This window comes from Ruegeria jejuensis (assembly GCF_041537905.1).
Taxonomy (GTDB): domain Bacteria; phylum Pseudomonadota; class Alphaproteobacteria; order Rhodobacterales; family Rhodobacteraceae; genus Ruegeria_C.
The window spans coordinates 56,345-110,580 of record NZ_JBGRUO010000008.1; the positions used below are offsets into that span (position 1 = coordinate 56,345).

Annotated in this window: 62 protein-coding genes (2 of these 62 running past the window's edge); 20 read left to right on the top strand and 42 right to left on the bottom strand. The window is 61.7% G+C overall.

Annotation, left to right across the window (positions count from 1 at the left end; all coding sequences use genetic code 11):
• The 3 genes from AB1E34_RS11240 to AB1E34_RS11250 all read right to left on the bottom strand — a co-directional run.
• Positions 1-237, bottom strand: partial view of a capsule polysaccharide biogenesis protein gene (locus tag AB1E34_RS11240; protein ID WP_372572439.1) — the 5' portion only. 1,764 nt of this gene lie to the left of the window's left edge; 237 of the gene's 2,001 nt are visible here — the first part of the coding sequence; the start codon lies at positions 235-237; the stop codon falls past the left edge of the window.
• A 4-nt stretch (positions 238-241) separates the two neighbouring features.
• The gene (locus AB1E34_RS11245; RefSeq protein ID WP_372572568.1) at positions 242-1,363 is read right to left on the bottom strand and encodes a polysaccharide biosynthesis/export family protein; all 1,122 of its coding nucleotides are present in this window, start codon (positions 1,361-1,363) and stop codon (positions 242-244) included.
• A gap of 104 nt (positions 1,364-1,467) precedes the next feature.
• Positions 1,468-2,787: a capsule polysaccharide biogenesis protein gene (locus tag AB1E34_RS11250; protein ID WP_372572440.1), complete on the bottom strand. Its 1,320-nt coding sequence runs from the start codon at positions 2,785-2,787 to the stop codon at positions 1,468-1,470.
• A gap of 129 nt (positions 2,788-2,916) precedes the next feature.
• Here AB1E34_RS11250 and AB1E34_RS11255 point away from each other — a divergent pair, with 129 nt between their 5' ends.
• The 4 genes from AB1E34_RS11255 to AB1E34_RS11270 all read left to right on the top strand — a co-directional run bounded on the left by AB1E34_RS11255 (position 2,917) and on the right by AB1E34_RS11270 (position 6,259).
• Positions 2,917-3,504 (top strand): riboflavin synthase, encoded by a 588-nt coding sequence (locus AB1E34_RS11255; protein ID WP_372572441.1) that lies wholly within the window; start codon positions 2,917-2,919, stop codon positions 3,502-3,504.
• An 83-nt stretch (positions 3,505-3,587) separates the two neighbouring features.
• A complete protein-coding gene (gene surE / locus AB1E34_RS11260; RefSeq protein WP_372572442.1) occupies positions 3,588-4,370 on the top strand; it encodes a 5'/3'-nucleotidase SurE in 783 nt (260 codons plus the stop codon).
• Positions 4,367-5,014 (top strand): protein-L-isoaspartate(D-aspartate) O-methyltransferase, encoded by a 648-nt coding sequence (locus AB1E34_RS11265; protein ID WP_372572443.1) that lies wholly within the window; start codon positions 4,367-4,369, stop codon positions 5,012-5,014. Before surE ends, AB1E34_RS11265 begins: the two co-directional genes overlap by 4 nt.
• 69 nt (positions 5,015-5,083) lie before the next feature.
• Positions 5,084-6,259 carry a peptidoglycan DD-metalloendopeptidase family protein gene (locus AB1E34_RS11270; protein WP_372572444.1) on the top strand — a complete coding sequence of 392 codons (1,176 nt, stop codon included), beginning with the start codon at positions 5,084-5,086 and terminating at the stop codon, positions 6,257-6,259.
• 34 nt (positions 6,260-6,293) lie between these two features.
• Here AB1E34_RS11270 and AB1E34_RS11275 read toward each other — a convergent pair whose 3' ends face one another.
• The 5 genes from AB1E34_RS11275 to AB1E34_RS11295 form a co-directional block, all read right to left on the bottom strand.
• Positions 6,294-7,130, bottom strand: coding sequence for an extensin-like domain-containing protein (locus AB1E34_RS11275; protein WP_372572445.1), 837 nt, complete (start codon positions 7,128-7,130; stop codon positions 6,294-6,296).
• Positions 7,127-8,047, bottom strand: a complete 921-nt coding sequence (locus AB1E34_RS11280) for a prephenate/arogenate dehydrogenase family protein (RefSeq protein ID WP_372572446.1) — start codon at positions 8,045-8,047, stop codon at positions 7,127-7,129. The genes AB1E34_RS11275 and AB1E34_RS11280 overlap by 4 nt, the downstream gene beginning before the upstream one ends.
• Entirely contained in the window at positions 8,044-9,129 is a 1,086-nt protein-coding gene (gene hisC, locus AB1E34_RS11285; protein ID WP_372572447.1) for a histidinol-phosphate transaminase, read from the bottom strand. Before hisC ends, AB1E34_RS11280 begins: the two co-directional genes overlap by 4 nt.
• 59 nt (positions 9,130-9,188) lie before the next feature.
• Positions 9,189-10,832 carry a peptidoglycan-binding domain-containing protein gene (locus AB1E34_RS11290; RefSeq protein WP_372572448.1) on the bottom strand — a complete coding sequence of 548 codons (1,644 nt, stop codon included), beginning with the start codon at positions 10,830-10,832 and terminating at the stop codon, positions 9,189-9,191.
• A 90-nt stretch (positions 10,833-10,922) separates the two neighbouring features.
• Positions 10,923-12,341, bottom strand: coding sequence for an aminotransferase class V-fold PLP-dependent enzyme (locus tag AB1E34_RS11295; protein WP_372572449.1), 1,419 nt, complete (start codon positions 12,339-12,341; stop codon positions 10,923-10,925).
• Between the two features lie 104 nt (positions 12,342-12,445).
• Between AB1E34_RS11295 and AB1E34_RS11300 the strand changes: the two genes are divergently transcribed.
• On the top strand, positions 12,446-12,904 hold the full coding sequence (locus AB1E34_RS11300; protein WP_372572450.1) for an Lrp/AsnC family transcriptional regulator: 459 nt from the start codon (positions 12,446-12,448) through the stop codon (positions 12,902-12,904).
• A gap of 24 nt (positions 12,905-12,928) precedes the next feature.
• Positions 12,929-13,738 (top strand): M90 family metallopeptidase, encoded by an 810-nt coding sequence (locus tag AB1E34_RS11305; RefSeq protein ID WP_372572451.1) that lies wholly within the window; start codon positions 12,929-12,931, stop codon positions 13,736-13,738.
• A gap of 10 nt (positions 13,739-13,748) precedes the next feature.
• On the opposite strand, the gene AB1E34_RS11310 is transcribed toward AB1E34_RS11305, so the two are convergent.
• Positions 13,749-14,417 (bottom strand): helix-turn-helix transcriptional regulator, encoded by a 669-nt coding sequence (locus AB1E34_RS11310; RefSeq protein WP_372572452.1) that lies wholly within the window; start codon positions 14,415-14,417, stop codon positions 13,749-13,751.
• A gap of 27 nt (positions 14,418-14,444) precedes the next feature.
• Positions 14,445-14,750, bottom strand: a complete 306-nt coding sequence (locus AB1E34_RS11315) for a hypothetical protein (protein WP_372572453.1) — start codon at positions 14,748-14,750, stop codon at positions 14,445-14,447.
• Between the two features lie 221 nt (positions 14,751-14,971).
• Here AB1E34_RS11315 and AB1E34_RS11320 point away from each other — a divergent pair, with 221 nt between their 5' ends.
• The 5 genes from AB1E34_RS11320 (at position 14,972) to AB1E34_RS11340 (ending at position 17,846) form a co-directional block, all read left to right on the top strand.
• Positions 14,972-15,187, top strand: a complete 216-nt coding sequence (locus AB1E34_RS11320; protein ID WP_372572454.1) for a twin-arginine translocase TatA/TatE family subunit — start codon at positions 14,972-14,974, stop codon at positions 15,185-15,187.
• A 6-nt stretch (positions 15,188-15,193) separates the two neighbouring features.
• Complete coding sequence (gene tatB, locus AB1E34_RS11325; protein WP_372572455.1) at positions 15,194-15,652, top strand: Sec-independent protein translocase protein TatB; 459 nt, start codon at positions 15,194-15,196, stop codon at positions 15,650-15,652.
• Entirely contained in the window at positions 15,649-16,536 is an 888-nt protein-coding gene (gene tatC, locus AB1E34_RS11330) for a twin-arginine translocase subunit TatC (protein ID WP_372572456.1), read from the top strand. The genes tatB and tatC overlap by 4 nt, the downstream gene beginning before the upstream one ends.
• Positions 16,537-16,660: 124 nt before the next feature.
• Entirely contained in the window at positions 16,661-16,909 is a 249-nt protein-coding gene (locus AB1E34_RS11335) for a hypothetical protein (protein ID WP_372572457.1), read from the top strand.
• 88 nt (positions 16,910-16,997) lie between these two features.
• On the top strand, positions 16,998-17,846 hold the full coding sequence (locus tag AB1E34_RS11340) for an ATP-binding protein (protein ID WP_372572458.1): 849 nt from the start codon (positions 16,998-17,000) through the stop codon (positions 17,844-17,846).
• Here the strand turns inward: AB1E34_RS11340 and AB1E34_RS11345 are convergent.
• Complete coding sequence (locus tag AB1E34_RS11345) at positions 17,843-18,487, bottom strand: SDR family NAD(P)-dependent oxidoreductase (protein ID WP_372572459.1); 645 nt, start codon at positions 18,485-18,487, stop codon at positions 17,843-17,845. The two genes, AB1E34_RS11340 and AB1E34_RS11345, sit on opposite strands and share 4 nt — an antisense overlap.
• A 99-nt stretch (positions 18,488-18,586) precedes the next feature.
• Between AB1E34_RS11345 and AB1E34_RS11350 the strand changes: the two genes are divergently transcribed.
• Positions 18,587-19,189 (top strand): biotin transporter BioY, encoded by a 603-nt coding sequence (locus AB1E34_RS11350; RefSeq protein ID WP_372572460.1) that lies wholly within the window; start codon positions 18,587-18,589, stop codon positions 19,187-19,189.
• 106 nt (positions 19,190-19,295) lie between these two features.
• Complete coding sequence (locus AB1E34_RS11355) at positions 19,296-20,285, top strand: zinc-dependent alcohol dehydrogenase family protein (protein ID WP_372572461.1); 990 nt, start codon at positions 19,296-19,298, stop codon at positions 20,283-20,285.
• On the opposite strand, the gene AB1E34_RS11360 is transcribed toward AB1E34_RS11355, so the two are convergent.
• From AB1E34_RS11360 to AB1E34_RS11445, 18 genes are all read right to left on the bottom strand, one after another.
• A complete protein-coding gene (locus AB1E34_RS11360; RefSeq protein WP_372572462.1) occupies positions 20,277-20,720 on the bottom strand; it encodes a DUF1284 domain-containing protein in 444 nt (147 codons plus the stop codon). The two genes, AB1E34_RS11355 and AB1E34_RS11360, sit on opposite strands and share 9 nt — an antisense overlap.
• Before the next feature lie 2 nt (positions 20,721-20,722).
• On the bottom strand, positions 20,723-20,968 hold the full coding sequence (locus AB1E34_RS11365) for a hypothetical protein (RefSeq protein ID WP_372572463.1): 246 nt from the start codon (positions 20,966-20,968) through the stop codon (positions 20,723-20,725).
• A 133-nt stretch (positions 20,969-21,101) separates the two neighbouring features.
• The gene (purF, locus tag AB1E34_RS11370; RefSeq protein ID WP_372572464.1) at positions 21,102-22,562 is read right to left on the bottom strand and encodes an amidophosphoribosyltransferase; all 1,461 of its coding nucleotides are present in this window, start codon (positions 22,560-22,562) and stop codon (positions 21,102-21,104) included.
• Positions 22,563-22,719: 157 nt separating this feature from the next.
• Positions 22,720-23,235, bottom strand: coding sequence for a hypothetical protein (locus AB1E34_RS11375; protein ID WP_372572465.1), 516 nt, complete (start codon positions 23,233-23,235; stop codon positions 22,720-22,722).
• A gap of 132 nt (positions 23,236-23,367) precedes the next feature.
• Positions 23,368-23,922 (bottom strand): CvpA family protein, encoded by a 555-nt coding sequence (locus tag AB1E34_RS11380; protein WP_372572466.1) that lies wholly within the window; start codon positions 23,920-23,922, stop codon positions 23,368-23,370.
• 44 nt (positions 23,923-23,966) lie between these two features.
• Positions 23,967-25,328 (bottom strand): DNA repair protein RadA, encoded by a 1,362-nt coding sequence (radA, locus tag AB1E34_RS11385; RefSeq protein ID WP_372572467.1) that lies wholly within the window; start codon positions 25,326-25,328, stop codon positions 23,967-23,969.
• 50 nt (positions 25,329-25,378) lie between these two features.
• Positions 25,379-26,131 (bottom strand): DNA repair protein, encoded by a 753-nt coding sequence (locus AB1E34_RS11390; protein WP_372572468.1) that lies wholly within the window; start codon positions 26,129-26,131, stop codon positions 25,379-25,381.
• 166 nt (positions 26,132-26,297) lie between these two features.
• A complete protein-coding gene (locus AB1E34_RS11395; protein WP_372572469.1) occupies positions 26,298-26,747 on the bottom strand; it encodes a paraquat-inducible protein A in 450 nt (149 codons plus the stop codon).
• 16 nt (positions 26,748-26,763) lie between these two features.
• Positions 26,764-27,210, bottom strand: a complete 447-nt coding sequence (locus AB1E34_RS11400; RefSeq protein ID WP_372572470.1) for a hypothetical protein — start codon at positions 27,208-27,210, stop codon at positions 26,764-26,766.
• Positions 27,210-27,956: an ABC transporter ATP-binding protein gene (locus tag AB1E34_RS11405; protein ID WP_372572471.1), complete on the bottom strand. Its 747-nt coding sequence runs from the start codon at positions 27,954-27,956 to the stop codon at positions 27,210-27,212. Before AB1E34_RS11405 ends, AB1E34_RS11400 begins: the two co-directional genes overlap by 1 nt.
• On the bottom strand, positions 27,953-28,735 hold the full coding sequence (locus AB1E34_RS11410; protein WP_372572472.1) for an MlaE family ABC transporter permease: 783 nt from the start codon (positions 28,733-28,735) through the stop codon (positions 27,953-27,955). Before AB1E34_RS11410 ends, AB1E34_RS11405 begins: the two co-directional genes overlap by 4 nt.
• Entirely contained in the window at positions 28,732-29,766 is a 1,035-nt protein-coding gene (alr, locus tag AB1E34_RS11415) for an alanine racemase (protein ID WP_372572473.1), read from the bottom strand. Before alr ends, AB1E34_RS11410 begins: the two co-directional genes overlap by 4 nt.
• Before the next feature lie 86 nt (positions 29,767-29,852).
• The gene (locus AB1E34_RS11420; RefSeq protein ID WP_372572474.1) at positions 29,853-30,281 is read right to left on the bottom strand and encodes a VOC family protein; all 429 of its coding nucleotides are present in this window, start codon (positions 30,279-30,281) and stop codon (positions 29,853-29,855) included.
• A complete protein-coding gene (locus AB1E34_RS11425; protein WP_372572475.1) occupies positions 30,281-31,771 on the bottom strand; it encodes a replicative DNA helicase in 1,491 nt (496 codons plus the stop codon). Before AB1E34_RS11425 ends, AB1E34_RS11420 begins: the two co-directional genes overlap by 1 nt.
• A 198-nt stretch (positions 31,772-31,969) precedes the next feature.
• The gene (locus tag AB1E34_RS11430; protein WP_372572476.1) at positions 31,970-32,647 is read right to left on the bottom strand and encodes an orotate phosphoribosyltransferase; all 678 of its coding nucleotides are present in this window, start codon (positions 32,645-32,647) and stop codon (positions 31,970-31,972) included.
• A gap of 24 nt (positions 32,648-32,671) precedes the next feature.
• On the bottom strand, positions 32,672-33,712 hold the full coding sequence (pyrC, locus tag AB1E34_RS11435; protein ID WP_372572477.1) for a dihydroorotase: 1,041 nt from the start codon (positions 33,710-33,712) through the stop codon (positions 32,672-32,674).
• Positions 33,713-33,764: 52 nt separating this feature from the next.
• Positions 33,765-34,727, bottom strand: a complete 963-nt coding sequence (locus AB1E34_RS11440; protein ID WP_372572478.1) for a phosphoadenosine phosphosulfate reductase — start codon at positions 34,725-34,727, stop codon at positions 33,765-33,767.
• Positions 34,728-34,815: 88 nt separating this feature from the next.
• The gene (locus tag AB1E34_RS11445) at positions 34,816-35,895 is read right to left on the bottom strand and encodes a glycosyltransferase family 2 protein (RefSeq protein ID WP_372572479.1); all 1,080 of its coding nucleotides are present in this window, start codon (positions 35,893-35,895) and stop codon (positions 34,816-34,818) included.
• 182 nt (positions 35,896-36,077) lie between these two features.
• On the opposite strand from AB1E34_RS11445, the gene AB1E34_RS11450 reads away from it, so the two are divergent.
• The 3 genes from AB1E34_RS11450 (at position 36,078) to AB1E34_RS11460 (ending at position 38,763) form a co-directional block, all read left to right on the top strand.
• Positions 36,078-36,986, top strand: a complete 909-nt coding sequence (locus tag AB1E34_RS11450; protein ID WP_372572480.1) for an AAA family ATPase — start codon at positions 36,078-36,080, stop codon at positions 36,984-36,986.
• A gap of 255 nt (positions 36,987-37,241) precedes the next feature.
• Positions 37,242-37,514: a hypothetical protein gene (locus AB1E34_RS11455; RefSeq protein WP_372572481.1), complete on the top strand. Its 273-nt coding sequence runs from the start codon at positions 37,242-37,244 to the stop codon at positions 37,512-37,514.
• Positions 37,507-38,763, top strand: a complete 1,257-nt coding sequence (locus AB1E34_RS11460) for a vWA domain-containing protein (protein WP_372572482.1) — start codon at positions 37,507-37,509, stop codon at positions 38,761-38,763. Before AB1E34_RS11455 ends, AB1E34_RS11460 begins: the two co-directional genes overlap by 8 nt.
• Positions 38,764-38,792: 29 nt before the next feature.
• Here AB1E34_RS11460 and AB1E34_RS11465 read toward each other — a convergent pair whose 3' ends face one another.
• Positions 38,793-39,293 (bottom strand): hypothetical protein, encoded by a 501-nt coding sequence (locus AB1E34_RS11465; RefSeq protein WP_372572483.1) that lies wholly within the window; start codon positions 39,291-39,293, stop codon positions 38,793-38,795.
• Positions 39,294-39,522: 229 nt separating this feature from the next.
• Between AB1E34_RS11465 and AB1E34_RS11470 the strand changes: the two genes are divergently transcribed.
• Positions 39,523-40,491, top strand: a complete 969-nt coding sequence (locus AB1E34_RS11470) for an XdhC family protein (RefSeq protein WP_372572484.1) — start codon at positions 39,523-39,525, stop codon at positions 40,489-40,491.
• Complete coding sequence (locus AB1E34_RS11475) at positions 40,488-41,492, top strand: molybdopterin-binding protein (RefSeq protein WP_372572485.1); 1,005 nt, start codon at positions 40,488-40,490, stop codon at positions 41,490-41,492. The genes AB1E34_RS11470 and AB1E34_RS11475 overlap by 4 nt, the downstream gene beginning before the upstream one ends.
• A 4-nt stretch (positions 41,493-41,496) precedes the next feature.
• Here the strand turns inward: AB1E34_RS11475 and AB1E34_RS11480 are convergent, their stop codons facing one another.
• The 4 genes from AB1E34_RS11480 to infC all read right to left on the bottom strand — a co-directional run bounded on the left by AB1E34_RS11480 (position 41,497) and on the right by infC (position 44,665).
• Positions 41,497-41,697, bottom strand: a complete 201-nt coding sequence (locus tag AB1E34_RS11480) for a hypothetical protein (protein WP_372572486.1) — start codon at positions 41,695-41,697, stop codon at positions 41,497-41,499.
• A gap of 76 nt (positions 41,698-41,773) precedes the next feature.
• Entirely contained in the window at positions 41,774-42,421 is a 648-nt protein-coding gene (locus AB1E34_RS11485; RefSeq protein WP_372572487.1) for a hypothetical protein, read from the bottom strand.
• Positions 42,422-42,436: 15 nt separating this feature from the next.
• Entirely contained in the window at positions 42,437-43,837 is a 1,401-nt protein-coding gene (locus tag AB1E34_RS11490; RefSeq protein ID WP_372572488.1) for a selenium-binding protein SBP56-related protein, read from the bottom strand.
• A gap of 222 nt (positions 43,838-44,059) precedes the next feature.
• Positions 44,060-44,665: a translation initiation factor IF-3 gene (gene infC / locus AB1E34_RS11495; RefSeq protein WP_445758213.1), complete on the bottom strand. Its 606-nt coding sequence runs from the start codon at positions 44,663-44,665 to the stop codon at positions 44,060-44,062.
• A gap of 197 nt (positions 44,666-44,862) precedes the next feature.
• Between infC and AB1E34_RS11500 the strand changes: the two genes are divergently transcribed.
• Entirely contained in the window at positions 44,863-45,456 is a 594-nt protein-coding gene (locus AB1E34_RS11500; protein WP_372572489.1) for a hypothetical protein, read from the top strand.
• 105 nt (positions 45,457-45,561) lie between these two features.
• Here the strand turns inward: AB1E34_RS11500 and AB1E34_RS11505 are convergent, their stop codons facing one another.
• From AB1E34_RS11505 to cobA, 7 genes are all read right to left on the bottom strand, one after another.
• Complete coding sequence (locus AB1E34_RS11505) at positions 45,562-47,523, bottom strand: calcium-binding protein (RefSeq protein ID WP_372572490.1); 1,962 nt, start codon at positions 47,521-47,523, stop codon at positions 45,562-45,564.
• 139 nt (positions 47,524-47,662) lie between these two features.
• Entirely contained in the window at positions 47,663-48,493 is an 831-nt protein-coding gene (locus AB1E34_RS11510; RefSeq protein WP_372572491.1) for a ferredoxin--NADP reductase, read from the bottom strand.
• Between the two features lie 108 nt (positions 48,494-48,601).
• On the bottom strand, positions 48,602-49,009 hold the full coding sequence (locus AB1E34_RS11515) for a DUF934 domain-containing protein (protein WP_372572492.1): 408 nt from the start codon (positions 49,007-49,009) through the stop codon (positions 48,602-48,604).
• Positions 49,006-49,767, bottom strand: a complete 762-nt coding sequence (locus AB1E34_RS11520; RefSeq protein ID WP_372572493.1) for a phosphoadenylyl-sulfate reductase — start codon at positions 49,765-49,767, stop codon at positions 49,006-49,008. The genes AB1E34_RS11515 and AB1E34_RS11520 overlap by 4 nt, the downstream gene beginning before the upstream one ends.
• Positions 49,757-51,421, bottom strand: coding sequence for a nitrite/sulfite reductase (locus AB1E34_RS11525; RefSeq protein WP_372572494.1), 1,665 nt, complete (start codon positions 51,419-51,421; stop codon positions 49,757-49,759). Before AB1E34_RS11525 ends, AB1E34_RS11520 begins: the two co-directional genes overlap by 11 nt.
• A gap of 64 nt (positions 51,422-51,485) precedes the next feature.
• Positions 51,486-51,800, bottom strand: a complete 315-nt coding sequence (locus tag AB1E34_RS11530) for a DUF2849 domain-containing protein (protein ID WP_372572495.1) — start codon at positions 51,798-51,800, stop codon at positions 51,486-51,488.
• Entirely contained in the window at positions 51,800-52,576 is a 777-nt protein-coding gene (cobA, locus tag AB1E34_RS11535) for a uroporphyrinogen-III C-methyltransferase (protein WP_372572496.1), read from the bottom strand. The genes AB1E34_RS11530 and cobA overlap by 1 nt, the downstream gene beginning before the upstream one ends.
• 142 nt (positions 52,577-52,718) lie before the next feature.
• Here cobA and AB1E34_RS11540 point away from each other — a divergent pair, with 142 nt between their 5' ends.
• Entirely contained in the window at positions 52,719-53,180 is a 462-nt protein-coding gene (locus AB1E34_RS11540; RefSeq protein WP_249712470.1) for an Lrp/AsnC family transcriptional regulator, read from the top strand.
• Positions 53,181-53,213: 33 nt separating this feature from the next.
• On the opposite strand, the gene AB1E34_RS11545 is transcribed toward AB1E34_RS11540, so the two are convergent.
• Positions 53,214-54,236: the 3' portion of a cytochrome P450 gene (locus AB1E34_RS11545; RefSeq protein WP_372572570.1), read on the bottom strand. It continues 159 nt past the right edge of the window; the window shows 1,023 of its 1,182 coding nt (coding positions 160-1,182); the start codon falls outside the window, past its right edge — the gene reads right to left on this strand; its stop codon occupies positions 53,214-53,216.

Consider the following 54,236-nt stretch of genomic DNA (forward strand, 5'->3'; position numbering starts at 1 on the left):
GTCCTCGACCCGCAAGAGTGGCGCGCCCCGGCGCGCGGCGATCGCCTTGCCGCGATGGGCGGTTGGGCTGTCGCCCCAGATACCGACCAGATCATCCGCACCCGGCAGTCCGACCCGGATGTCATAACCGGCCAGCGACAGAATGCGGCGCTCCCGGCGCTGGGTCAGGAAGCCAAAGTTGTAAACAAACAATCGGTGGCGATCGCCACCGGTTGCCTGTTCAAATTCTGAGTTCACCAGATCAGTTCGTCAGCGTCTTGACGTTTGCAAAGGGTGTCAGGCCACCTGCGATGAGCGAGATCGCCTTGGTCCATTGCGCATAGGGCGCTTCGGTCACATAAAGCGTATCCTCGTCCCGGATCACGAAATCCCGCGCCAGGAACAGCCCGTTGGGTTCAGTCAGGTTCAGCACATAGACCATGCGTTGCGCGCCCTGAAGATCGTTGCGACCCAGAACCTGTCCCGCAATTTCGGCCGGCTCGTTGCGCAGGACAAACACGCCCGTCGGATCCGAGGCGGAAGAGACAAGCCCGCCGATCTGAGCGATCGCTTCCAGCGCTGACAGGTCCTGTGTCTCGAACGGGACACGCGCCTGGCTCTGGGTCGCGCCGAGTGCGGTGAATGTACGGTCGTCTTCTTCGACCAGAATGCGATCACCGCCGCGCAGCGCCACGTCCAATTCGGGATGCTGAAACAAGTCCTGATACCAGATCTTGCCTTTCTGGCGCCCGCGAATGACGGTTACTTGGGCAATTTCAGGCTCGATGACGATGCCGCCCGCCTGTGCCAGCATGGCAGACAGGGTGCGCGTCGGGCGTTCGATGGGAAAGACACCTTGCGCCCCAACCGATCCGGTGACCGAGACGGTTGCACCATCACCTGCCAGCCGTCGCACTTCGACTTGCGGGTCTGGTGTCTGTTCCTCCAGTTTTGCAGTGATCTCCTGGCGCAGCTGATTGGGCGTGCTGCCCGAGGCACGCACGCGTCCAGCATAGGGCACGAAGATAAACCCATCGCTGTCAACCTGCACCTCTTCCAGAGGGGTCGAGTTGCTGACCTCGCCCGAAAGCAGCCCGTCATCGACGTTTTCCCAGATGGTCAGGCCCAGAACGTCACCGGGGCGAATCGTGTCAGAGGTGAGCTGCGATGCCGACTTGAAGCTGTCGGAAAACCCAAGCGCAGGCACCACGGCGGTTGCGCGCGTAACGCGGTCGTTGACCGCCACGACAAAAGAATCGCCCTCATTTTGCACCGAACCCGCAAAGATCTGGCTTTTGCTTGGCCCAGAACGGGGCAGCGAGCAAGACGCCACCAGACCCAGAACAGCCAGCAACGCAATGGGTTTCGCCCAGCGATTGGTAATGGAATTCACTGTCGGTCTCCTCGACCCTTTTGGTAGGCCTGCCTCGGGTTTCGGGCAAGCTAGCGAAATCGAGCGTCAATTTCCAGAGGCCGCGGGTGCGACAGTCAGTTCACCAGACGTAACTGTTGCTGCGGGGCCGCGTTTCCCGCTTTCAGCATTTCATAGGGATCGCCGGGTGCCAGCATCATGTCGACCACCTGTCGCAGCAATTGCTGACGTCCCTTGCGGGCGTAGTAGCCGCCGGGCACCTGGCTGGTTTCCAGCAGATATCGCCGATAGCAGCGATAAGCGTCCTTGTCGGGGCGCGCGGGGCCCTCGAAGAACGCCGCCAGCGGCTGATCCGAAACGAATTCGGGCTTTGCATAGACCGCCGTGCCGAAGATTTTCAGCGGTATGCCACGCCACAGCACCTGCTGCCCCGAGGTGGAATTGACCGTGACCGCACTTCGCGCGTGATCCAGCAACTGCGCCAGCTTGCCGCCGCGCACATAATGCACCCGCGCGCCGATCCCGTGTTCGCGGGCCAGCCGCCGAACCTCCTGGCGCAGCGGGACGCGGTCATTTTCGAGCGGATGCGCCTTGATCACCAGATGATGATGGCCCGGTGCACCTTCGGCGAAGCCCTTGAACAGGGCGTCGAGAAACTCGGTCATGCGGGCGAAGGGCGAGTGGTTCTGAAACGAGCTGTCCTGCTCAAGTTGCAACAGGGCAAGGTGATAGGGAAACCCGCCGCCGCGCACACGCAACGTGGCGATGCGGCGCTCAATCGCGTGAACCGGCATCAGCAGCAACCGTTTCAGGTAGAGCTTGAACTCAGTCGTCACCGGAAACTCGCGATGGGGTTGGAAGTTCCGGTAGCGGCGGTTTCTGAACATGACGAACCAATGGTACAGCGCGCCATAAAAGATGTGCTCGCGCATATCGCCCCAATGGGCGGGCGGCGGCGGAGAATCATGATCGGAGTGATCCAGATCGTCCTGCATCTGCGCCACGCTCATGTGCATGAGCCGCGAATGACCGTTCGAGCCGTCGCGCTCATAGGTCACCCAATAGGGGCGCAGATAGCCTTCTTCGAACACATGCACTTTCACCCCCCGCGCACGGGCGATCCGGATGGCGTTTGCGTGGATCGGGCGGGCATCGCCATAGAGCACGACATCGGTCACCCCGTGCCGATCCAGCAGCGCGCTCAGCGCATCGGGCCAGTCTGCAAGGGTTCCGCGATAGGGAATGTAACGCGCCGCGTGACGCCAGAAGGCCTGGTCGCCCGCATTGAAGCCCACGCGCCAGGTTTCGGCGCCGGTGGCGCGCAGCATCCGGGCAAGGCTGTGGAAGAACGGGCCATGCGGACCTTGCAGGAACAGGAACACGCGCCGTGCTTTCGGCGGCGTGGCATTGTCCTGTTTTTCGGCCTCATGGATCATCTGCGTGATACTGCTCTGTCTTTTGGTCGAAACTATGACCAGAACCGCACTTGCAGGCAAGCGGGGGCTTGCCCGTTGCGCGGTGCGTCGTTAGGTCAGCAGTAAGGCAAACACGCAGAGGTTTCGAAAATGTTCACGGGTATCGTCACAGATGTGGGCACGGTCATCGAACTGGATCAGCAGGGCGACCTGCGGGCGCGTATCCGGACAGGCTATGACACGGCGGGGATCGATATCGGCGCCTCGATCGCGAGCGACGGTGTCTGCCTGACGGTGATCGCGCTCGGTGAGGATTGGTACGACGTGCAGATCAGCGCCGAGACCGTGTCAAAGACAAACCTCGGTACGTGGAAGGTCGGCAAGCGCGTCAACCTGGAGCGCGCGCTCAAGGTGGGTGACGAGTTGGGTGGGCATATTGTGTCGGGCCATGTGGATGGCGTGGCCGAGGTGATCGCGGTCGAGGATGAGGGCGACAGCACGCGCGTTACCTTCCGCGCGCCGGACGATCTGGCGCGGTTCATTGCGCCCAAGGGCTCGGTCGCGCTCAACGGTACCTCGCTGACGGTAAACGATGTGCAGGGGGCCGAGTTCGGCATCAACTTCATCCCGCATACCAAAGAGGTCACGACATGGGGCGAGGTTGGCACCGGCGATTACATCAATCTTGAGATCGACACACTGGCACGCTACGTCGCGCGGCTGAACGAGGTCGGCTGAACCGCGTCAGGCAGCTTGCCGCGCATCCGGGCGACGTCTATCAAGGCTGAACAGAGGCAAGGCTCAGGCAGGGCAGGGACAATATGCGCATTCTTCTGACAAATGATGACGGCATCAACGCGCCGGGTCTCGCCGTTCTGGAAGAGATCGCCGCCGAGATCGCTGGCCCTGAAGGTGAGGTCTGGGTCGTGGCGCCCGCATTCGAGCAATCGGGCGTGGGACATTGCATCAGCTACACCCGCCCGATGATGGTCATCAAGCTGGAAGACCGCCGCTATGCCGCCGAGGGCAGCCCGGCGGATTGCGTCATGGTGGCCGCGCATGACGTGATGAAGGACATAGCGCCTGACCTTGTGCTGTCTGGTGTGAATCGGGGCAACAATGCCGGTGAGAACACGCTTTATTCCGGCACGATCGGCGCCGCGATGGAGGCGGCGCTGCAGGGTCTGCCCGCCATCGCGCTGTCGCAATTCTATGGCCCTGAAAATCGCGACCTTGAGGACCCGTTCGAGGTGGCACGCAAACATGGCGCGCGGGTGGTCCGGTCCATTCTGGACAACAGCCCGCCCGATGATGGCAGCTATCGGCTGTTCTATAACGTCAACTTTCCGCCGGTGCCTGCGGAAGGTCTGGCGGGTATCCGCGTGGTGCCGCAGGGCTATCGTCCGCATGCGCGCTTTTCGGTCATGCCGCAGAATTCGCCCTCAGGCCGCCGGTTCCTTTGGATACAAGGGGGGGACCAGCGCGAGCGGAGCGAGCCGGGCACTGATGTCTCCGCCAATCTCGATGGCTATATCTCGGTCACGCCGATGCGCGCCGATCTGACCGCCCATGACCAACTGCAGGCGCTGAAAGCGATCGAATGAGCGGACCCGACGCCGAAACCAAGATGCAGTTCCTCTATCACCTGCGCTCGCGCGGGGTGACGGATGCGAAGGTGCTGGCCGCGATGGAAGAAATCGATCGCGGCCCCTTTGTGCGCGGTCTGTTCACCGGGCGCGCCTATGAGGACATGCCGCTGCCGATTGCCTGCGGGCAGACCATCAGCCAGCCCTCGGTGGTGGGGATCATGACCCAGGCGCTGGAGCTGACACCGCGCGACAAGGTGCTGGAGGTAGGGACGGGCTCGGGCTATCAGGCTGCGGTTCTGGCCCGGCTGGCACGGCGGGTCTATACGATCGAGCGCCATGCGCGGCTGGTGCGCGAGGCGATGCAGCTGTTTCACGAGCTCGATCTGGTCAATATCACCGCCATCGTCGGCGATGGATCGCATGGTTTGCCCGAACAGGCCCCCTTTGACCGCATCATTGTGACCGCAGCCGCCGAAGATCCGCCCGGCCCGCTCTTGGCGCAACTCAAGATCGGGGGTATCATGGTGGTGCCGGTCGGTCAGTCCGATGCGGTTCAGACGTTGATCCGGGTGCGCCGGACGGATGCGGGCTACGACTATGACGAGCTGCGCCCGGTGCGCTTCGTGCCCTTGCTGGAAGGGCTGGGAAAAGACGGCTGAACCGGGTAGGGCAGACCCGGTAGATCAAGCCTCCGGTCAACAGGGGGCGCGGATTTTGAGGATTGAGATATGGCAGTACCCTTTGTCGGTTCCCGTATGCGCTGGCCGCTGGCCATCGCTGCAACGGGGCTCCTTGCGGCCTGCGAAGGGCCGCTGGATTATGATCTGCGCGGCCAGGTCGGGGCGTTCAACACCACCGAAGCCGCCCAGAACGTCAACACGCAGGCCCGCCCCAGCCCCGATAGCCGGGGCGTGATCTCATACCCGACTTATCAGGTTGCGGTGGCGCGGCGCGGTGACACCGTCACCTCGTTGTCGAACCGGATCGGGGTGCCGCCCGGCGAAGTGGCGCGGTTCAACGGGCTCAACGCCAATGACAAGCTGCGCGATGGCGAGGTTGTGTCGCTGCCGCGCCGGGTTGCCGAACCCGCGCCGGGCACCGGCAATGTGGATATCGCCACGCTGGCCGGGTCCGCCATCGATCAGGCCCCGGACACCACGCCGGTGCAGACCACCACGCTGGCCCCGGCCAAACCCGCTACAGCGGCCGCTCCGGCGGGCCCGGAACCGATCCGCCACAAGGTCAAACGCGGCGAGACCGCCTATACCGTCTCACGGCTCTATCAGGTGCCGGTCAAATCGCTGGCCGAATGGAACGGGCTTGGCCCCGATTTCGCCATCCGCGAGGGCCAGTTCCTGTTGATCCCGGTCAAGGATCAGCCCGCGCCGATCCCGGTTGCGGTGGCAACCACTACAACAGCGGTTAGCGGGCCGGGGCAGGGCAGCCCGACCCCGACACCGCCCAGCTCGACCACGGCACTGCCGGATGAGAAAATTTCTGCCAAGGCACCGGAGACGCCGGATGTGTCGTTGTCTGAACAAGCCACGAACAGCTCTGCCCGCCTGGGCTATCCGGTGACCGGCAAGATCATCCGGACCTATGCCAAGGGCAAGAACGAGGGCATCGATATTGCCGCCGCCCCGGGCACCGCCGTTCTGGCCGCCGAGGCGGGCACCGTGGCCGCAATCACCGCGGATGCCGATGAGGTGCCGATCATCGTTGTGCGCCACAAGAACAACCTGCTAACGGTCTATGCCAATGTGGCCGATATCGAGGTTCAAAAGGGCGACAGGGTAAAACGTGGCCAGAAGGTTGCTCAGTTGCGCAGCGGCAATGACGCCTATGTGCATTTCGAAGTGCGCGAAGGGTTCGAAAGCGTCGATCCCGGACCCTATCTGAAGTGATACGGGCGCCCGGCGGCCTTAGCCGGGCTCACGCCTATCGGCAGTAGTTGCCGCTCCGGTGACGGGCCGTGTCCATGTGGAAATGATCCTGATGGTAGCGGTCGGCATTGGGTCCCAGCACAGTGCTAAACGGGCCGCAAGCCGCGCGCCAGGCGCGCAGTAGGGCTTTGCGCGACTGGCCTTGACGCCAGCCGCCCGCGACGGTGATGGTGCGGCCGGTATCCAGCGTGAAGCCCGAGATGTCGATCGCCTTGCCCTTGCCGTGTTCCGAGATTTTTGCACCACGTCTGTTGTTGCGGGTCCGGCAGGAGTAATGCGCTGCCACTTCCAAGCGGGCCACCCGCCCCATAGGCTGGAAGGCCGGCTTGACCCCGCGCTGCACCCATCTGTTCAGCGCTTCCGCCGTTTCGCAGGTCATGACCGAGGGGCGGCTCAGCAAGACACCGCCAACAGATTTCACCCGCACCGCGTCCTTCGCGCCGCAGCCGCGCAGCTTACCGGGAACGTTGCCGACTTTTTCGCCCTGAATGTCGACATCACCGCAGACCGAGGTCTTGCGCAGCTTGCGTTTCTTGAAAAAGATATTTTGTTCCAGCCCCTTCGGACGCACTGTGGGGCGCAGCGAAACATCGGGTCCGGGGGTTATCGATTCCAGGATACGCGCGGTTGCCTGGATCGCCTGCTCGGAGGCCGGGCGCGCGACCGGGCGGAGGCGGGTTGTGGTGGCCACAAAGGCTGCGGAGGTCACCTCAACGGTTTCGACGGGGCGCATCTGTGGGCGAGGAGAGGTGTCGGGACTGAGGGCCTGGGCCATGTCGCTGCAGACCAGTGATGCGGCCATCGCCGCCAGGCACCATCTCCACCCTGTCATGTCTTGGCCTTCCCTCGTCCGAAATCGGGGGCATCGGTATCCTGCCCCGCTTCGATAATGCCGCGTCTGATAGCACGTGTATGGGTGAAATAGTCAAATAACATGTCGCCATCGCCGGTGCGGATGGCGCGTTGCAGCGCAAAGAGCTCTTCGGTGAAACGGCCGAGAATCTCCAGCGTCGCTTCTTTGTTGGTCAGGAACACATCGCGCCACATGGTCGGGTCACTGGCCGCGATCCGGGTGAAGTCCCGGAAGCCCGCGGCGGAATATTTTATGACCTCGCTATCGGTCACCCGGCGCAGATCGTCGGCCACGCCCACCATCGTATAGGCAATCAGGTGCGGCGCGTGGCTGGTCACCGCCAGCACCAGATCGTGACGCTCAACCTCCATCTCTTCGACGTTGGAGCCCAGGCCTTCCCAAAACGCGCGCAGATTTGCCACCGCTTGGGCATCGCTGCCTTCGACGGGGACCAGCAGGCACCAGCGGTTGTCGAATAGTTCCGCAAAGCCGGACTCGGGCCCCGAATGCTCGGTCCCCGCCAGCGGGTGGGCGGGGACGAAATGCACGCCCTCGGGGATATGCGGCGAGACCGCCTCGACCACGCTGCGCTTGACCGAGCCAACATCTGACACCGTCGTGCCGGGTTTCAGCACCGGGGCGATCTCGGCGGCTACCGCGCCCATGGCGCCCACCGGAACGCAGAGCACCGCCAGATCAGCACCCTCCACAGCCTCGGCCGCGCTGTCGCAAACCCGGTCGCAGAGCCCGATGCGGCGTGCGGTGTCGCGGGTTTCTTGCGAACGGGCATAGCCGGTGACTTCACCGGCAAGGCCGCCGCGCTTGATGGCCCAAAACATTGAGGAAGCGATCAGGCCCAGACCGATCAGGGCCACGCGATCATAAATCTGGCTCATGCCCGACCTGCCTTGAAGCCGCGCACGGCCTCGGCGATCCGGCGACAGGCGGCCTCATCCCCCACGGTGATACGCAGCGCATGAGGCAGGCCATAGCCCGCCACCTTGCGCACGATCAGACCCTGAGATTGCAGGTAGGTGTCGCAGGCGTCCGCCTCGGGCTGATCCGAGAAACGCGCCAGAATGAAATTAGTGCAGGAGGTGTCAGATGGCACGCCCGCCTCGGCCAGCTCCCCGGCAAGCCAGGCGCGCAGGCGCGTGTTTTCGGCGCGGCAATGCTTGACATAGTCACGATCGCGCACCGCTGCCTCTGCCGCGACCAAGGCGGTAGAAGACAGGTTGAAGGGCTGGCGGATACGGTTCAGCACATCGATGATCTCTTGCGGGGCATAGCCCCAGCCGACGCGCATGCCGCCCAAACCATAGATCTTGGAGAAGGTGCGGGTCATGATCACGTTATCGCGCGATGCAACTAACGCCGCGCCGCCATCGAAGCCCTCGACAAATTCCGCATAAGCCCCGTCCAGCACCAGGATCGCCTGTGGCGGCAAGCCATCGGCCAGCCGCGCAATCTCGCCCTCGGCCAGCATGGTCGAGGTTGGATTGCCGGGATTGGTGAGGAACACCACCTTGGTGCGCTCCGAACAGGCGGCGAGGATGGCATCCACATCGACCTTGCGCTCGCTCTCATCCACCTGCACAGGGGTGGCCCCAACCATGCGGGCCAGGATCGGGTACATGGAAAAGCCATGGCGCGTATAGATCACGTCATCACCGGGACCGGCATAGGCGTGCACCACAAATTGCAACACCTCGTCCGAGCCGACGCCGCAGATGATCTGGTCGGGGTTCAGCCCATGCACCTCACCGATTGCCGCCCGCAGCGGTGCGTGATCGGTCGTGGGGTAGCGATGCAGCAAGGCGGCGCTATCGCGTACCGCTTCGATCGCCTTGGGACTCGGCCCATGGGGGTTTTCGTTGGAACTCAGCTTGATGACATTGGCCACGCCGTCCACATGCGCAGCCCCACCCTGATAGAGGGCGATGTCCATTATTCCGGGCTGCGGTGTGAGTTTATTCATGTCAGGCTCCTTGATGGACCCCTAATAACGGCCTCACACCGCAGAGGAAAGCGGCAAGATCAGGCCGCTTTCTTCATCGTCTTTGCCTTGCGCGCGAACTCGGCCTTGATCATGTTCTGCATCTTCTTGCGCAGCTCCGCATCCTTGCGCATCGCGTCATTGGCAAGCTTCTGCATCTGGCCCGCATTCTGCGACCCGTCCGAGGAATTCACCGCATCGACAGCGGCCTTTTCAATCGCCTTGCCGGTCAGGCTTTCGGCCACCTTGATATAGATCTCGCCCGCATGTTTGCTGGCCAGCGTATCGAACGTGTCGGCGCCATAGAGCTTGACCAGATCACCGCGCATGGATTCCATGACCTTGGGCGCCATGGTCTTGCGCAGAAACGCCTCACCCGCGCCGGGCAGCTTCTTGGTGAAGCCTTCCAGCGCCTTGGCCGAGGCATGGGACATGATGCCCGCCGTCAGCGTCTTGGCGACCGCTTCCTTGACTTCCTTGAGGGTGGGCGCGCGGCCCTTTTCGATCATCGGTTTCATCAGGCCGATGGTTTCCTTCAAGGCATTGGTGACCAGTGCCTCGCCCGCCTTTGAGGTCAGGAAGCGTTTGAAAAACGCCTCCGCCGCCTTTTTCGAGAGATTGCCGGTAAGCTTTGGCAGCACCGCAGCGGCCAGCTTGGCCGCCAAGCCCTTGGACAGCGCATCGCCCAGCTTGCCGCCCGCAGCGCCTGCAAGACCGGCGATGAAACTGTCGATGAACACTTTCTTGGCCGCCCCGTCCCAGGTCACCTTGTTGCCGGCGAGATACTCGCCAAACTGTCCGGCCCCCGATTTCAGCGCCTCGGTGCTGGCGGCGGCAACCGCATTGGCCTTGGCTGGCGTCATGCCCTTGGTAACCACCAAGCGCGCCGTCATATAGGCCTCGACTGCCGCAAAAGAGGTATCGCGCACAACTTCCAGCCCACTCAGCATAGAGCCGGCAGTACTGATGCGCGCCTGGATGAACTTCTTGTAGGATTTGACCGCCTTGTTATAGACCTTGGTCGCCTTCTGGTCCTGCTTGTAGACCTTGTTCCAGTCAGGGCTGGATTTGCCCGCCAGCGTTTTCAGAAAGGATGCCTCGGAGCGCGCATTCAGAATATCGGTCCAGGGCGGATCGGTCGTGTCGTTGACGGTGCTCACGGCGAATTCGACCAGCGCATTCATCAGCCCGTCCTGCGCCTGCCGGGTCTTTTCGATGTCGTTGCAGATATCGACCCAGACCTCGGCCTCGGAGTGCATCTTGTTGGCTTTGGACAGGACCTCTTTCTGCAGCGCTTTGACCCCGGCCTCGTATTCCTTCTTGGTGACCAGTTTCTTCTTGCCGCCCTCATAAACCTCGTACACCTCGACCTTGGCATCCGCCGAGACCTGCGCGGCCAGTTTCGGCAGGCCCGCATTCCAGGTCCGCATGCCGGGATCGACGATGCCGTCGGGCTTCTTGAAGCCCAGCTTTTTCTTCTGGAAATCGCGGATCGTCTTGATCAGCCCGGCATCGCATTTGCCGTTGACCTCAATCGCATACCCGTTGGCCTTCAACATCAGGCGGACCAGTTCAACGTCACCGGGTTTGTTCTGTACCGGCTTGAATTTGGCGTTCTTCTTCTTGGGATCGGGTTTGGTAATACGGGATTTTTCGCCAACAGGGGCGGTGATTTTCAAGGCCATGCCTCAGCTCCAAATGCAAAAATCAAATATGGACATAATCTGGCAAAGAGCGGAGGCGATGACTGTGAGCCTGTTCACATTGGAAGGGGGTCAGGCGGCCTTGAACCGTGCTGTCGTTGCGTCAACTTGGTAATGTGGCGCAAGCTCTGTGGTCCGGTGCGACAGATCGTTCACCGCATCAATGATGAATTGCACCGTCTCTTCGCCCATCAGGTAGGAGAAATTCAGGCGCACCCAGCCCGGCTTGCTCAGCTCATGACCTGCTGCAAGCTCGTCATGCAGGGTCTGCGAGGCCTTGCGGTCGATCCCAAGCAGGCGATGCGCGTAAGGCCCGGCGCAGGCGCAGCCGCCGCGGGCCTGGATGCCGTAGACATCGCTCAGCATCCGGGTGAAGAGCTGCTGATGCACTGGCGCACCGGCATCATCGCGCACCAGAAAGGAAAAGATCGGCAGGCGATGTTCGGCATCACTGCCCAGCAGGGTCAGGTTGGGATTGTCGCGCCAGCCCGTCAGGGCCATTTGGTTATAGCGCGCTTCGCGCTCCGCAATGGTTTCGGCGCCCACCACATCCTTGATGATAACGGCCAGCGCGGCGCGGATATCGCCGATCACATTGGGCGTTCCGGCCTCTTCGCGGGCGGCCAGATCATCACTGTAGTCATGCCGCCAGGGTGAGACAAAGGACACTGTCCCGCCGCCGGGCCAGCTTGGGCAGGTCTGCTGCACCGCAGCCTTGTTGACCACCAGCACGCCAGACGCACCCGGTCCGCCGGGGAACTTATGCGGTGAGATCACCACCGCATCCTTCTGCGCATCGCTTCCCGCACGCATGTCGATAGGCAGATAGGGGCCGCCCCCGGCATAATCCCAGACCACCCGCGCGCCATGTCGGCGCAACAGGCGCGTGACCGGGTCGGGATCGGTGAGAATGCCGGTCACGTTTGAGGCAGCCGAGAAGCTGCCGATCATCAGATCGGCGTCGCGATGCGCGCGCAGCGCGGCCTCCAGCGCGACCAGATCAACGCCGCCACCTTGCGCTTCGGGGATCTCGATGACCTCGGCCTTGCTCTCGCGCCAGGGCAGGATGTTGGAGTGGTGCTCGTAAGGCCCGATGAACACAACCGGGCGATCCGCCTCGTTCACGCCCATCAGGCTGACCAGCCGGTTCAGACCTGCAGTCGCGCCCGATCCGGTGAAGATCACCGTATCTTCTTTACCCGCATTCACCGCCCGCGCGATCTCGGCCCGCGCGGCGCCGCGCAGCCGGGTCATGTAGGCGCCGCAATAAGACGCCTCGGTATGGCTGTTCGCATAATAGGGCAGCACTTGCGTGGCGATGAACTCCTCAACCTGCCGCATGGCGCGACCGGAGGCCACGTAATCGGCATAGACCAGTGGCACATCCCCAAAGAGTCCTGGAATCATGACCCCTTCGCCGATCAGCCCGTCCTGCAGGGTTCCGGCGTGAGCGGCGGCGTCTATGGTTTTGCGAAACTGGTTGAGCGGCATGGGTCAAACTCCTGTTACGCAACCAATGTGACCCTTCTGACTTAGAAAAACTTCACAATTATCTGTATATTTTCACAAATGTATGTGTCATATGATCGTATTTAATGGGCAAAATAGATCATATTGACCTCAAGCTTCTGCGCGAGTGGCAGTTGGATGCCAGCCTGTCACAACGCGATCTGGCAGAGAAGGTAGGGCTGTCGCAAAACGCCTGCTGGCGACGGTTGAAGGCCTTGACCGAGGCAGGGGTTCTGCAAGGCTCCCGCGCCCGCATCGCGCGGGAGAAGCTGGGACTGACGCTGGTTGTCTTTGTGATGCTGCGCACCCGGCATCATTCGGCGGAGTGGCTGCAGGCCTTTCGCCGCCATGTGCTGACCATCCCCGAAGTGGTCGATTTCCACCGGATCGGTGGTGACTATGACTACCAGCTCAAGGTGGTGACCCAAGACATGACAAGCTATGACAAGGTCTATCAGCGGCTGATCGAAAAGGTGGAACTGGACAGCGTCACCTCCTATTTCGCGATGGAGGCGATTGCCGAAGGGCGACCGCTGCCGCTTTGATCCGATTTGGGTATAGGTCCTGCCATGCTGATCTTCTTTGCCATTCTGATGCTGATCGCGGCGGCGCTGGGCTATCGCTATTGGTCGAAAAAACAGGCACGCCACAAGCTGCTGGAAACACCGCTTTCCGTGGCGCAGCGCAGAACCATCGAAGATCTGGTTCCGATTGTGCGCAGGATGCCGCCGGAGCTGCGCGCGGGGCTGGATGGCAAGGTGAACCTGTTTCTGGATCAGGTAGATTTCATTGGCTGCGACGGTCTGGAGGTGACGGAGGATATGCGGCTCTCGATTGCAGCGCAGGCCTGTCTGCTCGTTGTGAATAGCGAGCTATGGTACGAGAACCTGACAACCGTGCTGATCTACCCGAATGCCTTCAAATCGCGCCAGCGTCGACATTCCGGTTATGTCGTGACCGAACAGGAGGTCGTGCGCACCGGGGAAAGCTGGGATCGCGGTCCGGTGATCCTGTCCTGGGCACATAGCCGACAGGGTGGCCTGAATGATCACGACGGGCACAACGTCGTCTTTCACGAATTTGCGCATCAGATCGATGATCTGTCGGGACGCACCAATGGCGTGCCCATCCTGAGCGAAGGGCAGAGCTTTGCTGAATGGGAGCGCGTGTTCCTGACCGCTTATGAGACCCATCTGCGTGCCGTGGAAACCGGGCACAGGACGGTGATCGACCCCTATGGCGCGGAAGGGCACGAGGAGTTCTTTGCGGTTTCGGTCGAGGTGTTCTTTGAGCGGCCGCAGGCCTTAAAGAACGACGTGCCAGAGGTTTACGAGCAGCTGTCAAAGCTGTTCCGGCTGGACCCGGTTGCGTGGTCCTAGGCGGTCTTTCTCACTCAGGCACGTAATCCGACAGGCGTTTGCCCGGCTCATCCACGAACAGTTCGGGCAGGGGCGTCATCTCTTCGATCAGGTCGACCCGGAACACGCGGAAGTCATCGCGGGTCTCGCACCAGGCGGTCAGGGTCCAGACCCGGCCCCAATACTCCATATGCAGCGGCCGGATCTTGCGATGGGTCAGCGTGCCGTCGATGCGTCGATAGGTCAGGTCGAGCTTCTGGCGGGATTTGATCGCCGCCCTGAGCGGGGCCATATGGGCAAATCCGCGCGCGGCGTCGGCAAAGGGGTAGACCGCAAATTTCCACGTATCAGCTTCCGAGATCACCTCGGTCGGCAGCACCGCGTCGATCTTGTCGGCCAGTGACTCCGCCGCCGCCCGCAGGTCGGGATCGGCGGCCTCGGCGACGATGGCCATGCCAAGATTCAGCGCCTCAAGCTCTTCGGCGGTCAGGGTCAGCGGCGGCAGGGTGATCGCCTCGCGCACCATATAGCCCACGCCGCGTTCCCCCTCGATCGGGATTCCGCTTGCGGCCAGCGTGTCCATGTCGCGATAGATCGTGCGGACTGACACTTCCAGCCGCTCCGCAATGTCCTGCGCGCGGTGCAGTTTGCCGTCGCGCAGGATCTGGATGATGTCGAACAGGCGGTCAGTGCGGCGCACGGCCCGCGCCTGTTCGGGATGGGGCCGTCATGCGGCCATGTCCCAATGGATATGTTCGTGCCGCATCTTCACAGTCTCGGGGTTGATCGCCGCCATCAGCTTTGGCGCAAACGCCTGATCGGCAAATGTCTTGGCCACGCGCTGCGCCGTGTCCATATCGCGCCAGACCACGTAATCGGTCCAACTGCCATCCTCGCCCTGGCTTAGTTGACGATGCAGAAAGCCAGGGTTGGAGCGCACGAACGCCTCGGTGGCCTGACTGAGTTTCACGAATGCGTCGGGGGAAACGCCTTCGGCCAGATGAAAAGTGACGATTTCGGCGACATGGGTCATGTTTAGTTCTCCTGTAAGTGTTGACACTGCGCCGGTGCTAGCACCCCACAACTGACATAAACCTGTCAGTTGGATCAAGGCCAGCACAAAAAATGCCATGTGGCGGATCAATTCGGTGGGATTCGCACCCGCCAGCGCTTTCGCCTGTATGGCCTGCTGCGCTAGACCGGGCGCAGATCAAGGGGAGTGGCGCGTCTGCGCCTCAGACTAGGAGAATAGACATGCTCAACAATATCGGCCTTCCGGGCATCCTGCTTATCGCCGTTGTGGTGCTGGTCCTGTTCGGGCGCGGCAAGATCAGCTCGCTCATGGGCGAAGTGGGCAAGGGCATCACCTCGTTCAAAAAGGGCATCAATGAAGGCGCCAAGGAGTTGGAAGAGGACGCGGCAGAGGCGGCCAAGGACGTCACACCCGAGACCGACAAAGACAAGGCGTAACCGCAGATGTTCGACCTGGGCTGGACCGAGCTGCTGGTCATCGGCATCGTGGCTCTGATCGTTGTGGGGCCAAAGGACCTGCCGGTGCTGTTCCGCAATGTGGGCCGTTGGGTCGGCAAGGCGCGCGGCATGGCGCGCGAGTTCAGCACCGCGATGCATGAGGCCGCGGATGAGGCCGGGGTGAACGACATCTCGAAGGGGCTCAAGGCCGCGACCAACCCGGTGAACACCGCGATGGACAGCGTCAAGAAGGCCTCCAAGGACCTCACCGACAGTATGGACCCGAGCAAGTTCGACCCCGACAGCGCGACCGGCAAGCTGGCCGCCGAACGCGCCGAACAGGCCAAGAAAATCCAGGCCTCCGCCGCGCGCAAGGCCGCCGAACGCAAGGCGCGCGAGGCCGAAGAGGCGCTGGCCAAGGCCGAAGAAGCCGAAGCGGCGCTTAATCCCGAGACCAAATCATGAGCAATACCGACGAGATCGACGATTCCGCGGCGCCGCTGATCGAACATCTGGCAGAGTTGCGCACGCGGCTCATTCACTGCGTGGTGGCGTTTCTGATCGGCATGATCATCTGCTTCACCGTGGCGACGCCGATCTTCAACTTTCTCACCGCGCCGCTGTGTCAGGTGCTCAATGAGCGCGGGCAGGATTGCGGGCTGATCTTCATTTCGCCGCAGGAAGGTTTCTTTGTCGCCATCAAGGTTTCGCTGCTGGGCGGGTTCATGCTGGCCTTTCCCTATATCGGGATGCAGATGTGGCGGTTTGTGGCACCGGGGCTCTACAAATCCGAGAAGGGCGCGTTCCTGCCCTTCATGCTGGCCTCGCCGTTCATGTTTCTGCTGGGGGCCTCATTTGCCTTTTATGTCGTCACGCCATTGGCTTACGACTTCTTCCTCGGGTTCCAGCAATTCGGCGCCGAGGGGGAGGCGCTGCCAAGCGATGCCGCCGCCCCGCTGAGCGTGGTGTTTCAAGGATCGGCGCAGGAATACCTGAACCTGACCATCAAGTTCATTGTGGCCTTTGGCCTGTGTTTCCAGCTTCCCGTACTACTGACGCTCATGGGCAAGGCCGGGCTGGTCAGCGCCGAGGGGCTGGGTGCCGTCCGCAAATACGCGGTGGTGGGGATTCTGGTGCTGGCGGCCCTTGTCACGCCGCCCGATGTCATCACCCAGGTGATCCTGTTTGTGGTTGTCTACGGGCTCTACGAAGTATCGATCTTCCTCGTCGCCCGCGTCGAGAAAAAGCGCGAAGAACAATTGCGCGCCGAGGGCTATTACGACGATGAAGAAGAGATGGACGCTCATCCCGACGATCCGATGCAGCCCGAGGGCGGCAAGAGCAAGTAAACCGGAGACCGGTTGATATCGAAAGGCGCGCCAGGGATGGCGCGCTTCGTTTCCACCGACTGCCATGTGCCTGTCGTGGCCAATCACCAGAAGGCAGTTCAAAACTGAACTTTGGAGATGCGGTGTGAAGATCTACGGCTACGAAAATGGTGATGATTCCGGCAAGCTTCTAGACCTCTCTGAAGTGAGTATTTGCTTCGAAAGCTCAGAAGAAGCGGAGCGATTTGCCGATTTCGCTGTTCGGTGCGCAAACAACATGAAGGCGATGGGCAATGGCTATGATCATGAGCACCTGATAGATTTCGACGAGAAGCAATTTCCATCGAGCAAGCCAGACATAGTAATTGCTCGTTTGTCAGAGGCGAATAGGTAGCGTCGCCTTGCAGGCAGGCGCGCGCTGCCTCTTGCTGCCCTCGGCGGAACATGCTTTGAAAACCGGCGAGTACAGACGGAGACCCCCGATGGACCAGACCGCATTGACCCGCATCGCCGAGGCGCTGGAGCGTATGTCGCCCGCGCCACTTGCCGCACCCGATTTTGCCAGTGCCACGGCCTTTGTCTGGCATGTGGCCCCGGAACGGCTGGAACCGGTGGCGGAGGTCAACCGGGTTGAACTTGAGCTGCTTCTGGGCATCAACCGATCCCGCGATACGCTGGCCGACAACACCCGCCGCTTTGCCGAAGGGTTCAAGGCCAACAATGCCCTTCTCTGGGGGGCGCGTGGGATGGGGAAATCCAGCCTTGTCAAGGCAGTGCACGGATCACTTCAACAGGATTTCCCGACCCTGAAGTTGATCGAGCTACAGCGCGAGGATCTGCCCTCGGTCGGGCGGCTATTGAACCATCTGCGCAGCGCGCCTTACCGGTTCATTCTGTTCTGCGATGACCTGTCCTTCAGCCATGACGATCAGCATTACAAAAGCCTTAAGGCGGTGCTGGATGGCGGGATCGAGGGGCGACCGGAAAACGTGGTCTTTTATGCCACCTCAAACCGCCGCCACCTGATGCCGCGCGACATGATCGAGAATGAGCGCTCCAGCGCCATCAACCCCTCAGAGGCGGTCGAGGAGAAGGTGTCGCTCAGCGACCGCTTTGGCCTCTGGCTCGGCTTCCACCCCTGCACGCAGGATGAATATCTGGCGATGATCGACAGCTATTGCGCCGCCTATGGCGTCACGACCGAGCCGGAAACCCTGCGCGCCGAGGCGATCGAATGGCAGGCCACGCGCGGCGCGCGATCTGGTCGCGTGGCGTGGCAGTTCTTTGTCGATCTGGCGGGCCGTCAGGGCGTGCGGCTGAGCGGCGGTTAAAGCGCGGCCAGCAGCCGTTCGGCCTCATCTACGGGGCTGGCCAGTGCCGACCTGTCCTCGCCCGGAAAGAACCTTGCCCGCAGCGCTGTGCTCATGGGGTTCGGGGTCAGGATCTGTACCTTGGGGCCGGTCCGTTCGCTCTCGGCCACCCAGCTTTGCACCAGCGCCATTTGCGCCGCCTTGGTCGCACCGTAGCTGCCAAAGAATTTCTCTCCGGCGCGGGGATCGTCAAAGAACAAAGCTTGACCGGCCTCACCCAACAACGGCGCCACATAAGAGATCAGCAGCGCGGTGGCGTTGGCATTCACCGCCAGCGACTTGTCCCAATCCTTGCCCTCGACAAAGATTGCGGGCGTCAGCGGGGCGGCATGGATCGCGGTATGCAGCCACAGGTCCAGATGGCCCCAGCGGTCGTGAATGCCGCGGCAGAGCGTGCCCATCGCGTCCTTGTTGGTGATGTCCATCGGCGCCAGCGTTGCCGCGCCGCCCTTGGCCTGAATGCGATCATCCAGATCCTCAAGCGCGCCGGTTGTGCGACCCACGGCAATTATGTGATACTCGGGCGCAAGCGCCTCGGCCATAGCAAAGCCAAGACCGCGGGAGGCACCGGTGACGAGGGCGGTTTTCCTGATTTCACTCATGGGCCGCTGATTTCATCCTTTTCGCTGCGTTTCAAGCCGGGTTGCTTGACATTTTGCAGCTGCAGCAAAATTATGCGCCCAAATCTGAAGGAGAAACAAATGACTCGCGAAACTGTTCTAGGCAAAGCCGTCATCGGCTCTGAAGCTCTGGGTTGGAAGGCTGCGATGGTGCTGGGCGGTTCGCTGTTCATTGCGGTCGCCGCGCAAATCAGCGTGCCGATGTGGCCCGTTCCGATCACAATGCAGATGCTGGCGATCCTTGTTGTCGGCCTGACCTATGGCTCGCGCCTGGGCGCAGTGACGCTGCTGGCCTATCTCGGCGAAGGCGCGATGGGGCTGCCGGTCTTTGCGGGTGGTGCGTCCACTGCAGCATTGTTTGGCCCGACCGCAGGCTTCCTTTTGGGGTTTGTGATGGTGGCCTGGCTGGCCGGTCTGGCGGCAGAGCGTGGTCTGGCCAAAGGCGTCGTCAGCACTGCGATTGTCGGCATCGTTGTCTCGGCGTTGCTCTACGTTCCGGGCGTGGCCTGGCCGATGGCTGTGGCCGGTCTGTTTGGCATCGAGGGCAGCTGGGTCGGCTCGACCGCTGATTCGATCTGGACCTATTGGGTCAGCCCCTTCCTGCTGGGCGATGCGATCAAAGCCGTGATCGCTGCGCTGGTGGTCACCGGCGGCTGGTCGCTGCTGAAGGCGCGCAAGGGCTGATACCCTTGCCAATGCGAACAAAAGGGCGCCTCGGGCGCCCTTTTTTGTTGCCCGTATCGCGATCCTGTACTCAGACTCCTCAGGAGAGGACCGTAAGGAGGGCGAGATGCGCGCGATGATCTTCGATGGCAAGAACCCGCAGCTTAGCCTGTCGGATATCCCGATCCCCGAGCCGGGCGCGGGGCAGGTTCTGATCCGGGTCGAGGCCTGCGGCGTCTGCCGCACCGATCTGCACGTGGTCGATGGTGATCTGACCTCGCCGGCGCTGCCGCTGGTGCCTGGTCATGAGATCGTCGGACGGGTCGCGGCGCTGGGGCAGGGCGTTGAGGCTCTCAGGCAAGGACAACGGGTCGGCGTACCGTGGCTGGGCCATACCTGCGGGCATTGCGCCTATTGCGGATCGGGACAGGAAAACCTGTGCGATACGCCCGGTTTCACCGGGTACACGATCAATGGCGGCTATGCCGAGTATTGCGTGGCGGATGCCCGTTTCGTCTTTGCCTTGCCGGAGGAAGCGGATGCGGTTGATCTCGCGCCGCTGCTCTGTGCCGGGCTGATCGGGTATCGCAGCCTCCGGCTTGCCGGGCCTGTTGAACGGCTGGGGCTTTACGGCTTTGGGGCCGCGGCCCATATCCTGTGTCAGATCGCCCGCCATCAGGGGATTTCGGTCTATGCCTTCACTCGCGATGGCGATGATGCGGCGCAGGACTTCGCCCGCGCGCTGGGGGCGGTCTGGGCCGGCTCGTCCTTGCAACCTCCGCCCGAGGAACTGGACGCCGCGATCATCTTTGCCCCCGTAGGCGCGCTGGTGCCACTGGCGCTGAAAGCGGTCCGAAAAGGGGGCCGCGTTGTCTGCGGCGGCATCCATATGAGCGACATCCCGGCTTTCCCCTATGCCGATTTGTGGGAAGAGCGCAGCATCCTCTCGGTCGCCAACCTGACCCGCGCGGATGGCGAGGCGTTCTTTCCGCTGGCCGAAGCGGCAGGGGTCAGGACGGAAACCATCCGCTATCCGCTGGAGCAGGCCAATACCGCGCTCAATGATCTCAGGGCAGGGCGTTTGCAGGGCGCGGCGGTGCTGACACTGTCAGGCTGATGGCTGGGCAGCCTCGTGCAGGCGGCGTAGTGCGCCTTCGCACATGCCGTATTCCAGCCATTGGCAGCTTTCACAGATCACGCCCAGGTCGCCGGGTTTTACCTGCGCGCGGATGCGCGCCTTGGCGGCCCCCCAGCTCAGCCGGTCACCCGCGCTCAGCTTCAGCGCGGCGGCATGTCGTGCGTCCAGCGTCTCGATCTTTTCCTGACTCTCGCATAATGCGCCGCGCCGATGCGGGCAGGGAGCACAGATCGAGTCGGTCTGCGCGGTCACCTCGATCTCAACCGCGTCGCCATCCTTGCCGCGCAGCCGGTCCTGCACGATACGGTCCATGTTGCGGGTGAACGCTTCGCTATAGCCTTTGCCCTGATAGCCCAGAGCGCAGAGAAAGTGATGGGGTCGGAAGCGGAGCCGGTTGGTGTCGGGATCGGACATGGTTACTGTAGCAGGGGTATCCGTTGGGCTTGGCCGTTTTTCTGGACAATCAGCCCGTCCGCGTCAATGGCCGCAACGCGACCGCCGCTCAGACGTGCGCCCGGTTTGATCGTTTTGACCCGGCCACCCGGCATACGCACCAGCGCCTGCATCGCATTTTGGGGGCCATAGACACCCAACAGCGACATCACGTTTTTCTTTAGCGCGCCACGCTGAGTGGCCGCCTTGTTCACAGCATTGCTCGGCATTCTGGAATTTACCGGTGTGTACCGGCCCCACCTTTGACAGACGCGCCGCGATAGCAGCAGGGTGGGGCGTTGGAAAGAACGACGGGACGTCACAGGGCAGGGCGGGCGGAGTCCCGCCGCTGCGTTGCGGCATTTACTCGGCGGCGGGTTTGAGTTCGAACCCCTGCGCCAGCATGTCAGCGGGCTGAACCGGGTATTCACCCGAGAAGCAGGCATCGCAATATTGCGGGCATTCCTTGTCGCGGCCCTTGGCCTCGCCCACGGCGCGGTAGAGACCATCAAGCGAGATGAATTTCAGGCTATCCACCGCCAGATGCTCGCACATCTCGTCTTCGGTCATGGTGGCGGCCAGCAGCTTGTCGCGCTGCGGCGTGTCGACGCCATAGAAACAGGGCCACGCGGTTGGCGGGCTGGCGATGCGGAAATGCACCTCTTTTGCGCCCGCATCCAGAATCATTTCCTTGATCTTGCGGCTGGTTGTGCCGCGCACCACCGAATCGTCCACTAGGATGATGCGCTTGCCTTCGATCAGGGCACGGTTGACGTTCAACTTCAGCCGTACGCCCATGTTGCGGATCTGCTCGGTCGGCTCGATGAAGGTCCGGCCCATATACTGGTTGCGGATGATGCCCATCGCGTAGGGAATGCCGGATTGCAGCGAATAGCCGATGGCCGCCGGGGTGCCGCTATCGGGAACCGGGCAGACCAGATCAGCCTCGACCGGGCTTTCCTTGGCCAGTTCGCGGCCAATCGCTTCGCGGGTCTCATAGACCGAACGCCCGCCCAGAATCGAATCGGGGCGCGAGAAATAGACATGCTCGAAGATGCAGAATTTCGACGGTTGCGGGCGGAAGGGGAAATGGCTCTCGACCCCTTTTTCAGCCGTGATGACCACCATCTCGCCCGGTTCGATCTCGCGCAGGAACTCGGCCCCGATAATGTCGAGCGCGCAGGTTTCCGAGGCCAGACACCAGCCGTCGCCGACCTTGCCCAGAACCAGCGGGCGCACGCCCAGCGGATCACGCACGCCGATCAGCTTGGTGCGGGTCATCGCCACGACCGAGAACGCCCCCTCGACCCGACGCAGCGCATCTTCCATGCGTTCGGGGATGTTGCGTTGCAGGGAGCGCGCCATCAGATGGATGATGCATTCGCTGTCAGACGAGCTTTGGAAGATCGAGCCGCGCTCGATCAGCTCGCGGCGCAGGGCGTTGGCATTGGTGATGTTGCCGTTGTGGGCAATCGCCGCGCCGCCCATCGAGAACTCGCCAAAAAACGGCTGCACATCGCGGATGGCGGTCTGACCCTTGGTGCCCGCAGTGGAATAGCGCACATGGCCGATGGCCAGCGGACCGGGCAGGGTCTCCATGATCTTCTGCGAGGTGAAATTGTCGCGGACATAGCCGAAGCGGCGGGCGTTGTTGAAGCCCTGTTCCGGGTCATGGGCGACGATCCCGCCAGCCTCCTGTCCCCGGTGCTGCAGCGCGTGCAGGCCCAGGGCTACGAAATTTGCGGCATCCTTGACGCCGACGGCACCAAATATTCCGCATTCTTCGTGCAGCTTGTCGTCGTCGAATGGGTGGGCGGGGGGCATCTGCTTGCTTGGCAAGGCGGGCAGCTCCGAATCCGTTTCAGGTTCTGCCCTCCACATAATGCCTTAACCGCGCGCTGTCACGAAAGGATCACATTAGTTTTGCGCTTCCCATACGTGAGTTTGTCCTGCGCGCGCCGGATCGTACAACCAGTCGTTGTCATTCAGTGGCGCATTGCCGGATATCTGGTGCCGTGCCTGAACTGCGTGTCAGGCTCCAACGGCAGGTCTGGACCGTCAGGCCGGGCAGGTTGGGCACCTGATCAGAGGCCCAGACACTGTCTATGGTGACGCTGAAATCCGACATGTCGGTCGCGCTGGGAAAGAAGCGGCCAAGTTCCTTCGAGGGGAAGCTGCCACCGCAGGCTTCGAAATAGCCGCTGAGCAGGTTGTTGTCCTGCGATAGGGACACCTTCCCGGAATAGAGCGAATATTCCGCATCCGGACTTTCCAGCTTATCGGAATAGGTCACCTGCATGGTAAAGTTCGCACCCTCCTGCACAATCCCGGCTATCATCGGGCGCGCCCAGCTTGAGGGGACGCCAGCCGTCGTGCTGTCGCAGGCGTAAAGCCCGGAGTAGCTGCCGGTGAGGGAGAATTCTTCGGCCAGACCGGGGCTGGTCGCGGCCAGTGCTGCAAGCAGCGCGGCGGTTGCGGAGATCGTTTTGCGCGTCATGTGACCCCCTGCGTTCAAACGGATGACAGGGCAATCCTAGCTCTGCGGCGGCGCCGCGTCCACGAAGCCGGGAAACAGAAAACCCGGCGCGCTGGGGCAGGCCGGGTTTTGCGTGATCTCGGAATGTCCGGCTTACTGCGCGCAGGTACCGACCAGATCCTCATATTGCTGGGTGATCCAGCCAAGCGCGGCTTCGGGGTCCTGCGCCTCGATCTGCTGGGTCAGGCGCTCGAAGACCAGCGCCGAGCGGCTTTCATCAACAACGGTGAAATTCTCGCCCGTCATCACCGTGTCGTAGACAAAGAAGGCAATGGCGACCAGTAGGATGCCGCGCAGCACGCCAAAGAGAAACCCGATCCCCTGATCCAACCCCCCAAGCGCCGAGCGTTGGACCAGCGATGAAAACAGCGGTGTAATAAAGCTGACGATGATCAGCGCCACCGCAAACACGGCGGCGAAGGCCGTAATGATCGACAATTCGCAATTCTCGCCCAGAATGTCGCGCAGGACCGGAACCTCGCGCACCAGCGGCGTGGTCGTGGGGGCGAAGATAAAGGCCAGCACAGCGGCCGCGACCCAGCCCGCGATGGCCATAACCTCGCGGACGAAACCGCGGGCATAGGCCAAGAGCGCCGACAAGACGATGACAAGGGCCACGACCCCGTCGATAATGGTGAAACCTTCCATGGCGCGCGCCTGCTCTTTCGTTTCCTGCCCGTTCGCGGGCGACCTTAACCTGCTCCGAAGGTTTCGCCAACAAACCCTGCCAGATCAGAGGGTCGGGTGAGTTGCAGACCGGCAACGGTGCCCGTCTTGCCACCAGCCGGAGCAATCGCGGCGGTGAAACCAAGTTTTTGCGCCTCTTTCAACCTGTTTTCTGTCTGTGCCGCGGGTCTGAGCGCGCCCGAGAGGGAAATCTCGCCAAAAACCACCGTATCGGCGGGCAGGGCGGCGTCTTCGCGTGCACTCAGTAACGCTGCGGCAACTGCCAGATCGGCGGCGGGTTCGCTGATCTTCATGCCGCCCGCCACGTTCAGATAGACGTCGAGACCGGCAAAGGGGATGCCGCAGCGCGCTTCGAGCACAGCGAGAATCATCGCCAGCCTGCCGCCATCCCAACCCACAACGGTGCGGCGGGGCTGGCTGTGGGGCGAGGGGGCAACCAGCGCCTGCAACTCGACCAATACGGGCCGCGTGCCTTCGATGCCTGCAAAAACCACCGAACCGGGGCTGGTCTCGCCCCGTTCGCTCAGGAAGAGGGCGGAGGGGTTGGTGACCTCGCTTAACCCCGCGCCGGTCATCTCGAAGACACCGATCTCATCTGCCGCGCCAAACCGGTTCTTGACCGCGCGCAGGATGCGGAACTGATGGCCGCGCTCGCCCTCGAAATAGAGCACGGTATCGACCATATGCTCGACCACGCGGGGGCCTGCGATCTGACCCTCTTTGGTCACATGCCCGACCATGACAATCGACACGCCATGGCGCTTGGCGAAGGTGGTCAGCTCATGTGCTGCCGCGCGGACCTGACTGACCGAGCCCGGCGCGCTGTCCACATTGTCGGCCCACATGGTCTGGATCGAATCGATCACCGCCAGCTGCGGCTTTTCGGCCTCCAGCGTGGTCAGGATGTCGCGCAGATTGGTCTCGGCGGCCAGTTTCACCGGTGCTTCGGTCAGACCCAGCCGCTGCGCCCGCATCCGCACCTGCGCCGAGGCTTCCTCACCCGAGACATAGATCGTTTTCAGCCCCGAGCGCGCGAATTGCGCGGCAGCCTGCAAAAGCAGGGTGGATTTGCCGATGCCCGGATCGCCGCCCACCAGAATGGCCGAGGCGGGCACCAGCCCACCGCCCAGCACCCTGTCCAACTCGCCCATTCCGCACAATGTGCGCGGCGGTGGCGCTTCTTCGGTGCTGAGATCGCTCAACTGCACGGGCGAACCACGCCGGTTGCCGAGCGATTTCGAAGGGGGCCCCGCAGACAGGCCCGCATCCTGCGAGATAGAATTCCACTCGCCGCAGCCTTCGCAGCGCCCCGACCATTTGGAAAAGCTCGCACCGCAGGCCGAGCAGGAAAACGTCTTCTTTGCCATAAAGGCGTTTCTGCCCGAGCCACCGCCGGGTCACAACCGCCAATCCGCGCCTATTCCGCTGCACGCCCCGGCTGTAGCGGCAGGATATTTGCCCGCCCGCCCTCATCACTGCCACGCTGCACCGCAAGTTCCGGCAACAGCTCGAACATCTCGTCGCGGATACGATCGAGCTGCGATCGCGCCACAGATTCCTCGATCTCGATCTCGTGGTGCCACTGCCGCATCTCCTGCAGGACGATCTTGGCATCACCCAGCCGCTTGTTGAACCGCTCCAGTTCTTCCTGGCGCTGCTGCAGGAAGCCCTTGGCGCGGGTGACCTTGTCGTCGGAATAGACGCGGGCCAGTTCGCGGCTGATCTGGCTCATCTGCGCGGCCAGTTCCAGAACGTCCGGCTCCAGATCCTCCAGGTCGGGATGTTCGCGCATGAAGGCCAGCCGTTCCTTTACAGCATCAAATTCAGAGGACAGGGTGAAATAGCCCTCGCGGTCCGCCGAATGAGCGGCGTGATAGGCGTTGGCCACATCGTTCATGTTGATGGCAAAGTTGCGATGCGAGCGCTCCAGCGCCATGATCCGCGCGTTGGCGGGCAAGTAGAAAGCCAGCATCAGGATCAGACAGGTCAGCGCGATCTGGGCAATCGGACCGGCCAGCGGCGACACCGTATCGCCAATCCCTGCCGACAGCGACAACCAGGGCAGCACGCCCATTGCCGATAGAAGGGTCAATCCGACGCTCAGAACCGCCCCGGCACAGATAACGAAAATCGTCAGACGCGTCAGCAGCTCCTGACTTTGGAATAACATTGAACGCAACGCCAACATGGCAAAAACTCTCCACCCTCATCAATCCCTGATGAACCGGCGGAAAAGCGCTCAACTATATTCCCAGCACCGACCGCATGGTTCACCCATGCACAATAGCTCTGGCCTCAATATCAAAGATGATACACAGATATTGGTTTTCAAGCAATTACACGCTGTGGTGACCGCGCTTGAGCGTGTTCTCGGTGAGATATCCCAGCAACAGTGAGGCCAGAATGCAGGCGGTGAACAGGTAGAGCCCCCAGGCCGTTTCGATGGTTCCGACACCTATGGACTTGACAACGGTTATGTAGATCGCGGCCAGGAAAATATCGCCCATCGCCAGCTTTCCAAGGATATGCAAGCTGGGCAAAAGGCGGCGGTCCAGCAGGTCCCATTGCACCAGCACGAGGCCGAGTGTCTTGAGATAGGGTGCAAAGATCGCAAGGAAGGTGACCAGCAGGGCGAGGAACACATCCGAGCCCCACAGCGCCTGCAACCCGGTGATCACGCTGATCTCGCTGAGCCCGAAGATCGGCAACAACCCCGCCCGCATCAGAGGTGCGAACCACGCGATGGGGTACAGGATCAGCAGGGAGAGGGTGAGGAAGCGGAGCATCTAACTTACGGAGTTACTATTGTGTGTACGCTTGCAGCAGCATGACTCCAGGAATCACGAGAGCCATTCCCACCGTCCACACATCGAAAACCAGCATCGGCCACCGATCAAAAATAGGTCCTGCTATTGGTAGGCGAAAACGCACAAAGTCTAACAATGGATAGGGCAGCCCTTGTTCCTTCTTCAAGTTTTTTCGCACAAGAAACCCAAGACAAGCAGGTGCTATTGCTCCTATTGCAGCAAGATGTGGAGTTTTAAGCACCGCAGCCAATAGGACCAAACCTAGGCCGACAAAAAGCCAGAAACCTCTTGCCAACACCGGCACTATTACGTCCTCTTTGAAGCCAGCCCGTTGGTGTTGTTCGCCCCAATGAACGTAGAAGGGAGGAAACCCAGTGGCCAATTGCAAGTTGAGGATTAAGTAGGCAAACGCTCCGAAAAATAGGGGAAAGGCGAGCATCATTAACGCACCGCCTCAATCGGCCCCTCTGCGCTGCCGGTTATGAACTGCTCCAGATAGGGATCGCCCGAGGCGTCCATCTGGCTCACCGGGCCGGTCCACTGAATCACCCCGTCATGCAGCATGGCCACGTTGTCGGCGATGGCGCGGACAGAGGACATGTCGTGGGTGATGGTCATGGCGGTGGCCCCCATCTCGACCACGATTTCGCGGATCAGGTCGTTGATGACGCCGGACATGATCGGGTCGAGGCCGGTGGTCGGCTCGTCGAAAAAGATGATCTCGGGTTCGGCGGCGATGGCGCGGGCGAGGCCGACGCGTTTTTGCATCCCGCCCGACAGTTCCGCGGGGAAGCGGTCGGCCACATTGGATTTCAGACCGACGCGGCGCAACTTCTCGATGGCGATCCCGCGGGCTTCCTCGACGGGGCGTTTCAGCGAGCCGCGCAGCAGGCGGAAGGCGACGTTCTGCCAGACGGGCAGCGAGTCAAATAGCGCGCCGCCCTGAAACAGCATCCCGAAGCGCGCTAGAAACTTGTCGCGGTCGCCTTTTGAGGCGTCCTTGCCATCGACCATGATGCGGCCCGCATCGGGCTTGATCAGCCCCAGAATGCATTTCAGCCCCACCGATTTGCCGGTGCCCGACCCGCCGATGATCACCATCGAGGTGCCCTTGGGAATCTCGAGATTCATGCCGCGCAGCACGTGGTTGTCATCAAAGGACTTCTGAACATTCTCCATCAGGATCATAGCGAGAAGAACACCCCCGTGAGCACAAAGTTGGCGGCCAGGATCAGGATCGCCGCCGACTCGACCGAGCTTTTGGTGGCCCGACCCACACCCTGCGCGCCGCGGCCCGAATTCATGCCGTAGTAGCAACCCATCACCGCCGCGATGCCGCCGAATGCCGCGCCTTTGACGAGGGAGGAGACAATGTCCCGCATCTCCAAAAAGTCAACGGTATTGCGCAGATAGGCGGCGGGGTTAAAGCCCAGATTTTGCACCGCGACGGTATAGCCACCGGCGATCCCGATGATGTCGCCGATCCCGACCAGAACCGGCACGGTGATCAGCGCCGCCAGCACGCGGGGTGCGACAAGGTATTTCATCGGATTGGTCGACAGCGTCACCAGCGCATCGATCTGCTCGGTCACCTTCATCGTCGCAATCTCGGCCGCGATGGAGGAGGTGACGCGCGCGGCGATCATCAGACCCACCAGAACCGGGCCGAGCTCGCGCACCATGCCGATGGCGACGATCTGCGGCACTACGGCCTCGGCATTGAAGCGCGCACCACCGGCGTAGATCTGCAGCGCCAGTGCGCCGCCGGTGAAGATCGCGGTCAGGCCCACCACGGGCAGCGACAACCATCCGATATTGAGCAGCGAGATCATCAATTCGCGCGGGTAATAGGGCGGGCGGAAGATATGGCTGATGGCGCGGGCCGCAAAAAGCGACACGGCTCCGAACATGCTCAGCAATTCGAGCGTGATGCGCCCGAGCCAGCCCAAGGGCGCCAGAAGGTTCATGTAATGTAGCTCCGGCGGTATCTGTTGCCCAGCGAGGTCAGGATTTCATAGCCGATTGTCCCGGCGGCTTCGGCCAGATCATCCACCGTCTGCAACCGGTTCAGAATCTGCAGGTTTTCGGGCGTTTTTTCCAGATCGGTGATGTCGACGGTGATCAGGTCCATCGACACACGGCCCACAACGGGGCAGGTCTGGGTGCCGTGGAACAGGTCGATGCCGGAGCCAAGCGCACGATGCAGCCCGTCCGCATAACCGGCCGAGACTGTGGCGATGCGGGATTTGCGCGGCGCGGTCCAGGCATTGCCATAGCCCACGGTCTCGCCTTCTTCGACTGTGCGCACCTGAATCACCGGCAGATCAAGCGTGACCACAGCCTTGGCCTCGTCAAACGGCTCGCCCCCAAAGAGCCCGACACCGGGGCGGCAGAGGTCGAAATGATAGTCCGGCCCAAGCAGCAGGCCACCGGTGGCGGCCAGCGAGCGTGGAACCTGAAGATCGCCCGTTACCTCTTTGAAAACATGCAACTGTTGAGCACTCATCGCATGGTGCGGATCGTCGGCGCAGGCCAGATGAGACATGATCAGCGTGGGGTGCTGGCGCAGGGCTACATCCCTGAGCGCGGCCCATTCATGGGGCTCGATCCCCAGACGGTTCATGCCGGTATCGAGTTGGATGCCAAACGGGTGACCGCCAAGCTCGCGGGCATGGCGCAGCATTTGTTCGACCGAATTGATCATCGGCACCAGCTTGTTGTCGCGCAACAATGCCGCGTCGCCCTGCATATGGCCCGAAAAGACCGAGATGACCGGCCCGTCACCCACGGCCTTACGCACGGCAGCGCCTTCTTCGGCCACGGCCACGAAGAATTGACGCGCGCCCGCCTCGGCCAGCGCCTTGGCGGCCCGGCCCGCGCCCAGCCCGTAACCGTCCGCCTTGACCACCGCGCCGGTCTCGCTGCTGTTCCTAGCGTCCAGCGCTTTCCAGTTATCGGCCAGCGCGGTCAGGTCGATTGTCAGATGTGATGTGCTCATGGGCCCTGTTCATGACATGGAGGCAGGGCAGGTCAAGTCAGAAATCCCCGCAGTCGAGCGGGTTTACGCAGAGATAGCGGCAAAGTCTAGCTTGCCGTTTCCGCTCCGGAAACAGGAGCCGGGAAGATCCCCACATCGTCTCTGCCCTGATAGGCCTCCAGGCGCGTGCTCAGATCACCGACATGCAGTTCCAGCTTGTGATCATCGGGATCGAGGAAATACAGTGAGGCCCCTTCGGACCGGTTCTCTTTCCACAACGCACTGGCCGCTTTGATGCGCGCGGCCAAAGCGTCATAGCAGGACGCATCGCAATCCAGCGCAAGATGAGTGTCATCGGCGCGGCTATCCGGTGCGCCCAGTTCAAGACACAGCCAGAGCGTGCCCAGTTCCAGATAGGCCCCCGTCGCCCAACGGGCGCGGGGCCGCGCGCCCAGAATGTCGCGGTAGTAGGTGCAGGAGCGATCGAGATCGGTGCAAACCAGTGTCACATGATTGACGCCGCGAATGTCGGGCATCAATGGCCCATGTCTTCGATCCCCTGCTGCCAGGGTTTGACCAGATTGCCGAAGCGGGTGAACTGCGCTTCGAAGCTCAGCTCCACCGTGCCGATGGGGCCATGACGCTGCTTGCCCACGATCACCTCGGCCTTGCCATGCAGGTGTTCCATCGCGGTCTTCCACTCTTCCATCTTGTCGAGTTCATGATCGCCCGGTTTCTCGCGTTCCTTGTAGTACTCCTCACGGAACACAAACATCACCACGTCGGCATCCTGCTCGATCGAGCCGGATTCCCGCAGGTCGCTGAGCTGCGGGCGCTTGTCGTCGCGGTTTTCCACCTGACGGGACAGCTGGGACAGGGCGACCACCGGGATCTGCAATTCCTTGGCGATGGCCTTCATCCCCATCGAGATCTCGGCGATTTCGTTGACGCGGTTGTCGGCCATGCCCCGGCAGAGCTGCAGATAGTCGATCACCAGCAGGTCCAGACCATGGGTCCGCTTCAGCCGCCGGGCACGTGCCGCAAGCTGGGCAATGGGCAGGGCGGGTGTGTCGTCGATGAACAGAGGGCAGGCCTCAAGGTCTTTGGCCGCATTGACGAAGCGGCGGAATTCGGATTCCGTCATGTCGCCTTGGCGGATCTTGTGTGACGAGATTTCCGAGGCTTCCGCCAGAATCCGCCCCGCAAGCTGTTCGGCGCTCATCTCCAGCGAAAAGAACCCGACGACGCCGCCATCCACCGCGCCCTCGGTACCGTCAGGCTTTTGCCCGCGCTTATAGGCCTTGGCCACGTTGAAGGCCACGTTGGTCGCCAGCGAGGTTTTGCCCATCGAGGGGCGGCCCGCCAGAATGATCAGGTCCGAAGGGTGCAGGCCCCCCAACTGCTTGTCCAGGTCGGCCAGACCGGTCGAGAGGCCCGCCATGCCGCCGCCACGCTGATAGGCTTCATTGGTGACGTTCACGGCTTCGGTGACGGCCTTGAGGAAGGATTTGAACCCCTGTTCGGTCTGGCCCTGCTCGGATAGCTGATAGAGTTTCTGCTCGGCCTCGACGATCTGTTCCTTGGGTTCGCTGGCCACGTCGACTCGCGCCGCCTTGTCCGAAATCTCACGCCCCAGCCCGATCAATTCGCGACGGATCGCAAGGTCATAGATCATCTGGGCATAATCATGCACCGCAAAGGCGCTGATCGAGGCCCCGGCCAGATTGATCAGATAGGTGGCACCGCCCAGCTCTTTCAGGCCCTCGTCATCGGCCATGAAGGATTTCAGCGTAACAGGCGAGGCCAGCGCGTTCTTGGCGATGCGGGCTGAGGCGACCTCGAAGATGCGGGCATGGACCGGGTCATAGAAATGTTCCGGCCCGATAATGGCCGCCACCCGGTCATAGAGGTCGTTATTGGTCAGGATCGCGCCCAAAAGCTGCTGCTCGGCCTCGACCGAATGCGGCATGGTTTCCGCATTCTGGATCTGAATCTGCGCCTGATCGATACTGCTGATCTCGTTCATTTTGTTCTCACCGCCCTTGGATGTGATGTCATAGCGGTCGTGCTGCGGCGGAGGCAAATTGTATGTTTCTGGGGATAGTTTGTGAGTAGTCACCCGCCCCCAACATCATGCAGGGAAGGCGGGCGTTTCGTCAACATCTGGTATGATAGGCGGAGATTAGCCAATCAGCCCATGTGTGGATTTCTGCCTGACGTCAGGTTAGCTTTTGTGGGCCCGCTGCCAGTCGCGCGGGTCGTTCAGGAACGCTTCGACCCCGTCCAGCGTCTCGGTGTCGAAGGCGCCTTGTGCTTTGGCTTCGGCCAGCACGTCCCACCAGGTGCATAGGTGATGCAGCGCAACCCCGTGATCGCCCAGCGTCTTTTCGGTTTCCGGGAAGATGCCGTAGTAGAAGATCACCGCTGTATGCCCACAACTGGCGCCTGTCTCGCGGATCGCATCGACAAAGCTCAGCTTCGATCCGCCATCGGTTGTCAGGTCCTCAACCAGCAATACGCGCTCGCCCTCGTTCATCGCGCCTTCGATTCGGGCGTTGCGGCCGTAGCCTTTGGGTTTCTTCCTGACATAGGTCATCGGCAGTGCCATGCGCTCGGCTACCAGCGCGGCAAAAGGAATGCCGGCGGTTTCGCCGCCTGCGATATTGTCGAACGCCTCAAACCCCGCATTGCGCATTACCGTGACGGTCAGGAAATCCATCAGGGTCGAGCGGATGCGCGGGTAGGAGATCAGCTTGCGGCAGTCGATATAGGTCGGGCTGGGCAATCCGCTGGCCAATGTGAAAGGCTCGCGGGCGTTGAAATGCACCGCCTTGATTTCCAGCAACATGCGCGCGGTGAGGCGAGCGATCTCTTCGGCGGGCGGGTAGGAAGTGGGGATCATCATCGGGGTCCTCGAAAGCGTCGTTCAGGCGGTGACGTGCCAATGCACGGGGAAACCGGGGTCGAATACAGTGACCGGGCCGTCGCCGGTGTCGATCTTGTCGGGATAGGTGACCGCGTCGCCCTTGGTCAGTGTCAGACTGTCCTCGTTGACCGGCAGGCCGTAGAAGCCGGGGCCGTGTCGCGAGGCGAATCCCTCCAGCTTGTCCAATGCGCCGTCTTCCTCAAAGACATGGGCCAGCAGCGACATGGTGTTGGTGGCGGTGAAGCAGCCCGCGCAGCCGCAGGCGTTTTCCTTGAGCGGGTCAGTATGAGGCGCGCTGTCAGTGCCCAGAAAGAACCGGGCGTCCCCGCTGGTGGCAGCGGCGCGCAGGGCGAGGCGATGTTCCTCGCGCTTGGCGACGGGCAGGCAGTAGTAATGCGGCTTGATGCCACCCACCAGGATATGGTTGCGGTTGATGATCAGGTGATGGGTGGTGATCGTCGCGCCTAGATCGCTGTCATTGGCCTTTACATAGTCCACACCATTGGACGTCGTGATATGTTCCATCACCACGCGCAGACCCGGCGTGTCACGGCGGATCGGGTCGAGCACCCATTCGATGAACTGCGCCTCGCGGTCGAAAATGTCGATCTCAGGATCGGTGACCTCGCCATGCACGCAGAGCGGCAGGCCGATCTCGGCCATCCGTTCCAGCACGCCGCGCACCTTGTCGAAATCGCGCACGCCGCTGGCAGAGTTGGTGGTGGCTCCCGCCGGGTAGAGCTTGACCGCTTTGACCAGCCCGCTGGCATGGGCGGCGGCCACATCCTCGGGGTCGGTCTCCTCGGTCAGGTAGAGCGTCATCAGTGGCTCGAACGTCATGCCATCGGGCAGCGCGGCCACAATGCGGTCGCGATAGGCAGCGGCCTGCGTGCCGGTCACCACTGGTGGCACCAGGTTCGGCATGATGATGGCGCGGGCGAAATGGCGGGCGGTTTCGGGCAGGACGGCCTGCAACATCGCGCCGTCGCGCAGGTGCAGATGCCAGTCGTCGGGGCGGCGGATCGTAAGGCTTTGGCTCATGCGCCTCGGCTAGCACAGGAGCCCGGGACGGGAAAGCCCCTGTGGCGCTTGTTCAGGTGGACCCGTCCGGCGGCGGCCTGAAGGCTCCCTCCGCCGCAAGCTGTTGTAGCTGTTCCAGGCGGCGTTGCAACCGGCGAATGGGCAATCGGGCGATCGCATTGCGGCATAACAGCATCTCAAGATAGGGGCGTTCGTGATGTTCCAGATGGTTTCGGAGCATCAGAAGATAATGCGAGGACGCGCGGCGTGCGCGTAACATCCGGTAGAATTCCGCCTCTGTCAGCGTGTTTTCCGCTGCCATCGTGAGCAGGCGGGGCAGCAGCTTCATCTCGATCAGGCGGGCCTGCAATTCACTGCCCATATGACGCAGGCGCAACCGCGTCACATTGGGCCGCGCAAAGAGCGTGGCATGCATCGCATCCAGTCGCTGGCCGGGATCGTAGAGCACAAAGGCCTGATCGGCGGCGTCCAGCATGTCGGGTGCATAGCCGAACCGGTCATCAAAGGCGGTGCGGCGCATCTCGGTGAACCGGTTGTCCCATTCCGTCATCCGTGGGTCCAGCGTCGCTTGCGGTTGAAGCGCGATGACCGAGGCACCGGGGGCCGCGACCGAAAACGCTGCCGCCGCATAGCCGCACGGCCCCGCGCCATAGAAGACCACCTTGTCATACCCCTCGAATATTCCGTCATCGATCAACCGGTCGAAAAAGGCATAGACCTCGCTGTCACGAAACCAGGTGTTCCCGTTGGAGATGAGGCAGAGATGCGACCAGGATTTCTTGCGCACCATCTCAAAGCCCAAGGGTTGCTGGCTGTCCGAGAGGGTCCGAATACCCTGTATCGTCTCGAAGCTCACCAGCAGGGTCGGGCCACGGTTTATGAAGGTTGCAAAATGCCGCCTGCCGAACTCATGCACCTCACCTTCGGCCCGGACCTGATCCAGCAATCGCGCCTTCCATCTGCGGGGGCGCAGGTTGACCAGCGGCTGGTCAAGGGCGCTTTCGATGTCCTTCATATGCCGATCCTCAGAGATCCGGTCGCTTGGCGGACCGGTTGGGTAGCCTCATAGCTAAAAGGCGAATGCGGCCAAATATGGGTCGGACTCAGGTCTCTTTCTGGCTGGTTCCAGCGCCGGCACGCTTTGATTTCATGATCCCGATACTGGCGAAAGAGGCCAGCGTCTCGGCCGAGGTGGCAGACACCGGGCGCGAGGGGGGCGTCATCAGCAGGCGCGAGAACAGCGCGCGATAGGGATCGAGCTCCATCAATTCGCGGAACCGCTCATGGCGCCAGGTCACGGCGTTTTCATGCAGTTGGGCAAGCTCGGCATCCTCCATCATCTCAGCGCGCAGCGGATCGGCACGGTCGCTGAGGCGCGAGATGCTGTCATCGGTATCGGTGTTGAGGTTCCGCTCCACCCAGTAATCCATACCCAGCATGTCATCGGAATGCACCGCGCGACCGCGATCGGCCTTGAGCACATAGCTTTCCATCGCGCCCAGCGGATAATGGTTCAGCTGCACCAGCCCGTAATTGTCGCGCCCGTAATCGGAAAAGACGCGCTTTTTCTGCTGTCGCAGGTCGATTTCGCGGCCTGATCCGTCGAACCATCGGGCTTTTGCTTCTTTCTCGGGATGTGGTGAGCGGGGCCGGTGCACGCCCAGTTTCCGGTAGGCGCCATTGTTGCGGTAGAGCGTTTTGAACATCGCTGCGCGCCAGGGCCAATGCATGATCACCGGGGCGCAACGGGTGAAGAGGCGGGGCACCGGGGCGTCGGTGTAGCGTGTGACCTCGCCATTGCCGAAGAGCCGCCAGGTCAGCGTGATGGCCGTGGCCTTGGGCAGGGCGGCGGTCAGATCCTGAACGGTGCCGCCTCCGGCATGGATATTGACGAACTCATCCACATCCAGCGGCAGGATCCAGTCGGCTTTTCTGACCAAACGATGCTTTGACGCCGCCTTGAGCGCGGTGAACTGGATGCCGCCCTTATCATAGGGGCCGTCATTGCGCAGGTGGGTCAGGTGGCCCATCTCCTCCAGCCGGTCGAGGATGGCGTCGGTGCCGTCCTGACAATCGTTGGAAAACACGAGGAAATCGGTGAACCCGGCAGCCCTGTGATGGGCCAGCCAGTCCAGCAGAAAGGCACCTTCGTTGCGAACCGTCAGCACGGCCAGATATCGCATGCAACCTCCCCGATCCCGTGACCGGGATGCTTTGCATGTTGCCCGCGCAAGTCATGGCATCTTGCCCTCAACCCGTCAATCGCCCGGACCGGGACAGCTGTGATGCGACTAAGGTCGCACGGCTCTTTGCTTGACGCCAGCGCCGTGCCATGACCTGCTGCACCGGCAAAGAGGGAGGTACCATGCAGCGACCAGACAGCATCGACGCGGTTCAATCCGCGCTGACCGGGCAGGGCTATGTCTGCGGCCGCGCGCTGGCGACGGTTGTGTTCCTCGCGCTCAAATTAGGGCGTCCGCTGTTTCTTGAAGGCGAGGCGGGGGTCGGCAAGACCGAGATCGCCAAGGCGCTGTCGGCCGCTTTGGGTCGCCGCCTGATCCGGCTGCAATGTTACGAGGGGCTTGATGCCTCAAGCGCCGTCTATGAATGGAATTTCCCGGCTCAGATGGTTGCCATCCGTACCGCCGAGGCAGCGGGTGGTGCGGACCGAACTGCACTGCAATCCGAGCTTTTCAGCGACGATTATCTGATCGAACGCCCTCTGCTGCAGGCCATGCGCCCCGACGAAAACGGCGCGCCGGTGCTGCTGATCGACGAGTTGGACCGTACCGATGAACCGTTCGAGGCTTTCCTGCTGGAGGCGCTGAGCGATTTTCAGGTGACGATCCCCGAGCTTGGCACGATCAAGGCCGCCGAGCCGCCCATCGTTATCCTCACCTCGAACCGCACGCGCGAGGTGCATGACGCGCTGAAACGCCGCTGCCTTTATCACTGGGTCGACTACCCCGATTTCACCCGCGAGGTTGAAATCCTGCACGCCCGCGCCCCCGAGGTCGCCGAAGCGCTCAGCCGCGAGGTTGTGGCCTTTGTCCAGCAATTGCGCACCGAGGATCTGTTCAAGAAGCCCGGCGTGGCCGAGACCATCGACTGGGCCAAATGCCTGCTGGCGCTGGACGTCATCGACCTCAGCCCCGAGGTGATCGCCGATACGCTGGGCGCGGTGCTGAAATACCAGGACGACATCCAGCGCCTCGAAGGCTCCGAGGCCAAGCGCCTGCTGGATCAGGCCAAGGCATCGCTGGAGCCTGCATGACAAATGAACTACTCGGGAAGCCCACTTCTAAGTAGATCAACAGCGGCTTCGGGGCGGGGCCTTTTTGTGTTGTCTACGGCGACCATTTTGACTGTTTGGCTAAAGATTGACCTTAGCTCACTCACCATCTTAGGCGTCTCGCTTAGCGAGCCGCAAACAGATGCGTCACTGATTTGCGTTTTGATGCTTCTCTGGGTCACCCTCGCGGTGCATTGGGTCGGTGACCTAGTGTCATTGGGGCAATGGAACTCCTCAATGTCATCCAAGCTTGCGCAGGCCGTTTATGACGGCGGCGGAAAAATGAAGGGCCGCATTGAGTATATTATCGAAGCCTTTGAGAGGGCTTTTGATGAAGAAGACCAGCTTCACAAGTCTGTCGATATTGACTACGTGAATAGGAAACTACGCGAGATTGACGATAGTATGTGGTGGCACGAAAAAACCGCGGTCTTCTTTGTCGTGGTTTGGAGCTTTATCATACCAACGCTGCTTGTATTCATTGCAATTCTTGCGGTCATGTATGGCTGAACAACTCCCGCTCGCCACGCCAGACAACCCGAAACTGGCTCAGAATATCATCCATTTCGCCCGCGCGCTGCGTAAGGCCGGGCTGCCGATCGGGACGGGGCGGGTGGTCGACGCGATCCAGGCGGTTGCGGCGGCGGGGTTCACCGCGCGGCGTGATTTCTACTGGACGCTGCATGCCTGTTTCGTGAACCGCCCCGAACACCGCGCGGTCTTTGCGCAGGTGTTCCGGCTGTACTGGCGCGACCCGCGTTATCTGGAACATATGATGGCGATGATGCTGCCCGCCATTCGCGGCGTGCAGGAGGATCGCACCGCGCAGGCCGCCGAAAAACGCGCCGCCGAGGCGCTGCTGGACGGAGCACAGCGCGACCTGCCCGAGATGGAAGACCAGGAAGAGGGCACCGAGATCGAGGTCGACGCCTCGATGACCATGTCCTCGGAGGAGCGGCTGCGGAGTCTGGATTTCGAACAGATGAGCACCGAGGAAGTGGCCCGCGCCAAGCGGATGCTGGCGCGACTGGAACTGCCGGTGAAACCGATCCCGTCACGGCGCGGACAGGCCAGCCATCTGGGCCACCGCCTCGACCGGGCCCGCACCTTGCGGCAGGCGATGCGGCAGGGGGGCGAGTTGCGCGATATCGCGAAACTGCAACCTCGCCCGCGATGGCCCAATCTGGTCGTGCTGTGCGATATTTCGGGCTCGATGAGCCAGTACAGCCGCATCATCCTGCATTTCCTGCATGCGGTCGCCAATGCCAAGGGCGCGGGTTGGGCCAAGGTACATGCCTTCACGTTCGGCACGCGGCTCACCAACATCACCCGGCACCTGCATCAGCGCGATGTGGATGCCGCCCTTGCTGCTGCGGGGGGCGAAGCGCAGGATTGGGAGGGCGGCACGCGGATCGGCCACTGCCTGCATCAGTTCAACCGTGACTGGTCGCGCCGAGTGATGGGGCAGGGCGCGGTGGTGCTGCTGATCACTGACGGGCTGGACCGGGACGACCCCGATCAACTGGCCAAGGAGATGGAGCGTCTGCACCTCTCGGCCCGCCGCTTGATCTGGCTGAACCCGCTGCTGCGCTGGCAGGGCTTCGCGCCCAAGGCGCGCGGCATCGCGGCGATGCTGCCCCATGTGGACAGCTTTCGTGCGGGCCATTCGATCGCCTCGCTTGAAGATCTGGCCGAGGTGATCTCGCGTCCCGATGATGTCGGAGAAAAGGCGCGGCTGCTGGTTGCCGCGCGGGGGTAGGGCGGCCAGCAGCCGCCCCGGTCAGCATATCACTGGATCTGTTTCTGGTTACACTCGCGCGCCATCTCCAGCGCCTTGTAGGTGCCGGCCAGATTGACCTCGAATGCGTATTCCTTCTCGGGGAACACGGTCATCGTGTATTGCTTGGCGATGTCCTCGAAAAAGGCGGGGTCGTCGGACAGGACGTAGCCGCCTGAATAGCCCTTGGTGATGTTGCCCCGCATGCCTGTGGCGTCGCCCAAAAAGAGGTCATCCCCGATCAGGACCGCCACGGCCTGGGTTTCGTCCTTCTTGATATCGGTCTTGGCTTTGGTGAAGACCCCGACATAGCCAACACCGCGATCGGTGGTCAGACCCATCTGCACGACGTTTTCAGACTCGTCCACGGCTTCGACGAAACAGGATTGCTTGGTCGCGTCCACATAGACATTCCAGCCTTCGGTGGTGCCATAGGCCTCGAACTCATCGGCCTGCGCCGCGCCGGCCATCAGGGCAAGCGCCCCCGCGAAACCCAGTTTTGCATATGTCATGATCTATCCTTTGTCTCAGTGAAAAACAGGAGGGCTTACGGGCCGCCGATGACACCTCGCCGACCCGTTGTGCGTTGGCGGCAGGTTAGGCCGCACCTGCTGCGTCTGCAAGTCAAGGTTGAGTATTTTCGGACGGTTTGCGCGGAGGTGAAAAATCCTCGCTCCCAGTGCTGAAACACAGCAGACACCGCCTCGGGTCTGGGCCATACTCGCCGTTGGGAGGTGCCGCATGCAACGTTTTGATAACAGCCCGGAAACCGCGCTTGACTGGTATCGCGAGGGCGGCAGCGCCGCACTGGCGACGGTGGTTGAAACCTGGGGCAGCGCGCCGCGCCGGGTGGGGGCGCAACTGGTGATCGGCGGCGATGGCCGGATCGAAGGCTCGGTCTCGGGCGGCTGCGTCGAGGGTGCGGTGATTGTCGAGGCGCTGGAGGCTATCGAAGAGGGCGCGTCGCGGGTGCTGGAATTTGGTGTCAGCGACGAGGATGCCTTTGCCGTGGGTCTTGCCTGTGGCGGCACCATCCGCATTCTGGTGGAACCGATCGGCGCGGTGCTGTCCGAGGTGATGCTGGCCGAGCTGGTTGCCCTGCGCGCCGCGCGCATCCCCGTTGCCTATGAGGTCAATATCGACACGGGCCGTCGCGCGCTTCGGCGCACGCGCCATGCGGATCGGATGCGTCTGGATCGCTCGGGGTTCGAAGAGGATGGCAAGACCTTTGTCGCCGTGCACAATCCGCCGCTGCGGTTGGTGGTGTTGGGGGCGGTGCATATCGCTCAGGCGCTGGTGCCGATGGCGCGGATCGCCGGTTATGACCCGGTGATCATCGATCCGCGCGAGGCGTTTGCCTCGTCGGAACGGTTCCCGGGCGAGAGGATCCTGACCGACTGGCCGGATGAGGCGGTGGCCGAGATCGGCCTTGATACGCGCACGGCACTTGTGTTGCTGACCCATGATCCAAAGCTGGACGATCCGGCACTGCAGGCGGCTCTGGGGGCCAATATCTTCTATATCGGCGCGCTGGGCTCGACCCGCACCCACGCCAAACGCGTCGCGCGAATGCAGGAGGCGGGGTTCTCCGAAGAGCAGATCGCGCGCATTCACGGGCCTATCGGGCTTGATATCGGCGCGGCTGGCCCGTCCGAGATTGCGGTGGCCATATTGGCGGAAATGACGGCTGTGCTGCGGGGCAAGGCATGAGGTTCGGCCCGGTTCCCGTTTCTGACGCAGAGGGTGCCGTTCTCGCGCATTCGGTCAGTGCCGGTGGGCGAAAGCTGCGCAAGGGGATCGTGCTGGGCGCGCAGGACTTGTCTCTGCTGGCCGAGAATGGCGTAGCGGAGGTCACCGTGGCTCGGCTGGAGCCGGGCGATGTGCATGAGGATACCGCAGCGAGGGTTCTGGCCGACGCGCTGGTTCCTGATCCTGCCGCCGCCAATGTCACGTTGAGCAAGCCCTTTACGGGGCGGGTGAACATTCTGGCCGCATCGCCTGGCATCGTCGATCTGGATGTGGCGGCTCTCGAGCGGTTCAATCAGGTCCATCCGATGATCACCGTGGCTACGGTACCGCCTTATCAGCAGATGACGCCGCGCGGCATGGTGGCGACGATCAAGGTGATCTCTTATGCCGTGCCCGAGATCGATGTGACCCGCGCGGCAGAGGCTGCGCGCAACGCGATCCGGCTGCTTGCGCCGGTACACGGCTCGGCCGGGTTGATCGTGAGCGATATTCCCGGCGGGCCGTCCAATGACAAGGGCATCGCCGCCATTCGCGGTCGGGTCGAGGCGCTGGGCATGGACCTGAGCGACATCCGCACGGTGCCCCATCGCGAAGAGGCGCTGAGCGCAGCCCTGCAGGATGTGGGCGGCGACATGGTGATGATCCTGACCGGCTCGGCCACCTCGGACCCGCAGGATGTGGCCCCGGCAGCGCTGCGTCATGCGGGCGGCAGGGTGGATCGGTTCGGGATGCCGGTCGATCCCGGTAACCTGCTGTTTCTGGGCCAGCTTGGCCCGCGCCCGGTGATCGGCCTGCCGGGTTGTGCCCGCTCTCCGGCGCTCAACGGTGCTGACTGGGTTTTGTCGCGGGTGGCCTGTGGGGTCACCACCACCGGTGCGGATATCGCCGCAATGGGGGTTGGCGGGCTGCTCAAGGAAATTCCCACGCGACCGCAGCCGCGCGCAGGGAAGAAACGTAGCTGAGAGGTCAGGCAGGTGCGCAGTCACCACGCTGCCCGGCGCATCCCGACCCGTTCAAGCCATAGAGCATAGGGCTCAAGGACGGTGCCAGATCATTGACTTCGATTCGCTCTGGCGGATCGACCACATAGCGATGAGGGTCAGCCTTGTCGGACTTCACAAAGGGATAGGCCACAAGAATAAGAATGGTAAGGAGTATAGCGCGCATGTCTGCCCCGGGGTTCAATGTCTTCGGGGATAGAACGCGTCACTGCGCGCTTTCCGTCGCGCCAAATGTCGTTTTTTCAGATCGCGGTATAGAGGCCCAGCCCGCCGACAAGGATCAGGCTCAGCGCCCAGAGGATTTCCAGGTCGAACCAGCCTTTCGACAGGAACCGCAAGCCCAGCCAACGGTAGACGGCAAAGGCGATCGTGCCTCCGGCCAGCAGCATAGCGCCGGTGTGCAGCAGGGCCACGCCTAGCGTCAGCCCGGCATTGCGCGCCATCAGTTCCGAGGCGGCCAGATGCCCGGTATCCAACTCGTCGATCTTGCACAGGCCCAGATAGATCGGCACCAGCATCAGCGCGGCCCCATGGGCCAGCGCCACCAGAAACGACCACAGCGCCAGCCGCGAGGGCGGCACCCGCGCCAGAAAGCGTGGATGCTTGCGGGTGACCAGAATCCAGCAGCCCCAGAGCACGACGATGCCACCGGTTGCCAGACGCAATTCGCGTTCATAAGACACCAGCGCAGTCATCGCCGAGAGCGGCAGCAAAATCGCCAGCATTGCCAGGAAATGCCCCAACGCCAGCGCGCCAAGCGCGGTGAACAGCGCGCCCTGGCGGCGTTCCATCAGCGACGAGGACACTGCCAGCGGCCATCCCATGCCGGGATTGGCGCCGTGATAAAGACCGCTCAGAACCACCGCCAGCCAGAGCGCGGCGGTGGTCATGTCAGGGCTCAACGATCAGGCCGAGGGATAGCAGAAACTGTCGGTCGAACAGTCGCCACCCTCCAGCCGGATCTGATGCGAGCGATAGCCGTCCGGGAAATCGACCCAGAAGCTTTCATCCAGCGTCAGGCCGCCATTCTCGCCAACATTCGCCATCACCATCGCCGCGCCCTCGTCATCGGGATAGAACTGATCATCCCAGGTCGAATAGAGCGAATTGGTCCAGTAGACGCGTTTGCCGTCGCGGCTGATCTCGACCATCTGCGGGCCATAGCCAAAGTCTTTCCCATTGGGATGTTTGGTCTTTTTGACGATGCCGCCAATCTCGACCTTGCCGGCCAGCACCGGGTTCATCGGGTCCGAGACATCGTATTGATGCATCTCGCCCAGCCCCCAGCAGGCGACATAGAGATATTTGTCGTCCAGGCTCAGGTCGATATCGGTGACCAGCGGCGGCACGGCCGAGAAGCCTTTGAGCAATTCGGGCAGGTCATCGGGATCGGCCGGCACCGGATCGATGGTGATGGTCTTCTTGGCCTCGAACGTGCCATCCGCGTTGCGCCACCAGGTAAAAATCGCGCCTTGCAGGTTGGTGGTGTCGACCACCACACCACAAAAGCCGTACTCCTTGGACGGGTCATGGGCTGGGCGGATTTCCAACGCCATCTGGTGGTTTGCGCCCAGATCGATCGTCTGGATGTTCTTGCGCCCGCGCAGGTCCCAGAAATGGATCGAATGGCCGTATTTGTTAGACAGCAGGTCCTCGGCCACGATACCGTTTTCAAACTGCGGCGGCAGGCCCCATTCTGAACTGACCATGTAGTCGCGCGGCAGGTTCCACCAGAAATCATAGTGCTTGTCCTGCACGCCGCGATCCATCTCGTAACGGCCCAGAATCTCGAAGCTTTCGCAATCCATGATGAAGATACCCGGCGGTCCGTCAGTGCCGTCTTCGCCGCCGCCGCCCAGGGTCGAGACATAGATGCCTTCGGGCCCGCAATGGATCGTGTGGGGGCGGGAATAGCCGGTCTTGGCGAACACCTCTTCGGGTTCGATGATCTTGTGGATCTTGGCCTTGAGCGGTTCTTTCACGTCGATCACATAGATCCGGGACGAGCGGATACCCGGAATGATGAGATAGCGGCGCTCCAGAAAGGCGTGACCCGACAGCGGCGACAGTGCCGAGGAACAGGCGTTCCAGCCGAAATGATGAAACTCATCGCCGGTATTGGGCATGATGACCGAATGCACGATCTTGCCATACGTTGACGAGGTGGGGTCCACGTCAACCACCGCCAGACCGTCAGGTTGCGACCCGTCCGGACTGAGCATGAGCGTAAAGGCCAGTGTTTCTGCCGGGGCCTCCATCGCCAGCCGGGGGGATGGATGAAAGGTAGGGTCCGGTCGTAAATTCATGAATTCTCTCCCTAAGTTCAAATTCGCATGCTTTGCGCCAAACTGGCCCAGGTGCTGCGTACCCGTCCTCCAACCTGGATATGGTCGGTGCCGGGCTTTGTTCAGGTCAAGGAGAATTTCGTGGGGTGCGACTTTGGTCTGTGGTCGGAGCGCGCGTCTTCACAACGAAAAACGCCCCGCGCGTAAGGCAGGGCGTTTCGAATAAATCGTATGACAGGTGGGTTACTTTTGCGGCAGAGGCCCGATCAGCATGATCATCTGACGGCCTTCCATCTTGGGAAAATTCTCGACCTTGCCGATTTCCTTGGTGTCCTCGGCCACCCGTTCCAGCAACTCGCGGCCCAAGTTCTGGTGCGCCATCTCGCGGCCACGGAAACGCAGGGTGACCTTCACCTTGTCGCCGTTTTCCAGAAACTTGAACACGTTGCGCATCTTGACTTCATAGTCATGCGTGTCCGTGTTCGGGCGGAATTTGACTTCTTTGATCTCGATGATCTTCTGCTTCTTGCGCGCTTCGCTTTCGCGCTTTTGCTGCTCATATTTGAACTTGCCGAAATCCATGATCTTGCAGACCGGCGGGTTCGCATTGGGAGAGATCTCAACCAGATCCAGACCGGCATCAACCGCCATGTCGATGGCGCGTGCAGGCGTCACGACACCAACGTTCTCACCATCTGCGCCGATCAGGCGAATTTCGTTGGCACGGATCTTTTCGTTGACGCGCGGGCCAGTGTCTCGTTGCGGCGGCGCGTTGTGAGGTCTGCGAGCTATGGGTTCAATCCTTTGATGGTTGCAGCTGAAAGTGCCGGGAAAATAGCGCTCTGTCACCAGTGATTCAAGCGGTTAGCGCCATATGCCGGTGTGCTGCGTACATTTCAAGAGGCGATTACCTGCCGACGCAGCCCGGTCTGGCGCGATGGTGTGGTATCATGCGGTTTTCCCCCTTGTGTCCGCTTGGGAATCCAACCACTTGATTGCCAGGCGCCAATGCAAAGGGCGTTGTGCAGAAAACAGGAAAAACAGTAATGAAACCAATTGTTGTCTTGATCATTCTCGCAGGGCTCGCAGCGGGTGGCTATTTCTATTTCAACGCACAGTCCGAGGGTGCAGGCGAAGAGGCCGCCACGCCGGAGGCTGCCGCTGAAACCGCCACGGAGGAGGCCGAAACCGCCGCTGAAACCGCTGAAGAATCGGTTGAAGAGGCCGTCGAAAACGCCGGCGAGGCCGTGGAAGAGGCGGCGGAAGACGTTAAGGAAGCGGTTGATGACGCGGTTGATACTGCCACCGAGGCTGCGAGCGATGCCGTAGATGCAACCACAGATGCCGCAAGCGATACCGCCGATGCCGCAACTGACGCGGCAAGCGATGCTGTCGACGCGGCAAGCGACACCGCCAGCGATGCTGCGGATGCGGTTTCGGATGCAGCCTCTGACGCTGCAACAACCGCGGGCGAGACCGTGAGCGATGTGACCGACGCTGCCACTGATGCTGCAAGCGATGCGGCAGATGCGGCAAGTGACGCGGCAGATGCGGTCAACGATTCGGTCTCGGATGCGCTTGGCACGGGAAGTGACGCCGCCACTGGCACGACCGACGACACGACCACATCGGGCAACTGATACCCGGAAAGCAAAAAGGGGCCGCGTTCTGAACAGGTACGCGGCCCTTCTTTTTTGGTTGGGCGCTTAGGCTAAAAGAGCCTTCTCGATACCACCGCTCAGCACCTAGCCCAGAAACACAAAATTCGCTTCTTGGGCGATATCGTCGACGCTCACGCCATCGATCTGCACGCTCAATGCAAGCGGGTGGTCAAGATCGGCAATCTCGACCGTCACACCGCCGCCATTGGAGGTGAAACTCAGGTCATCAAAGGCAAGGCCTTCTCCTTCCACCACAATCCTGTCCAGTCCAAGTTCGAAATCAACGATCTGATCTTTCCCGTGTTTCGCCTTGAAAACAAAAAAGTCAGAGCCGCTGCCACCATTCAGAGTGTCGTTGCCCAGGCCGCCTCGTATCGAGTCGTTGTCCGCGCCGCCAAACAGCACATCCGCGCCCGACCCGCCGAAGATCACATCGTTTCCGTCCCCTCCAAACACCCTGTCTTTGCCGGAGCCGCCACCCAGATAATCGCCGCCCGTACCGCCGCCCAAAGCGTCCTCTCCGTCGCCTCCATAGGCGGTATCAGCGCCATCACCGCCCATGAGCCTGTCATTTCCATGATTACCCTGAAGCCGGTCCGCTCCCTCATCGCCGCTTTGCCAGTCAGCACCATTTCCGCCCAGCAACACATCGTCGCCTTGCCCGCCAAGCAGACTGTCATTCTGGTTGCCACCGGACAGAAAATCATTGCCCGCTCCGCCATCCAGCGCGTCGTTGCCGTTGCCGCCATCCAGGCTGTCGGCCCCGTCTTCGCCGGACAAACTATCGTTGCCTGCTTGACCAAAAAGCTGATCTTGCCCCGCGCGACCGAACAGAGTGTCTTCGCCCCCCGCGCCAAACAGAGCGTCGCGAAAATCCCCACCGTAGACTTCGTTTGCGTCGTTGTTGCCCCGGAACGTCAACCGATCCACGCCGAGGAGTTGAATTCTGGGCCCAGACCAAGCCGCTCCAAACATCTCTGGCAATTCATCGTAGCCATCGTGCACATCGAAATAGACCGCGCCCGAGAAAGCAGATATGTCGATAATTGCATGGTCCCTGCCAAACCCGGCTACCCAATAATAATTCCAGTCGGCATCGTGCAGCCCAAGTTCAAGCGTCACATTTCCTGCTTCGGTCTCAAGATAGAGATACTCGAAATCATCCAGGATCAACCCGTTGGACACCGTAGATCTGCCGCCGGGATTAAATTTGATCAGATGGTCCTCCTCGCCCTCCAGAACGAGCAACAACAGGTCGTTTCCGCTGCCCCCATCGGCATATTCTTTGGACGGGTCTTCGAAGGCTTCATGATGCAGAGAGACAGTGTCATTCCCGGATCCTGCCAATAGCCATTCCTGACCAATCCATCCGCCGGCAAGAACATCGTCGCCCGCGCCACCGATCAGCGTGTCGTTCCCAAAATCCCCGAACAGGGAGTCATTGCCTCCGTTGCCAAAGATGACGTCATCACCGAAACCTGCCCAGATCTCATCATTGCCCCCATTGCCAACGATGGTGTCATCTCCGTCAATTCCCCAAATCTCATCATCGCCCTGGGCGCCTATGATGTGAAGCGCCTCTACGTCGGTTGCTTCCGGGCTGTCCGCATACCATGTCAGTTCCAGAGCAACGGATCCAAGGCTTTTGATCAACCCCTCTTCCTGAGTCCAATTCAGGTAAATATTGTTTGACCCGGAATTGGAGAGGTCGAGCACGATCACATCGTCGCCCGAGCCGCCCAGGATACGGATTGGATCGTTGATCACAGCATCGGGCGGTATTTCAACGTCTTGTGACGTCGGTATCGGTGAGGGAAACCCCGGCGGAGCAATGAGGCTCACCTCGAACCGATCATCTCCCTCACCACCCTCAAGGGTGTCACGACCGGTACCCGACTGTATCGTGTCGTTTCCAGCGCCACCCCGGATCAGATCATCGCCGGCTGATCCCAGGATGCTGTCATTCCCACCCAGACCGAGAATTGTGTCATTGCCGTTGGTTCCGGCAAGTGTTTCGCCCAATGTCGTCCCGGTTACCAATGCCACCTTGAAACCCTCTGATGCTAAACCGCGTCTGTTTCGCTAGAAACAGAGGAAATCAGGCAAATTTATGACTCCTTAGGGTTGAAATAGAAAAAGCCGCGCATCATGGCGCGGCTTCCCTCAAATCCTGTGGTGTGGCCGGTCAGCCGACAAAGGCTTTTTCGACCACAAATTCCTTGGGTTCGGAATTGGCACCTTCGCGCAGGCCGAACTCTTCGAGGATCGCCTTGATGTCATGGTTGAACGCGAGGCTGCCGCAGACCATGGCGCGATCACTTTCCGGCGCAATACCCTCGATGCCCAGATCGGCAAACACCGTGCCATCCTTCAGCAGAGTGGTGATACGGCCCATCTTGGGGCTCTCTTCGCGGGTGGTGGTGGGGTAATACCGAATCTTCTTGTGGAAATCCGCGCCCATCAGCTCGGCCAGCATCTCGTCCTGCTTGATGTCTTCGATCAGTTGCCGGCCATATTCCAGCTCTGCCACTTCGCGGCAGGTATGGGTGATGATGATCTCGTCATAATCCTCATAGGTCTGCGGCTCGCGCAGCAGCGAGGCGAAAGGCGCAAAGCCGGTACCAGTGGCAAAGAACCACAGCCGCTTGCCCGGCAGCAGGGCGTCATGCACCAGCGTGCCCACGGGCTTGGGCCGCAGGATGATCTGATCGCCGGGCTTGATATGCTGCAGCTTCGAGGTCAGCGGGCCGTCCTGCACCTTGATCGAGTAGAACTCCAACTCGTCGTCCCAGGAAGGCGAGGCGATGGAATAGGCGCGCAGCAGTGGCTTGCCATTGTCGCCCAGCAGGCCGATCATCACGAACTCGCCCGAGCGGAAACGCAAGGAGGCGGGGCGCGATACCTTGAACGAGAACAGGCTGTCGGTCCAGTGCTTCACATCCAGCACGGTTTGCGCGTCGGGCAGGACGGGGGCCTTTACGGCGGTGGCTTCGGTCACGGATTTCATCTCTGTCATCGTTTCACTATCCGGTCAGCTAAACCGGCATCTCCGTTTAATCTTTGATCCAAGTCAGGAAAAGGGGCATCTTGCCCCTTTGTGGTCACAAGCTGGCGATAGGCGGGCTCAGCCGCGCAGGCGGGCCTGGTAATTGTGGTCCTGCCAGTCGGCGCGGGCCAGCCACTGATCCTCAGGCTGGCGGTTGGCGAGGGCCTGGTCGATCTCGACCTCATCAAAGCCGCTGCGGCGTGCCATGGCATATTGGTCGGCCAGCACATGCCCCTTGGCGCGCAGGCGACCGGCATAACCTTTCAGGCGCAGAACGCGCGCGATGGTAAAGCCGCGCCCATCTGCGGAGGATGGAAAATCGACGCGCACCATCTGGGCGCTGCCCAGGCGGTCAATCAGCTCATCCGGGTCGGTGTCTGAGGCCACGTCGAGCGACACCACATCATTTGCGGCGTCATCCAGCGTGACATAGCCGTCGGTCCAGTCATCGGGGGCGAAGCCCTCATCAGTCACGATTACATTCATGTTTTCTCTCCGGCGCGCACCATCTTGCCATCGACAAAATGGATGCCGCATTCTTCCTTGTTCTGATCGCGCCAGCGTCCGGCACGGGGGTCTTCGCCCTCTTTGACCGGCGAGGTGCAGGGCGCACAGCCGATCGAGGGGTATCCATTCGCCACCAGCGGATGCCGGGGCAGGCGGTTTTCGTCCATATAGGCGCGCACGTCTTCGGGTGCCCAATGGGCCAGCGGGTTGACCTTGATGCGCCCGGTGCCGTCTTCAACTTCGAAAAAGTCGAGCGCGGCGCGGGTGCCGGCCTGAAACCGCTTGCGTCCGGTGATCCAGCCGTCAAAACCCTTGAGCGCACGCTGCAGCGGGATCGTCTTGCGCAGCGTGCAGCAGGCATCGGTATCGCGCAGCCGCAAGGCGCCATAGGGGTCGTCGCGGGCCACATCTTCGTCCGAGGCGCGGATGATCTGCACGTTGCGCAGCCCAAGCCGTTCGCTCACCTCCTGCTGGTAGACCAGCGTTTCGGTGAACAGCATCTGCGTGTCCACAAACAGCACCGGTATATCCTTGTCGACCACCGCCGCCATATGCAGCAACACCACCGACTCGGCCCCGAAGCTGGAGACCAGCGCCAGATGCCCGGCCTCCTGCAGCGCGCCATGCATCACGTCATGGGCGCTGTGGTGGCGGAATCGGGTGTTGAGCGCCTCAACCTTTTCGGTCAGGGCGCAGCGTTCAGCCCCCAGCTCGGTCTGGATTTCATCAAGCGGCATTGGCCTGAGCCTCGGGGTAAAGCGCCGCCTTGAACGGTGCCATCCCCAGACGGCGATAAGTTTGCAGGAAGGTCTCCTCCTTACCTTCCCGCAGGTCGAGATAGGCCGCGACCAGTCGTTCGATCGCTGGCACAATCTCGTCATAGGCAAAACCAGGACCGGTGCGATCACCAATGGCCGCTGTTTCGGTACCGTCGCCGCCCAGTGTGATCTGGTAGTTTTCCACGCCTGCACGGTCGAGGCCGAGGATGCCGATATGGCCCACATGATGATGCCCGCAGGCATTGATGCAGCCCGAGATCTTGATCTTCAGCTCACCGATGTCGTTCTCCAGCTTCAGCTCTTCGAAGCGGCTGGCGATCTGCTGTGCTACCGGGATCGAGCGGGCCGTCGCCAGCGCGCAATAGTCCATGCCGGGGCAGGCGATGATATCGCTGATCAGCCCGATATTGGCGGTGGCCAGCGCATGCTCTTTCAGCCGCGCGTGGATCGCGGGCAGGTCGGATTTGTGCACATGTGGCAGGATCACGTTCTGCTCATGGCTGATGCGCAGTTCGCCATAGGCGTACTGTTCGGCCAGATCGGCCATCACCCGCATCTGCTCGGCAGTGGCGTCGCCCGGCGTCTCGCCCTGTTTCTTGAGCGAGATCGTGACAATCGCATGATCGTCTTTCTTGTGCGCGGCGATGTTGGTGTCCACCCAGGACCGGAAGACCGGATCATGGTGATAGGCATCCTTGAACCCCGCGACCGAACGGTACCGGAAGGCGGGCGGCGCAAAATGGCCCTTGATCTCTTCCAGCAGCGCCATGTCGGCGCCTTTGAATTGCGGGCGCACTTGCAGGAAACGTTCATTCACCTTGGCGCGGATCGCATCGATGCCATGCTCATGCACGGTGATCTTGATGCGCGCCTTATACTTGTTGTCACGACGCCCGATCTGGTTCCAGACGCTGACGGTTGCCTCCAGATAAGCGAGCAGGTCGTCGAAGGCGACAAACGGGCTCAACTCCTTGCCGATCATCGGCGTGCGGCCCAGGCCGCCACCGACCAGCACGCGCGCGCCCAGAACGCCGTCGCGCTCGACCAGTTGCAGACCGATATCATGCGCCTTGATCACGGCACGGTCGTTTTCCGACCCGGTGATCGCGATCTTGAACTTGCGCGGCATGAACTGGAATTCCGGGTGGTCGGTCGACCACTGGCGCAGCAGTTCGGCATAAGGGCGCGGGTCGGCGACCTCATCCGCGGCGGCGCCGGCAAAGTGGTCAGCGGTCACGTTGCGGATCGTGTTGCCGCTGGTCTGGATCGCATGCAGGCCAACCTCGGCCAACGCGTCCAGCATGTCGGGCACGTCGTTCAGCTTGGGCCAGTTATACTGGATGTTCTGCCGCGTGGTGAAATGGCCATAGCCCTTGTCCCACTTCTCGGCCAGCAAAGCCAGTTGCCGCATCTGGTCGGGGTTCAGCGTACCATAAGGGATCGCCACCCGCAGCATATAGGCATGCAGTTGCAGATAGAGCCCGTTCATCAGGCGTAGGGGCTTGAACTCATCCTCGGTCAGAGACCCGTCAATGCGGCGCTCGACCTGGGCGCGGAACTGCGCGTTGCGTTCATTGAGGAAGGCGGTGTCAAACTCGGAGTAGCGATACATCGTTTGCTGTCCTTGGTGCAGCCCCGGATCCGGGGCCTTTTAGGGGGAGAGAAGGGGCCTTTGTTCAGACCTGGGGCTGCGGGGAAGTTTCCTGCTTGCCATGCCGGTAGTTGGAGGGACCGGTACGGCGGAAATCTTCCCGAAAGTGTGTTGGCTCCGGACCGTTATTTCCGGCGACCGCATCTGCCAGATAAGCGCCGACGATCGTGCTCGGCTGGCTTTCGGCATCAAGCAGGCGCAGCTGTGCATGCGCCTCGTCAGTGATCAGTTCGGCCTCGGTCAGGTCACGCGACCAGCGGTCATCGGCGGTCAGATAGATCACATCACCTTCCAGCAGGTCATTGGCGGTGACGACTTTAGGGGTAAAAGCGCGGGCCATCAGGCATGCTCCTTGTTGAATTCTGTCAGGGCCTGCACCGCCTGCCGCGGGGCAAGGCCATAAAGGGTGAGCGCTGGGCCGTTCATCTCGGCCTGCGCCAGATCGGCGGGCAGGCGGTCCAGGGTTGTGGCCAGCACGCGCTGATCGGGGCGCGAGGCGTTTTCGACCAAGGTGATGGGCGTGCTGCGCACGGCGCCATGCATGATCAGACGGCCCTGGATGAAGCGGGCTGATTTCTTGCCCATATAGATCGCAGCAACCTCGCCCCGGCGCGCCAGCGCGGCCCAGTCGTGATTGGCAAAGCCCTTCATGTCGTGGCCCGTCAGAAAGCGGATCGACGAATTGCGCCCGCGCCGCGTCAGGCTCTGCCCGATACCGGCGACTGCGGCAGAGGCGGCGGTGATGCCCGGCACGATGCGCCAGCTCAACCCGGCGGCCTCGACGGCCTCGATCTCTTCGTCGAGACGGCCGAACATGGTCGGATCGCCCGATTTCAGCCGGACGACGCGCGCGCCGTTCTGGCCATGCTCGACCAGCAGGTCATTGATGTCGCCCTGATCCCAGGATGGTCCGAACCCGGCCTTGCCCACATCGACCAGCTTGGCGGTGCGCCCCGCCAGGGCTAGCACCTCATCCGGGATCAGGCGGTCGTGTAAAACCACATCCGCCGCCTCGAAGGCGCGCAGGGCCGCGACGGTCAGCAACTCCGGATCACCGGGTCCTGCACCGACGAAGTCGATCCGGCCTGCTGTGTTATCTGCGTGTTGCGTGGTCATGGATCATGTCTGTTCTGTTTGACGTGACCCTCAATATAGGAAATATTCCCGCATAACCGCCATATGGCGCAGCAAATAAGGACGTATGTTCTATCTGGCTGAATAACCGGAATGCGGGTTTCGATTGAAGGAAAAAACAGGAATGTCAGTACGCATAGATGACACGGATCGGAAAATTCTGGCTGAACTGCAGCGCGATGCCAGCCAGTCGCTGGACGAGATTGCCAGCCAGGTGGGCAGTTCCAAGACGCCGGTCTGGAATCGCATCCGCAAACTGCGCGGGGCCGGAGTGATCGGCCAGCAGACGGTTCTGCTTGATGCCGAGGCGCTGGGTTACGAGGCCTGTTTCTTCGTGCTGATCCGCACCTCCGAGCATGAGGCCGAATGGCAGAACGCCTTCCTGAAGGCGCTGCAAGATCGCCCCGAAGTGCAGGAGGCACACCGGCTGGCGGGCGATATCGACTACATCCTGAAAGTGCGCGTGAGAAATGCCCGCGCTTATGACGCCTTCTATCAGGCGCTGATCTCGGAAGTGCGGGTACATAACGTTACGGCGCTGCTGTCGATGGAAGAGATCAAATCTACCACCATGCTGCCTCTTTGAGCATAGACAGGGGGCACCGCGTGGCAGCGCGATCTAGCGGTGGACCATCAGCCCGGTAAGACCGTGGAAATGGTAACTGTCGGAATAGGCGGGTGGTTCGGCCAGCCGCAGCGCTGGGCAGCGCTTGAACAGGATCGGCAGAGCAATGCGCATCTCCAGCCGGGCCAGCGGCGCGCCGACGCAGAAATGCAGCCCGCCGCCAAAGCTGGTATTGGTGAGAATGGCGCGCGTCGGGTTGAAGCTGTCGGGATTTGCCCAGACAGCCGGGTCACGATTGGCCGCGCCCAGCAGCAGCGCCACCTCATCGCCGCGCCGGAATGTATGATCAAAGAGGGTGACATCCTCGTAGGCATAGCGCGAGAACATGTGCAGCGGCGGGTCGTAGCGCATGATCTCTTCGACAGTGCGGTCGATAGCTTCAGGGGCCAAGGCGGCTGCGGAGGTGCCGGTTTCCAGCAATGTCTTCACCCCGTTGGCGATGGCATGCACCGTCGCCTCGTGCCCGGCATTCAGCAGCAGGATACAGGTGCCGATCAACTCGTCAGTTGAGAGTTTTGTGCCCTCTTCTTCCGCAGCAATTAGCCGGGTGATCAGATCGTCGTGCGGATCGCTGCGGCGCTTCTCGATATAGCTGCGCAGGAAAGTTGTGAACTCCGTCGCGGCCTGTGCTGCTGCATCTTCGGTCTCGCGGGTGCGGCCTGCCTGATACATCGCCACCATCGCATGTGACCAGCGCAGCAGGTCAGGGGCCATACCCTCAGGAACGCCCAGCAACCGGCAGATCGTGATCACCGGCACCTGCGTGCAATAAGCGTCGAGCAGGTCGAAATCCTCCTGCGGAAACCCGTCGATCAGTTCATGGCACAGCGCTTCGATCCCCGGCGCCAGATCGGCAATCGCGCGGGAGGTGAAGGCGCGCAGCACCAGGGCGCGCAGCCTTGTGTGGCGCGGCGGTTCGGCATCAAGCAGCGAGTGTGCCTCAACCGCGAGCCAGGGGGCCAGATGGCTCGGGCCTTCGGTCACCAGTTCCGGCGGCATTTCCCGCCCGAAGCGACG

Bases quoted from the DNA above. Each gene is read 5' to 3' on its own strand.
- AB1E34_RS11460 (WP_372572482.1), top strand. From the start codon at position 37,507: ATGGCTGAACAACTCCCGCTCGCCACGCCAGACAACCCGAAACTGGCT.
- AB1E34_RS11520 (WP_372572493.1), bottom strand. From the start codon at position 49,767: ATGCCGCTTGATGAAATCCAGACCGAGCTGGGGGCTGAACGCTGCGCC.
- AB1E34_RS11280 (WP_372572446.1), bottom strand. From the start codon at position 8,047: ATGAGCCAGATTTATGATCGCGTGGCCCTGATCGGTCTGGGCCTGATC.
- AB1E34_RS11475 (WP_372572485.1), top strand. From the start codon at position 40,488: ATGAGGTTCGGCCCGGTTCCCGTTTCTGACGCAGAGGGTGCCGTTCTC.
- AB1E34_RS11485 (WP_372572487.1), bottom strand. From the start codon at position 42,421: ATGACCACCGCCGCGCTCTGGCTGGCGGTGGTTCTGAGCGGTCTTTAT.
- cobA (WP_372572496.1), bottom strand. From the start codon at position 52,576: ATGACCACGCAACACGCAGATAACACAGCAGGCCGGATCGACTTCGTC.
- AB1E34_RS11315 (WP_372572453.1), bottom strand. From the start codon at position 14,750: ATGACCCATGTCGCCGAAATCGTCACTTTTCATCTGGCCGAAGGCGTT.
- tatC (WP_372572456.1), top strand. From the start codon at position 15,649: ATGAGCAATACCGACGAGATCGACGATTCCGCGGCGCCGCTGATCGAA.
- AB1E34_RS11340 (WP_372572458.1), top strand. From the start codon at position 16,998: ATGGACCAGACCGCATTGACCCGCATCGCCGAGGCGCTGGAGCGTATG.
- AB1E34_RS11530 (WP_372572495.1), bottom strand. From the start codon at position 51,800: ATGGCCCGCGCTTTTACCCCTAAAGTCGTCACCGCCAATGACCTGCTG.
- AB1E34_RS11420 (WP_372572474.1), bottom strand. From the start codon at position 30,281: ATGCCCGACATTCGCGGCGTCAATCATGTGACACTGGTTTGCACCGAT.
- AB1E34_RS11430 (WP_372572476.1), bottom strand. From the start codon at position 32,647: ATGATCCCCACTTCCTACCCGCCCGCCGAAGAGATCGCTCGCCTCACC.
- AB1E34_RS11295 (WP_372572449.1), bottom strand. From the start codon at position 12,341: ATGCCGCTCAACCAGTTTCGCAAAACCATAGACGCCGCCGCTCACGCC.
- hisC (WP_372572447.1), bottom strand. From the start codon at position 9,129: ATGAATAAACTCACACCGCAGCCCGGAATAATGGACATCGCCCTCTAT.
- AB1E34_RS11445 (WP_372572479.1), bottom strand. From the start codon at position 35,895: ATGCGATATCTGGCCGTGCTGACGGTTCGCAACGAAGGTGCCTTTCTG.
- AB1E34_RS11375 (WP_372572465.1), bottom strand. From the start codon at position 23,235: ATGACGCGCAAAACGATCTCCGCAACCGCCGCGCTGCTTGCAGCACTG.
- AB1E34_RS11275 (WP_372572445.1), bottom strand. From the start codon at position 7,130: ATGACAGGGTGGAGATGGTGCCTGGCGGCGATGGCCGCATCACTGGTC.
- AB1E34_RS11450 (WP_372572480.1), top strand. From the start codon at position 36,078: ATGCAGCGACCAGACAGCATCGACGCGGTTCAATCCGCGCTGACCGGG.
- AB1E34_RS11515 (WP_372572492.1), bottom strand. From the start codon at position 49,009: ATGAATGTAATCGTGACTGATGAGGGCTTCGCCCCCGATGACTGGACC.
- AB1E34_RS11305 (WP_372572451.1), top strand. From the start codon at position 12,929: ATGCTGATCTTCTTTGCCATTCTGATGCTGATCGCGGCGGCGCTGGGC.
- AB1E34_RS11400 (WP_372572470.1), bottom strand. From the start codon at position 27,210: ATGATGCTCGCCTTTCCCCTATTTTTCGGAGCGTTTGCCTACTTAATC.
- radA (WP_372572467.1), bottom strand. From the start codon at position 25,328: ATGGCAAAGAAGACGTTTTCCTGCTCGGCCTGCGGTGCGAGCTTTTCC.
- AB1E34_RS11380 (WP_372572466.1), bottom strand. From the start codon at position 23,922: ATGGAAGGTTTCACCATTATCGACGGGGTCGTGGCCCTTGTCATCGTC.
- pyrC (WP_372572477.1), bottom strand. From the start codon at position 33,712: ATGAGCCAAAGCCTTACGATCCGCCGCCCCGACGACTGGCATCTGCAC.
- AB1E34_RS11255 (WP_372572441.1), top strand. From the start codon at position 2,917: ATGTTCACGGGTATCGTCACAGATGTGGGCACGGTCATCGAACTGGAT.
- AB1E34_RS11500 (WP_372572489.1), top strand. From the start codon at position 44,863: ATGAAACCAATTGTTGTCTTGATCATTCTCGCAGGGCTCGCAGCGGGT.
- AB1E34_RS11320 (WP_372572454.1), top strand. From the start codon at position 14,972: ATGCTCAACAATATCGGCCTTCCGGGCATCCTGCTTATCGCCGTTGTG.
- AB1E34_RS11390 (WP_372572468.1), bottom strand. From the start codon at position 26,131: ATGTTATTCCAAAGTCAGGAGCTGCTGACGCGTCTGACGATTTTCGTT.
- AB1E34_RS11265 (WP_372572443.1), top strand. From the start codon at position 4,367: ATGAGCGGACCCGACGCCGAAACCAAGATGCAGTTCCTCTATCACCTG.
- AB1E34_RS11300 (WP_372572450.1), top strand. From the start codon at position 12,446: ATGGGCAAAATAGATCATATTGACCTCAAGCTTCTGCGCGAGTGGCAG.
- alr (WP_372572473.1), bottom strand. From the start codon at position 29,766: ATGAGCACATCACATCTGACAATCGACCTGACCGCGCTGGCCGATAAC.
- AB1E34_RS11355 (WP_372572461.1), top strand. From the start codon at position 19,296: ATGCGCGCGATGATCTTCGATGGCAAGAACCCGCAGCTTAGCCTGTCG.
- AB1E34_RS11525 (WP_372572494.1), bottom strand. From the start codon at position 51,421: ATGTATCGCTACTCCGAGTTTGACACCGCCTTCCTCAATGAACGCAAC.
- AB1E34_RS11490 (WP_372572488.1), bottom strand. From the start codon at position 43,837: ATGAATTTACGACCGGACCCTACCTTTCATCCATCCCCCCGGCTGGCG.
- AB1E34_RS11290 (WP_372572448.1), bottom strand. From the start codon at position 10,832: ATGGCCTTGAAAATCACCGCCCCTGTTGGCGAAAAATCCCGTATTACC.
- AB1E34_RS11405 (WP_372572471.1), bottom strand. From the start codon at position 27,956: ATGATCCTGATGGAGAATGTTCAGAAGTCCTTTGATGACAACCACGTG.
- AB1E34_RS11465 (WP_372572483.1), bottom strand. From the start codon at position 39,293: ATGACATATGCAAAACTGGGTTTCGCGGGGGCGCTTGCCCTGATGGCC.
- AB1E34_RS11510 (WP_372572491.1), bottom strand. From the start codon at position 48,493: ATGACAGAGATGAAATCCGTGACCGAAGCCACCGCCGTAAAGGCCCCC.
- AB1E34_RS11410 (WP_372572472.1), bottom strand. From the start codon at position 28,735: ATGAACCTTCTGGCGCCCTTGGGCTGGCTCGGGCGCATCACGCTCGAA.
- AB1E34_RS11480 (WP_372572486.1), bottom strand. From the start codon at position 41,697: ATGCGCGCTATACTCCTTACCATTCTTATTCTTGTGGCCTATCCCTTT.
- AB1E34_RS11440 (WP_372572478.1), bottom strand. From the start codon at position 34,727: ATGAAGGACATCGAAAGCGCCCTTGACCAGCCGCTGGTCAACCTGCGC.
- tatB (WP_372572455.1), top strand. From the start codon at position 15,194: ATGTTCGACCTGGGCTGGACCGAGCTGCTGGTCATCGGCATCGTGGCT.
- AB1E34_RS11425 (WP_372572475.1), bottom strand. From the start codon at position 31,771: ATGAACGAGATCAGCAGTATCGATCAGGCGCAGATTCAGATCCAGAAT.
- AB1E34_RS11395 (WP_372572469.1), bottom strand. From the start codon at position 26,747: ATGCTCCGCTTCCTCACCCTCTCCCTGCTGATCCTGTACCCCATCGCG.
- surE (WP_372572442.1), top strand. From the start codon at position 3,588: ATGCGCATTCTTCTGACAAATGATGACGGCATCAACGCGCCGGGTCTC.
- AB1E34_RS11455 (WP_372572481.1), top strand. From the start codon at position 37,242: ATGTCATCCAAGCTTGCGCAGGCCGTTTATGACGGCGGCGGAAAAATG.
- AB1E34_RS11270 (WP_372572444.1), top strand. From the start codon at position 5,084: ATGGCAGTACCCTTTGTCGGTTCCCGTATGCGCTGGCCGCTGGCCATC.
- AB1E34_RS11470 (WP_372572484.1), top strand. From the start codon at position 39,523: ATGCAACGTTTTGATAACAGCCCGGAAACCGCGCTTGACTGGTATCGC.
- AB1E34_RS11350 (WP_372572460.1), top strand. From the start codon at position 18,587: ATGACTCGCGAAACTGTTCTAGGCAAAGCCGTCATCGGCTCTGAAGCT.
- AB1E34_RS11540 (WP_249712470.1), top strand. From the start codon at position 52,719: ATGTCAGTACGCATAGATGACACGGATCGGAAAATTCTGGCTGAACTG.
- AB1E34_RS11360 (WP_372572462.1), bottom strand. From the start codon at position 20,720: ATGTCCGATCCCGACACCAACCGGCTCCGCTTCCGACCCCATCACTTT.
- purF (WP_372572464.1), bottom strand. From the start codon at position 22,562: ATGCCCCCCGCCCACCCATTCGACGACGACAAGCTGCACGAAGAATGC.
- AB1E34_RS11365 (WP_372572463.1), bottom strand. From the start codon at position 20,968: ATGCCGAGCAATGCTGTGAACAAGGCGGCCACTCAGCGTGGCGCGCTA.
- AB1E34_RS11250 (WP_372572440.1), bottom strand. From the start codon at position 2,787: ATGATCCATGAGGCCGAAAAACAGGACAATGCCACGCCGCCGAAAGCA.
- AB1E34_RS11345 (WP_372572459.1), bottom strand. From the start codon at position 18,487: ATGAGTGAAATCAGGAAAACCGCCCTCGTCACCGGTGCCTCCCGCGGT.